Here is a 55,231-nt window from a genome sequence, read left to right on the forward strand (position 1 = left end):
CGGGCTCTTCGATGCCGTGCGCAAGCTCTACGCCGGCACCGACGAGGCCAAGGCCCGCGGCTACACCGCAGGCCGTTTCTCCTTCAACGTGGCCAGTGGACGCTGCCCCACCTGCCAGGGTGAAGGTTTCCTTGCCGTCGAACTGCTGTTCCTGCCCGGCACCTACGGTCCCTGCCCGCAGTGCCACGGTGCGCGGTACAACGACGAGACGCTGGAAGTCACCTACCGCGGCAAGAACATCGCCGACGTGCTGGGCATGCGGGTGGAAACAGCTGCCGAATTCCTGGCGGACGTCCCGGCGGCGGCGCGGAGCCTGCAGACGCTGCTCGACGTCGGCCTGGGGTACCTTCGCCTGGGGCAGCCGGCCACTGAACTCTCCGGCGGCGAGGCCCAGCGCATCAAGCTCGCCACCGAGCTGCAGCGCGCCCGCCGCGGCCACACCCTGTACCTGCTCGACGAGCCCACCACCGGCCTACATCCCCAGGACGTGCGCCTGCTGCTCGCGCAGCTCAACCGGCTGGTGGACGCGGGCAACACCGTGGTGGTGGTGGAACACTCCATGAACGTGGTGGCCGCGGCCGACTGGGTCATCGACATGGGACCCTCCGGCGGCGACGACGGCGGCCGGATCATCTGTGCGGGTACGCCGGCCGAGGTCGCCGCGTGCGACGCCAGCCGCACCGCTCCGTACCTCACTGCGGCGCTCAAGACGCTGGGATAGGGCGCGGGGGCAGGACAAGGCAGGACAAAGGCGCGGGCGTGCCCGGCCACTGAGTCAGGCGGAGGGGACCCGGGTTAGGCTGTGACGTGCTTACCGAACCGCAGGATTTCCCTGCCATCACCCTGTTCCAGAACACCACGCTGACACTGGTGTCTGACGCCGACGCTCCCGCTCTCGCAGCTGCCTACCAGCGGAACCGGAACTATCTGGCGCCGTGGGAACCGCTGCGCCCGGACGCCTTCTTCACCGGGGATGGCCAGCGCTCCATCATCGACGCCAAGCTGGCGCTGTTTCAGGCGGGGAGTGAAGTGCCCTGGGTCCTTGCCGACGGTGAACGGATCATCGGAACCATCACACTGACCGGTATTGTCCGCGGACCGTTCCTCTCCGCGAATCTCGGCTACTGGATCGACGGGGAATACGCTGGACGGGGCCTTGGCACCGCGGCCGTGACCGCCGTCGTCGTAACGGCACGGGAACGTTTGGGCCTGCACCGGATCCAAGCCGCGACCCTGCTGCACAACGCCGCGTCACAGCGGATTCTGGACAAATCCGGGTTCGCGCAGATCGGTCTTGCTCCCCGATATCTGAAAATCGCCGGCCGATGGCAGGACCACCTTCTGTTTCAGCGGATCCTCGAGGCGGCCAAGTGATCCCGGCACTCCGGCCCGCATTGATCACCACGCCCCGCCTGGTGCTGGAACCGCTGGGTGTCCAGCACGCAGCGGAAATGGCTGACGTGCTCGCGGGGACGGCCCTTTACCGGTACATCGGCGGCGCGGCGCCGACAGCGGAGGAACTGGCACGACGGTACGCCGCCCAAACCGTTGGCGGATCACCGGACAGGCGGGAGATCTGGCTGAACTGGATCATCCGGGACAACGGTGCGGCGTGCGGCTTTGTTCAAGCGACGGTGTCGCAGGAAACTGACGGGCCGACGTCGTATGTTGCGTGGGTGGTGGGCGAGCCGTTCCAAGGCAGGGGCACAGCCACGGCGGCAGCCCGGGCGATGCTGGGCTGGCTTCGGATCCACGCCCCCGGACCGGTCGCCGCCTTCATTCATCCCGAAAACCGTGCCTCAGCGGCCGTCGCACGGAAACTTGGGCTGGCAGCAAGCGGGCTGATCGATGAGGACGGCGAGGAACGCTGGGACGACGGCGCAATGCGCACGCATTAATGGAGCCGGCAGAAAAGCGCACCATGTTCAGCAGGTCCAGCACCGTCATCCCAAAAAACACCAGCGACTTTTTTCGTTGCGCCTATTCCGGAATTGCACCTAAACCTGCAAGGGTGCCTGAGGGGGACAACGCACGCACTATGAGGAGCTGAACACATTGCTGTTTCCATTGGCCCGACGGCGGGGTGCTGCCACCGCAGTCACCGCCGCCATCGCACTGACATTTGTTTCAATGACCCCGGCTGCAGCCAAGCCCCCGCACCACGGCGGCAAGGACCAGACAACCTCCGTCACGGTCCTGGGCACTTCGGACCTGCACGGCTACATCGAGAACTGGGATTACTTCAAGGACGGCGAATACGATGACGCCGCCTCCAACGACGTCGGACTGGCCAAGATCTCCACCCTCGTGGACACAGTCCGGGCTGACCGGGGCAGTGCCTCCACACTGCTGATCGACGCCGGTGACACCATCCAGGGCACCTCGCTGACGGATTACTTCGCCAACACGGAACCCATTACCGAAACCGGCGAAATCCACCCCATGGCTGCGGCCATGAACGCGATGGATTATGACGCAGCGGCGCTGGGCAACCACGAATTCAACTATGGACTTGATCTGCTGCGGAAGTTTGAAAGCCAGCTGGATTTCCCGCTGCTTGGCGCAAATGCAGTGGATGCAACGTCCGGGAAGCCGGCATTCACCCCGTACATCATCAAAACGGTGAAGACCAAGGGCAACAAACCCGTGAAGGTCGGCATCTTGGGTCTCACCAACCCCGGGGTGGCCATTTGGGACAAAAATAACGTCGACGGGAAGCTCAAGTTCCCGGGCATCGTGGAGCAGGCACAGAAGTACGTGCCGCAAATGAAGGCACGCGGAGCGGACGTTGTGGTGGTCAGTGCCCACTCCGGAACGTCGGGGACCTCCTCCTACGGGCCCGAGCTGCCGCTGGAGAACGCCTCCACCCAGCTGGCTGAAACAGTGCCCGGCATCGACGCCGTCCTGGTGGGACACGCCCATCAGGAGATTCCGGAACGCTTCGTGACGAACAAGGTCACCGGTGACCAGGTGCTGTTGACCGAGCCGCTGAACTGGGGCATGCGCCTGTCCGTCATGGACTTTGAACTGAAGAAGGTGCGCGGCCAGTGGGACGTGGTATCGGCGTCGGCTTCGCTGCTGAACGCCAACACCGTTGAGGCGGATCCCGAAATCTCCAAGCTGGTGGCCGAACAGCACCAGCGGGTCATTGACTACGTCAATACGCCCATCGGCACCGCCACCGAATCCATGCCTGCGTCGGAGTCACGCTACCGCGACACAGCCGTCATGGATTTTGTGGGTTCGGTTCAGGCCTCTGCCGTGGACCGGGCGCTCGACGGCGGACCCAACGCCGATCTGCCGGTGCTGTCGCTGGTGGCGCCCTTCAGCCGCACCGCGGAAATCCCCGCCGGCCCGGTAACCATCCGCGATCTGGCCGGGCTGTATGTCTTCCCCAACACCCTCTTCGGTGTCGAGATGACGGGTGCGCAGATCAAGGAGTACCTGGAGTATTCGGCGAAGTACTTCGTCCAGACGGCGCCGGGCGCCCCGGTGGATCCGGCCACCCTGACCAACGCAGACGGCACTCCTGACTACAACTACGACATGATGTCCGGCGTTGACTATGACATCGACATCAGCCGCCCGGTGGGAGAGCGCATCGTCAACCTGAGCTTCAACGGTGCTCCGGTGGATCCGGCGCAGCGGTTTGCCGTAGCCACCAACAACTACCGGCAGTCCGGCGGCGGCAACTTCCCGCACATCTCCACGGCGCCCGTCCTGGTGAATCAGCAGACGGAAATCCGCCAGCTGCTCATCGACTACGTGGTGGCTCAGGGCACCGTTGACCCGGCGGACTTCGCCGAGAACAACTGGCGCCTGGTGCGCGGCGGCGTGCCCGTCTTCGACTAACCTGCCGGAAACCTTCTCTCTCAGCCGGCGTCGCTCTGCTCCAACCAGGATTTAAACCGGGAGTACAGTTCAGGGGTGTCCTGCTCCACGGCAGCGGCGGTGGCGCCGGTCAGCCCCGACAGCCGGACACTAAACATGCATTCCCGTTCGCCCGTCGGTGTGATGAGGTACTCCAACTCACCGGCGGGCTCATCAGCAACCCTGTCATCCCACCGGGCGTCAATAGTCAGGACGAGCCGGTACGGGGCGTCGGCCTCCACGACGGATCCGACGATGAGGTTATTGCCGTCGGCGTACAGGGCATAGTCACTGCCCGGCTCCATGGTTCCGCGCAGACTGGAATCCCACATCCAGCTGCGCGGAACATTGGAGGCCGTCAGAGCGCGCCACACGTCCTCGGGCGGGCAGGCCAGGACCGTGGAATAAATGGTTTCTGTGGACGCGGCGGATGGCATGGCGGCAACCTTTCCAAACAGTGAAGGGACCCCCCGAAGTACAGGGGGTCAGAATCGGAGACCGGAGGAAAGGAACGCAGTAACCTGACCGGGTGCGCCGAGACTAAGCCAGGGGGCCGCCCGGCGCCAGCGCAGTATGCAGGATTGTTATGCCGGTGATTGCAGTTTTCCGCTAGTGCAGCAGATAGCCGTCGGTAAAGTTCTCGAGCGGCTCAACAATGGCCCTGTTGCCGGGAGTGGTGCCGACAATCCGGACCCGGGTACCCTTGGGCAGCGCCACTTTTCCTGTTTTTCCTATAGTTATGGCATAAACAATCCGGCCTGCCTCGATTTCGACCCGGCCTTCCATATTAATTCTCCCGTGGTCGAGGCTCGTAAGCGGCTTGGTGACAGTGCCTTGCCTTCCCAGATAGGAAGAGACTTCCGCCGCCCCCAGATACCTTTTACTGATGCGGGCCGAGGCCCAGAGATGTACGACAATGGCAGCAAGCAAACCGACAATGACGCCGGCGACGGCGGACCGTGTTGGCGCGCCAGCCATGAAACCGACGATGCTGAACGGCAGGGTGGTCCACCACCATGAGGGCGGGTAATAGCCGTGGCCCTTTATGATGTTGCTGAGAAGGACCCACATTCCGAGCCCCCACGCCACGGGGAAAATGGCCCAGATCATTGGTTGTCCTCCGGTGTTTGCGAGCTGTGTTCCGGGCGGTGAGGAGAGGCGGGGCCGGTAAATGACGTCAGGAGGGCCGGCGGGGCGGCAATCAGGACTTCGCCGCCGTCGCGGTGAAAGGATGCCACGCCCCAGCCGGGGTTGAACCGGAACAGGGATTCGGAAAATGAGGCCTTGCGCATCCCCGCGAAATCGGAGGTTCGCACCACCAGCGGGTCATTGTCGGCCCGTGTGCCGCCGGACAGAGGCTGCAGGGTCAACCAATCCGGATACGGAGTTGCGAGTGCACGCGCCCACCGCGGCCGGGAGAACGCAGCAGCGGGCGCCAGGACCCGGCATTCACACTGGTTCCTTGCCGCATAACGGCGCCGGGTCCGGCGCTCCCGGCGGATGTGCATCAGTGCCAAGACGAAACAGTACGCACAAAACACCCAGGCTGCGGTTTCATTGCCGCGGACAATCAACACCACACCCGCAGCGGCTGTAAACAGCAGCACAACGGCGGCATCGCGCTGCGTGGACTGTTTCATGCATCGAACCGGACGAATGCCCGCAGCGGCAATCCGCTTCCGGCGTCACCGCCTGCCTGCCGGTAGCCCAGAGATTCGTAGAATGCCTTCTGGCCGGGCTCAGTGTCCGTGAGCAACACCTTTTGCCGCACATGGGCGTACGGTGCCAGGACAAATTCGACCAGGCGCCTGCCCAGTCCGGTTCGCTGGTGCCGGGGATCAACGAGGACGTCCTGCAGGTAACAAATCGAGTGACCGTCTGAAATGATCCGGGCCAGGCCCACCAAGTCATCGCCGTCGCGGGCGGCCGCCAGCAGTGTGGAACCCGCGAGGGCAGCGGCCAGGTTGCCCGGGTCCTTGGTGTAGGCACTCCAGCCCACCGAGTCGTACAGCCGCACGACGTCGTTCAGCGGCAGATCGGGTCCGGCGGCGTATTCGAGTCTGGGCACGGCAACAGCCTATCTGTACACCGGAGCTAAAGGCCATGGAATTCCACCTGTAACCCGCATTGTCTCTCCACTACAGGGTTCGCGACATTTTAGAAAGGGGTCCAATGGATATTTCCTTTCATTTCTCCTAAATAGCCAATCGCTGTGGATGTTGTTTCCGCGCTAATTCAAACGGGCCTTACCTTTATCCCATCACACTTCCACCCGTGAAGTTTTGTTCTAAGGGGATCACTTGATTCGTCGAAACAAGCGCAGGAATGCGCGGAAGGCAGCCGTGCTGGCCGTCAGCAGCGTCCTTTTGCTCTCGCCCTTGGCTGCTGTGGCAGCTCCGCCTTCCCAGCCGGATGCAGGGGACGGCGGGACCTTTGCCGGAGCCCCGGGAGCCAACGGCAGTCCCGGGAAAATCGATGACCGTCCCGATGCCGCCGCAGACGAACGGCGTGCCCTGAATCAGCAGGCAGTGGAAAAGGTGGTCCGCGGCGAAGCTCCGGTCCAGAACCGCGGCGGCTCCAAGGCCGTCCAGGTGGCCCCGGGGCAGTGGGCGGAGTACGGACTGGAAGACAGCGACCAGATCCTGTCCTTCCTGATTGAGTTCGGTGACCAGGTGGACCCGCGGTTCCCGGATTCCGCTCCCGGGCCGCTGCATAACCAGATCCCGCAGCCCAACCGCAGCGCGGACAACTCCACCTATTGGCTCCCGGAGTTCGACCGCGAGCATTACATGGACATGTTCTTCAACCCGCAGGGCGAATCCCTGAAGACCCTGTATGAGGAGATGTCCAGCGGCCGCTACACAGTGGACGGTGACGTCAGCGACTGGGTGACCGTGCCCTACAACACCGCGAGTTACGGCCAGACCGAATCCCAGGCGGACATGACGCGCTTTGTGCAGGATGCCGCTGATGCCTGGTACGACGGGCAGATTGCTGCCGGCAAGAGCGCCGCGGACATCGACGCCTATCTGGCCGGCTTCGACCAGTGGGACCGCTACGACTACAACAAGAACGGCAACTTCGATGAGCCGGACGGCTACATTGACCACTTCCAGGCTATCCACGCCGGCGAGGGTGAAGAAGCCGGGGCGGCGGAATCCACCATATGGTCGCACCGCTGGTCCGTGGGTCAGGCCGGCAGGGGAACTCAAGGTCCCGCTGCCAATCCCTATGGCGGCATCCGGATCGGGGACTCCAAGGTGTGGATCCGCGATTACACCACCGAACCGGAAAACGGCGGCCTGGGTGTTTTCGCCCACGAATACGGCCACGACCTTGGCCTGCCCGATCTATACGACACCGCAGGCGGGGACAACGGAACCGGCTTCTGGACCCTCATGAGCTCCGGCTCCTGGCTCGGACGCGGTGAAGACTCCATTGGTTCCACCCCCAACCACATGGGTGCCTGGGAAAAGCTGCAGATGGGCTGGCTCGACTACGATGTTGCCGCCGCGGGCGAGAAATCCACACACATGCTCGGCCCGTCCTACCACGCCACCAAGAAACAGCAGGCCGTGGTGGTTACCCTCCCGCGGGACGCCAACGGCAACGGACGGTACTACATCGCGGAGAACCGCCAGTACGTCGGGTATGACGCCACCTTGGAGACCGGGCCCTACAACTTCGGCTGGGCACTCAGCTCTCCGGACCGGGTGGAGCACTTCCCGTACCAAAACGGACTCCTGGTGACCTACTGGAACGCCGGGCAGCGCAACAACAACACGAGCCAGCATCCCGGTGCCGGCCTCGTTCTCCCGGTGGACGCACGGCCTCAGGCGCTGAAATTCTCCGACGGCGTTGTGGCCCGCAACCGCATCCAGAGCTTTGATGCAACGTTCGGCAAGGAAGCCACGGATCCGATTCTGCTGCACCGCGAAACGGCGGCCGGGATGAAAACGCTGAACGTACCGTCGCGGCCAGGCGTCGCCGTGTTCAACGACAGCAACCCGAACGCGTACTATGACCCGGCAAATCCGCAGGGCAGCGTTGTGGTGGCCGGAACCGGAACCACCATCAAGGTGGTCCAGAGCAATCCCAAGGGAATGATGACCATAAAGGTCAACTAACTGCCGGCACGCCGAGCCCCGCGGCCCCGTCCGCTGAGCTCGTCTTGCGGCACTAATACAGCAGGGACCGGAGGTTTTCCTCCGGTCCCTGTTGTCTTCGCCCTATCGGGAGCCGGCGCTGTCTTTTTCCTTTTCCACCAGCGGGTCCGGATCAAGGAACGCGACGGTAAGCACTGCAGCCGTCTGCTCGATCTGCCACTGGCGTGCGCCCAGGTCCCGCAGCGCAGAGCTGATCGAATCCAGATTGATCTGTGCCGGAGGACGCCAGGCCACCCGGCGAAGGGTGTCGGGAGTCAGCAGATTCTCGAGGGGCAGGTTCAGCTGTTCGGCTACGGCAGCCAGCCGCGGTTTTGCGGTTTGCAGGCGTGCCGCTGCCTCCGGATCATTCTTGGCCCATACCCGCGGGGGCGGCGGAGCGTGGGTGGGAATGTGCAGCGGCGGCAGGTCGGTGCTGGACCGGCCAGCGGAAATGCAGCGCAGCCAGCGCGGTGCTTCCTTCTGTGCGGCGCGGCCGTGGAAGCCCGGGGTGCCCAGCAGCTGCGGGACGGTGGTGGGCATGGCCCGGGCGGCCGCCACAATAGCGGAGTCCGGGATGAGCCGGCCCGGTGCGGTGTCCCGGTTTTCGGCCAGGTGCTCGCGCTCGGTCCACAGTTCGCGGACAACGGCCAGCTGCCGGCGGTCACGCAACTGGTGCATCCCGCTGGTGCGGCGCCACGGGTCCACCCGCGGGGCCGACGGCGGTGCCGTCCGGATCGCTTCAAACTCCTGCTCCGCGAAGGTAAGTTTCCCGGCGTCGTCGAGTACCTTGATCAGTTCAATGCGAAGCTCGGCGAGGACCTCAACGTCCAGGGCGGCGTAGCGCAGCCACGGCTCGGGCAGCGGGCGGGTGGACCAGTCGGCGGCCGAGTGCTCCTTTGCCAGGGTAAAGCCGAGCAGGTTCTCAATCACCGCGGCCAGGCCGACGCGCGGGAGTCCCGCCAGACGTGCGGCGAGTTCCGTGTCGAAAAGCTTGTCCGGCCACATGCCCAGTTCCGACAGGCAGGGCAGATCCTGGCTGGCTGCGTGCAGAATCCATTCCACGCCCTGCAGAGCGTCGTTGATGATATCCAGGTTGTCGAACGGTTCCGGATCGATCAGCCAGGTGCCGGCGCCTTCACGGCGAATCTGGACCAGGAAAGCGCGCTGGCCGTAGCGGAAGCCGGAAGCGCGTTCAGCGTCGACGGCTGCGGGTCCGGTGCCGGCGGCGAGAGCCTTGGCGGCCCGTTCCAGTCCGCGGGGAGTGTCGATGACCAGGGGCACCCCGTCTCTTGGTGCCTCCAGCAGCGGGAGCTCAACCGGCTCGTCGTTCGGGTCAGCGGAAGGGGTGTGGACGGGGGAGCCGGGTATCTGCGCGGTCATAAGACCTTCAGTCTATCGAGTCCGGCGGTGCCGCAGTGACACACGGGCACCCCCGCCTGGTTCGGGGTGTCCAATTCTGGGCGTCTTGCCCTAGCTTCGGCGCACCCTGGGCAGCGGAGTGACACCCTCGGGCAGGGGAGGTAGCCCGGCAAAGGTGCAGACCATGTCCGACCAGGCTTCCAAATGCTCCTGCACATCGGCGGAATCCGGGGTCCAGGAGGCACGCAGCTCAATATCAATGGCATCGCCCCGGCCGGCGAGTGTTCCGTAGCTTTCCGAGAGGATTCGGGTGGCGGTGCCCCCGGCGTTGGAGTATCCGGCATGGTGTTCCTGCAGGGCTTCCACGAGCCACGTCCAGGCGACTGAACCAACAAGTTCATCGTTGCCCATGTCCGGCTCCAGTTCGGCCCGGATATAGGTAACAATCCGGAACGTTCCGTTCCATACGTCAGACCCCTCGGGGTCATGCAGGAGGATAAAGCGGCCGGTGGCCAGCTCGGTTTGTTCCGGAATGACGATTCCGGACGGGCCGTGGCCGAGGCCCTCAGCACGTGCCAGCGGTCCACTCGCGAGAATCTCCGCACCCAGTGACACCGCAAAAGGCGCCAACCGGGCCGGTGCCGGGATCTCGTTTAGATGCAGCTCAGGGCGGCACCGGGCGCGCCGCAGCGAACCGAGGGCTTTCAGGAAGTCTGGGGGTACTTGTGATAAGTCACCGATTGCACTCACCTTCGCAGGTTACTGGCGCAGACCTCGGGCAAAGGTTCAGGCTCGCCGAAGTGTCCCTTTTGTTATCTGCCCAGCCTAGGCCTCAGCTGCCGGTGGCGGGAGGGCCCGGGGTTGTTTGCCCGGACGTACCGCCGGCTTTTCCGGTCCCGGAGCTGCCGGAACAGCTCCGGGACCACAGCTGCTAGCTCAGCGCAGACTCTCCGGGAGCGTCGGGATCCGCAGCAACCTCGCGGGCAATGGCCTCGGCGAACGCATCAACGTCGGCTTCTGAGGTGTCGAACGTGCACATCCAGCGCACCTCTCCCGTGGCCTGGTCCCAGTCGTAGAACCGGAACGAGGAGCGCAGGCGGTCCGCAACGCCGGCCGGCAGTTTGGCGAAGACAGCGTTGGACTCGGTGGGCTGGGTCAGCTCCACGCCGTCGATCTTCTCCACCGCTGCCCGCAGCCGCTGTGCCATGGCGTTCGCGTGTGAGGCCGAGCGCAGCCAGAGATCGTCCTCATACAGCGTGACGAACTGGGCTGAAATGAAGCGCATCTTGGACGCCAGCTGCATGTTCATCTTGCGCAGGTAATCCAGGCCGGGGGAGGCCTCCGGATTCAGTGAGACGATGCACTCGCCGTACATCATGCCGTTCTTGGTGCCGCCCAGGGACAGAATGTCCACGCCGGCGTCGGTGGTCATGGCACCCATGCCCACGCCCAGCGCTGCGGCGGCATTGCCCAGCCGGGCCCCGTCCATGTGCAGGAGCATGCCGTGCTTATGGCAGTGCTCGGCAATGGCGGTGATTTCCTCCACCGTGTACAAAGTGCCCAACTCGGTGGACTGGGTGATGGACACGGCCAGCGGCTGCGCACGGTGCTCGTCGCCCCAGCCCCAGGCCTCCTGGTCAATCAGTGCGGGCGTGAGCTTGCCGTCCGCGGCGGGGATCTGCAGCAGTTTCATGCCGCCGATCCGTTCCGGCGCACCGTTTTCGTCCACATTGATGTGGGCGGTGGAGGCGCAGATGACGGCGCCCCAGCGCGGCAGCAGCGACTGCAGCGCTGTCACGTTGGCGCCGGTGCCGTTGAACACCGGGAAGGCGCGCATTTTCGAGCCGAAGTGCGCAGTCAGCACCTCGCGCAGCTTGGCCGTGTAGACGTCTTCGCCGTAGGCCACCTGATGGCCCTGGTTGGCTGCGGTCAGCGCGTCCAGGATTTCGGGATGGACTCCGGAATAGTTGTCCGAGGCAAACGCGCGGATGGATATGTCATGCAGGGGGGAAATGTTGGTCACAGTGTCCAGTATCTCTTACGGGTGTTTCGGTTCGAACCGCGGCTCAGGACTGCGGTACCAGGGAGATGCGCTGCCCGTTCAGCTGCGCCGCATCCTGGCTAAAAAGGTCGACGGCGGCCCCGGCCAGGGTCTGCACATCGGTGTAGGTGCTGAAGTCGCGGTCCGGCTGGGCCGCACGCATGGAGTCATCCACGAGGGCCTTGACCACAAAGACGACGGCGGCCGAGTGCTGCGGCTGAGCGTTTTCCTTGGCGCCGGACTGCGCGCGGCGGAAGCCCTGCGCAATTGCCTGCACCCAGGCTTCGGCCGCGGCCTTGGCTGCGGCGTACCCGGCGCCTCCGGCGGTGGGGGAGTCCACGGAGGTGGAGGAAACGATGGCGAGCCGGCCGTCGTCGGACGCTGCCAGCTGGTCGTAGAAGCTGCGGCTGACGTTGCGCAGGGTCTGCAGGATGTTGGTCTGCAGGAAATCCCAGTCGTCTTCCTTCTGCCCGGTGATGCCGCCGCCGCCGCGCCAGCCGCCCACCAGATGGATCAGCCCGTCAATCCCGCCGTACATTTCCTGCAGATCCTGGGAGAGGGCGTCCACGTCGCCGGGACGGGACAGGTCGCAGGTGCGCAGATCGGCGTCGAGCAGGCCAAAGAGGGTGTTTTCGAGCCGGGCGGCGTCGCGGCCCACCGCCACAACCTTGGCACCGGCGGCTTCCAGTGCTTTGCAGACCGCGACGCCGGACGCGGAGGCCGCGCCGGCCACCAAAACGGTACGGCCCCGCACAGACTGGTCAGAGGCGGACGTTCCGGTGGCCGGCGTTGTGCTCATTTAGTTCGAACTCCCTGTGATTCCCGACGTGGATTCGATGACCGGAGCCATCTTCTTGGACAGCGCTTCGTAGAACATGGACAGCGGAAATTCGTCGTCCAGCACCTGGTCGGTGAGCCCGCGCGGCGGCCCGTCCAACGGCAGGGCGTCCGGACCCTTGGCCCAAACGGAGGCCGGGTTCGGCGTCAGCGTGGCGGACACCAGATCGTAGGCGGCAAACCAGTGGGCGGTCTTCGGCCGGTCAATGGAGCGCCAGTACAGGTCCTCGATGTTCGCGCCCAGGCGGACAACGACGTCGGCCACGTCTTCCCAGTCGATGCTCAGCTTGCCGTCGGTCCAGTGCAGGACGTGGTTCTGGTGCATCCAGGCGAACAACAGCTGCCCGCCGAGGCCGTCATAGTTGCGCACCCGGCTGCCTGTAATGGCGAACCGGAAGATCCGGTCAAAGATCACCGCGTACTGCACCAGCGTGGCATGTTTGCGGGCCTCCGGGGAAGCGTCCTCGTCCTTTTCGATCTTCACTGCTTCGCGGAAGGCCGTGAGGTCGCAGCGCAGTTCCTCGAGGGAGTAAAGGAAGTACGGCATGCGCTGTTTGATCATGAACGGGTCAAAGGGGAGGTCCCCGCGCATGTGCGTGCGGTCATGGATCAGGTCCCACATGACAAAGGTGTCCTGTGCCAGTTTCTGGTCATCCAGCAGGGCGGCGGCATCCTCGGGCAGCTGCAGCGAGGTGATCTCAGCGGCAGCGCGCAGGACGCGGCGGAACCGGGCAGCTTCGCGGTCGGCGAAGATGGCGCCCCAGGTGAAGGTGGGCGTTTCGCGGACGGCCACGGTTTCGGGGAAGAGCACTGCCGAGTTGGTGTCGTAGCCCGGGGTGAAGTCCAGGAAGCGGATGGGTACGAAGAGCTTGTTGGAGTACTCGCCGGCTTCGAGTTCGCCGATGAACTCGGGCCAGACAACCTCGATCAGGACCGCTTCCACGTAACGGTTCGTGGAGCCGTTCTGCGTGTACATGGGGAACAGCACCAGGTGCTGCAGGCCGTCCGTCCGGTTCAGCTGCGGGGAGAACGCGAGCAGGGAATCGAGGAAATCCGGTTCGCCCAGGCCGCCGGCGACCCAGCGCTGCAGGTCCTGGACCACCAGGGACAGGTATTCGGCGTCGTGCTCGAAGGCCGGAGCCAGCGCCTCGACGGCGGCAGCAATCACTGAAATGAGTTCTTCGGCAGCGGCACGGTTGTCCGTGTCCACTGATCCGTTTTTGTTCTGCAGCGGCTGCAGGTCCGTGGCGGCCTGTTTGAGTGCCTGCCAGGCCTCGGAGGTCTCCGGGCTGCTGCCGGCGGAAACGGCGGTAAAGCCGGGGTGGGAAAGCGAGGGGAACGCTGAGACAGACATGGCTGCGACCTTCCGGAGGGAGGCCGCCCCGAAGCAGTGGAGCGGCAGAGAAGTAATGCGTCGAGCATACTCACGAAAAACTAACGCTTACGCTGTTTAGCGTGACACATAAGCACTACTTATGCTGAGCCTTGAATCTCAGGTAATGACCGTAACGTGTGCTGCGGGTCACAGGATGCTTAGCCGGTCGAAGACGGCTCCACGTTCACTGTGCCGTCCCGAATGACGACCTGCCGGTCCGGGCACACGCGCTCAGTGAGGACAACCTCCTGGCCCGTCGGGAACCGCACGGTGGTGTCCCCCTCGGTGCAGCCGTATCCGAGGATATGGACACCGCCGTCCGATTCGACGGTGAATTCCTGGTCTCCGGTGGACACCGTGACATCTTCGGCCCCCTCGTTGCTGAAACTGAGGTCACCGTCCGAGGCGCATCCGGTAAGGGCGACGGCTAACGCCATCACCACGAGTGTGCTTCCCCCGAGTTGCTTCACGTATCTCATTGCGTCCCTCGCTGGCTCGAATAACCCGTGTGGCAGCGAGCCTATACCCCGGTTTCGGTTTTGGGGCGGCGAACCGGTGAGCATCTGCGGTCCGCGCTACCCGCCGAGCCTGTGGGCGACCGTCGGAATCAGGATGGGCAGGTTGATGCCCAGATGAAGCAGCATGCACGCCGGCAGGTTGCGGGTCCTGGCGTAAAGAAGATAGATCGCAAGGGTTCCTATGCCCGAGGTCCAGAGCCACTGAGGTCCGAAGAAGACGGTGTGCGGAGCGACGAACAGGGGCACGGTGAGGACGTAGGCGAGCCAGGGGCGGCGCGTCAGCTCACTGAGGCGTTCAATCGGGTAGCCGCGGTACAGAATCTCTTCGCACACTGCCGCCGACACGATCATCCCGGCAACGGCGACGACGGGAAGCGACGTGATGGATGCCGTTCCTGAATCCTCGGCGGGCGGCCAAAAGGTGAGGACGGCCCACTGCCACGCCATGTAGAACCCGAACAGATACAGGGCCCATTCGAGATCTTTGCCCTGCGGACGCCGCAGCCCCAAGGATGCAACGGGGCGCCGTTCGATCAACAGCACGTATCCGAGAAGGAGTGAGACGGCGAGGACGTTCCACACGATCGAGTTGGCAGGACCCTCGAACCCCGGAGTGATACCCAACCCACGGCACACCCGGGGCAGCCACAGGGGCGAATAGGAGAGGGCAAGGCCAATGAAGACGACCAGCCAAGCCAGCCAGGGCCGGTTCGCCGCGGCTGCACTTATCTTCGACGGCCGCAGGTTCGATCTGCCGAACTGATTCATAGAGCGCCCACTCTAGAGTGGGAGATCCATGAAAGCTAGAGTGGCAGAATGCCTCGCCCAGTGGACCGTGACAAATATGATTCGAAGCGTTCAGCCATTGTTCGGGTGGCGGCGGGTCAGTTCGCCGAGCATGGCTACAGAGGTGCAACCACAGCCGCCATTTGTCAGGCGGCCGGGATATCCTCCGGCACGTTCTTCCACTACTTTCCCACCAAGCTCGAACTGCTCGTCGCGGTCCTCGGTTCCGACGTTGATGACCTGGGTGCGGACCTTGAACGGATCGAAGCAGAAGCATCAGGTCTGGCGGCTATCCTGGCCTACGCCGCTGCGCTGGAGGGTGACATCGCCGACTCGTCCTACTCCACCTTCGTGAACGGTCTCCTTGGCGTTGCGGCTGAGCCGTCGGTGGCGGCGATGCTCTCCGCCGAGTCCGAAACCGTGCTGGCCTTCCTTGTCCGGCATGTCGACATCGGGCAGCGCGACACATCCATCCGGCGGGACGTCAGCGCACCCAAGCTGGCGGCCTGGATTGGCTGGTTGATCGACGGAGCGGCCCAAAGCGCCGTCGCCGGTCTGCCGGAACGGCCGATCCCGCTGAGGGAAGCCATTCTGGCACTGACGAATTCAGGCCCTAAAGATTTGAAGCGCTGACTAGTAGCCGCGGCTGTTGGGGGATTCCGTACCAATGACGGTCAGGGAGACCTCGGGGTGGTTCTTTTCCACCCGGCGCAGCGCCCACACATCATTGAAAACAGCCACGTACGCACCGTCGGTCCGCACCAAGACCTCGGCGCCGTGCACGTTGGACAGGATCTCCGCGGCGTCGGCGGTGGTGAGCCTCGCCAGCGAGTAGGAGAGCTGCTCGTAGCGCATGGGCGCGTTGAAGTCCTGCGTCATGCGGTCTTCAACCACCTCGAACTGCATGGGCCCGACGGCGGCCAGCACCGGCGCCTGGTCTCCGCGCCGGTCCGAGCGCAGCACCTGGATGATGCCCTCGTGCTCCAGCTGGTCGATGCCGCGGCGGAACTGCTTGTAGCGGCTGGGATCCTTGGACCGGGCCACGCGGAAGTGCTCGGGGCTGAAGAACGGAATCGGCGGGTACTCCACCGGCTCCTCCACGTACAGGCTGTCACCCACGCGCAGGGCGGAGGCATTGACGAGCCCGACGACGTCGCCCGGGTAGGCCTGGTCGATCACTTCGCGTTCGCGGCCGAACAGGTGCTGGGCGTATTTGGTGGCGAAGGTCTTGCCGGTGTTGGAGTGCGTGACCACCATGCCGCGCTCAAAAATGCCGGAGCAGACGCGGATAAAGGCGACGTGGTCGCGGTGGGCCTTGTTCATGCCGGCCTGGACCTTGAAGACAAAGCCGGAGAACGGTGCCTCGACGGGACGGAGTCCGCCGTCCTTGTCCTCGCGGGCGGAGGCCGACGGCGCCAGATCCACCAGGGCGTCCAGGATCTGCTTTACGCCGAAGTTCAATGCGGCGGAGGAGAACAGGATGGGCGTGGCCTTGGCGTTGAGGAAAGCGTCACGGTCAAATTCGCGGCCGTCAATGACCAGCTCTGCTTCGCCCAGGGAGTCCTCCCACACGTCGCCTTCGCGGGCGAGGGCGTCCTCGGGGCTGAGGTGTTCTTCCTTGGCCAGGGACGCGCCGGAGTTCTGCCGTTCAAAGTGGACGTATTCGTCCTTCTGCAGGTCCCAGACACCGCGGAAGTCGCCGGCAATGCCGACAGCCCAGGTCAGGGGCATGGGGGTGAGTCCGGTGCGTTCGGTGATTTCGTCCATCAGGGCCAGCGGATCCAGGCCCGGGCGGTCCCACTTGTTGATCACGGTGATGATCGGCAGGTTGCGGGCGCGGCAGACCTCGAACAGCTTCATGGTCTGTGTTTCCAGGCCCTTGGCTGCGTCCACCAGCATGACGGCGCAGTCGACGGCGGCCAGCACGCGGTAGGTGTCCTCGGAGAAGTCGGCGTGGCCCGGGGTGTCGAGCAGGTTGATCACGGTGTCCCGGTACGCGAACTGCAGCGCCGTGGAGCTGATGGAAATGCCGCGGTCCTTTTCCATCTGCATCCAGTCGGAAACCGTCTCGCGGCGGTTTTCCTTGCCGTTGGTGGCACCGGCTGTGCCGATCACGCGGGCGTGCAGCGCCAGAGCCTCCGTGAGCGTGGACTTACCGGCGTCGGGGTGCGAGATCACCGCAAAGGTGCGGCGGCGGGAGGACTCGCGGACAATCGCCGCAGTCGCTTTGCCGGCCGGACTGGTGGTGGCGCTGACGGTGGGCTGAACCTGTAAGGACACTCCGCTGCTTTCACGTGTGGTGGGATGCGGCCGCAGGATGAAACGCCCGCGGCGGTGCTGTCATTAATGACAGCCTTTCCATTCTAGCCGTTCGCCTCTGCCCTCCGGACTGTGCAGTACCCATCCCCCCGGTTGCGGCCGGCGCTCGCCTGCCGCGCAGTTCCAGCCGGACCGGATGCGCGAGTGCCCGGATCCGAACAGCATCGGTGAGCACCTGCTCGCCCGACAAGCTTCCGGTGCGGCGGCGCAGGCGCGTCCGCAGGACGCATACCGCTGGATTGGTGCCCGCGTGGGCTGCATCACCTAGGGTGGTGGAAAACACAGCAATTTCCCGACGAAAGGCCTGTTCCCGTGGCTGAAGCATTTATTATTGACGCCGTCCGCACTCCCGTTGGCCGGCGAAACGGAGGACTGAGCAAAGTCCACCCCGCCGACATGGCCGCCCATGTCATCGCCGAAACCGTGCGTCGCACCGGGATCGATTCCGCAGAGTTTGATGAAGTTATCCTCGGCGCCATTGACCAGGTGGGTCCGCAGGCCATGGACATTGCCCGCACCTCCTGGCTGGCCGCCGGATTGTCCGAGCGTGTGCCCGGCACCACGGTGGAGCGCCAGTGCGGCTCCGGGCAGCAGGCGGTGTCCTACGCAGCGCAGGCCGTGATGAGCGGAACCAGTGATTTGGTCCTGGCCGGCGGAGTACAGAGCATGTCCTCCATTCCGATTTCCTTTGCCAACAGCGCGGCCCGGGAACTGGGCTTTCCGGATCCCTTTACCGGGTCCGCCGGCTGGGCTGAGCGGTACGGGGACCAGAAGGTCTCCCAGTTCATCGGCGCCGAAATGATGGTGGACAAGTGGGGCCTGACCCGTTCCGAAATGGAGGACTTCGCCGTCGAATCCCACGTCCGGGCGCTCGCAGCCCAGGCACAGGGCCGCTTTGACCGCGAAATCCTGCCGCTGAACGGAATCACCGCCGACGAGGGTCCCCGGGAACCGAACCGCGCCAAGATCGAGTCACTCGCTCCGCTGTCCGACGGCGGCCGGCTTACCGCCGCCACGTCGTCGCAGATTTCCGACGCCGCCGCCGTCCTGCTGCTGGCCTCCGAAGATGCCGTACGCCGCTACGGGCTCAAGCCGCGCGCCCGCATCCATTCCATTTCCGCCCGCGGTGACGATCCCATCATGATGCTCAGCGCCCCCATCGAAGCCACCCGGCATGCCCTGGGCCGGAGCGGGATGAGCCTGGACGAGATTGACCTGCTGGAAATCAACGAGGCCTTCGCGTCGGTGGTGCTGGCCTGGCAGCGGGAACTCGATGTGGACATGGACAAGGTGAATGTCAACGGCGGCGGCATCTCCCTGGGGCACCCGATCGGTGCCACCGGTGCCCGGATCATGACAACCCTGCTGCATGAACTCGAGCGCACCGGCGGCCGCTACGGCCTCCAGACCATGTGCGAGGGCGGCGGCCAGGCCAACGTCACCATTATCGAACGGCTGGATGAGGGCTTCCGGCTGTAGGACCCTTCCTGCGCGAGAAGTAACGGAAGGGCCGCCGGCTGGCGCCGATGACGGCATCAGTTGACAAGTGACTCGTGTCACTTCCACACTGGTGTTGTCTAATAAGCACCAATTGTTTACCCAGTGGCCGTGCTGTTCCCCGGTACGGCCACTGGGTAAAGCGCCGGAAGGACCGTCATGAATTCCCACCAGCAGGTCAACCAGCTGACCGAACGGGAGGTCCTCGCTGCGGCGGCGGAGCTCGTTGCCGCATTCTCCCGAACGGACACACGGGCGTACTTCGCGGCGTTTTCACCCGAGGCCACGTTCATTTTTCACCCTGAAGCGCAGCGCCTTGAAAGCCGGAGCGAGTATGAGGACCTCTGGAACGGCTGGCTCGCCGACGGCTGGTCCGTGACGGGCTGCGAAAGCACCGACGCACGGGTACAGCTCTGCGGCACGAGCGCCATCTTCAGCCATACGGTGAACACCACCACCCGCGTGGGGGAGATTACGGAAACGCTTCGGGAACGGGAAACCATAGTGTTTACCCGCCAAGGCAGCCGCATCCTGGCCGTTCACGAGCACCTGTCCACGGCGCCTTCCGGTGCAGCGGAATCCTCCGCCGCGTCTGCCGCCGCCTCGTCCTCCACCCCCGAAGCCGGCGTCGTTGCCTCCGGCACGGCAGCCTAAGGCCGGCCCGCCATGTCATCATTTGAGGCCAACGCCGGCCGCCCAGCGAAAACCGCCGCCGGAACAAACCGTCCCTCCGCCTGGTCCCGGCTGTCCCGCCGGCTGGACGAAGATTCCGAGGGCTACGGTCCGATCCGGGGAACCCTGGGCACCGGGCGGATCGGCATGATCTGGCTTGCCGCCAACCTGGTGGTGACCACCCTCTTGACCGGCACCCTGTTTGTTCCCGGCGTCACCTGGCCCACAGCCGTGGGCATGATCGTGCTGGGGACCGTAATCGGTGCCGCTGTTCTGGTGCTGATCGGCAACATGGGTACCCGCACCGGCCTGCCGACCATGTCCCTGTCCAAAGGTGCCTTCGGACTGCGCGGGTCTTTCCTGGCCGTGGCCGCAAACGTCGTGATCCTCATGGGATGGAGCTGGGTACAGGCCATGCTCGCGGGCGTCACGGTCAACTTCCTGGTGGAGCGGTCCACCGGGTTCTCCTCGCCGATCCTGTTCTCCGTCCTGTGCCAGCTGCTGGTCGTGTCCCTGGCCATCTTTGGGCACAAGGGCATTGCCCGGGTGGAGCCGTGGCTGGCACTGGTGATCCTGGCGATCATGGGCTACATCTTCACGGTTTCCTTCACCACCTTCCCGCTGGCAGACTTCGCTGCGATTAAAGCTGATCCCGCAGCCGGCTGGTCGGCGGTCGCGGTGCTCGACGTCGTCATTGCCACCGCAGTCTCCTGGACCGTGCTGTCCGCCGAATTCAACCGGCTGGCCAGGACTCAGGCGGCAGGCGTGGCTGGCTCCGCCGTCGGCTACCTGCTTTCCACCGTCCTGGCAATGGTGCTGGGCGCCACCGCCATTGGCTATGTGGTGCTCGACGGCGGGGAAGCCGTGGGCTTTGAGCCGGCAGTCATTGTGGGAGTCTTCGGTGCCCCGCTCGCCGTCGTCATTTTCCTCTCCGTGATGGCCACCAACACGATGGTCGTCTACGGGATGGTGTCCTCGGTGGTGAACATGGTTCCGTCGCGGAAAATCCGTTTCCTTCCCACGGCGCTCATCCTGGGTGCCGTGTCGATCCTCGGTTCGACCTGGCTGGGTCTGCTGGACAGCTTCACGTCCTTCCTCACGGTCATTGGATCACTGTTCATCCCCGTCTTCGCCGTGATGATTGCCGACTACTACCTGGTGAACAAGTCCTCCTACAGTGCAGACATCCTTCGCGCCCGCGGCGGCCGCTACTGGTTCCGGGGCGGATTCAACGTGCCGGCCCTGGTGACCTGGCTGCTGGGCGCAGCCGTCTCGCTGCTGCTCACCTATGCCGTTGCCAGCCCGGTGGGTGCGACCATTCCAACCTTCCTGTTCAGCTTTGCCCTGTACTGGGGATGGTGTGCCGCAGGGGGCAGACGCGTCTCGGGTTCACCCGTGTCCCTGCACCTGAGCGAGGCTGAGCCCGAGCATGCAGGCAGTTGACCTCAGCCACCCGGTGGTCACCGGCATGCAGGTTTTCCCCGGTGACCCCGGGGTGTTCCTGAGGAACGCCGCCTCAGTGGAGCAGGATGGTTTCCAAGTTGCCGAATTGCACTTGGGAAGCCATACCGGAACACACCTGGATGCACCGCTGCACACGGTTCCGGGAGGGGCCGGGGTGGACCGGCTTCCCCTGGAGACGCTGATGGGACCGGCCCGGATTATTCCGGTGGCGGAACCGGCCGAATACGGGTGCATCCGGTGGCAGGACGTTGCCGGGGGCATGCATGGCCTCGCTCCCGGCACGATCGTCCTTTTCCGCACCGGCTGGTCCTCCTGCTTCAATACGCCCCGCTATCTGCGGCATCCGTTTTTTGAAGCGGAGATTGCCGTCCGACTGCTGGCCGCGGGCGTCCGCACGGTGGGTGTGGATACCCTGAATCCCGATCCCACTCCGGCACCCGGTTCCAGCGGACCGGTGGACCTTCCCTTCCATGACGAGTTCCTGGGAGCGGGCGGGGCCATCATCGAAAACCTGACCAATTTGGATGCCGTGACCTGGACGGACCCCTGGTTTTCGGCGCTTCCGCTGCGGCTGTCAGAGGTGGACGGCTCACCTGTGCGGGCAGCAGCTTTCCAGCTCTGAGAATCGGGGGGGCTGATCCGGACCGGTGCTCCGGGAAACATGCGGCTGTCTCAGACCAGCCCGGCGGACCAGCGCAGCCGCAGGCTCTCCTCCAATTCCTGCTCGGCGATCCGCCGGCCAATCTCGGCCAGCTGATCCTGGAGCAGTGGAATCCAGCGGTTCTCCACGGCACGCTGCCGGGTGCGGGTGGCGAGCAGTTCCCGGGACACCAGGAGCAGAGCCCGTTCGGTGCCCGCCGCAGTGACCGCGGCCTGCAGGGCCTCCCGATGCGCTGCGGCGGCATAGGCCAGAGCTGAACTCCCGCCGGTTGGCGACGGATCGGGGAGCAGGCACTCGGCATCCTGCGGATAGGAAATCCCCATGGCGCCGCCCCACCGAACCGTTACCCGCGCGGGGTTATCCGGTGCTGCCTCCATGATGCGGTCATCACCATCCAAACCCGCAGCACGCTGCAGCCACACGGCCGCCCGGCGGGCCTGCTCCTGCCACGCGAGGCGGGCGGCATCTGCCTCCTCCTGCAGCCCGTCGATCGCGAGCCGGAGAATCCGCTGCTTGCGGTCCAGCAGTTCGGCGCCCCGGGTGGCAGTGGCCAGGCGGCGCTCGACGTCGGCCTTGTCAGCCCGGCTGCCGGTGCTGCGGAACCCGCTCACAGCGAAGCACCGCCTTCGGGGCCGGGCAGATATTTGTCCAGGAACTCGGCGGACAACATGTTCAGCTCCCGCCGGGGCAGCAGCGACAAAGCCTGCCAGGCGCGTGCCATGGTTTCGTCGAAAGTCCGCAGCTCGTCCCTGCCCTGGTTGAGCAGGTCATGCTCCACCACGTTGCGGAACTCAATGTAGGCGTTATCGGTCTCGCTCAGGGCTGCCGTGCCCACCAGTTCGGCCAGCTCCGCGGCGGACCGCGCACGGGCCATCGCCGAGAGAATCTGGGCGGCCACGTCCAGGTGATCCTCCCGGGTGCGGCCTTTCCCCGCGCCGCTGCGCATCAGACGGGACAACGAGGACAGCTCATCCACCGGAGGGTAAATGCCCCGCGCGTCGACGTCCGGATCCAGGACCACCTGGCCCTCGGTGATGTAACCCGTGAGGTCGGGAACGGGATGGGTGATGTCCCCGGCCGGCATGGTCAGCACCGGCACTATGGTCACCGAGCCTTCCCTGCCCTGCACCCGGCCGCAGCGCTCATAGAGCGTCGCCAGATCGCTGTACAGGTAGCCGGGATAGCCGCGCCGGGCCGGAATCTCCCGCCGGGCAGCGGAGACTTCGCGGACTGCTTCGGCATAACTGGTCATGTCCGACATGACCACCAGCACGTCCGAGCCGTGGTCATACGCCAGGGACTCGGCCACGGTCAGGGCAATGCGGGGAGTGAGGATGCGTTCGATCACCGGATCATCGGCGGCGTTCAGGAGCAGCACCAGCTCACCGGCGGCGGAGCGTTCCTCCAGCCGGTCCCGGATAAAGGCAATGTCCGCGTGCGTCATGCCCATGGCTGCAAACACCACCCGGAACGCCCGCCCGGAGGAGGTGGTGGCCTGTGCGGCAATCTGCGTCGCCAGGGTGAGGTGGGGCAGGCCGGGAACCGAGAAGATCGGCAGTTTTTGTCCCCGGACCAGAGTGGTCAGGGCATCGATGGCTGAGATGCCCGTAAGCACCGGATCCTGGGGAGGCTCGCGGTACACGGGGTTCAGCGGCCAGCCGCCCACCGGCATGGGCGTTCCTCCGGTCACCGGGGGGCCGCCGTCGAGCGGTTCACCGCGCCCGTTGCATACCCGGCCAAGCCAGCCGGGGCCTGCGGGAACCGCCAGCGGGCGGCCCGAGAAACGGATCTCAATGCCGCCCAGTGACATGCCCTCGGTGCCCTCGAGCACCTGCAGGGTGGTTTCATCCCCGTCCACCTCAAGCACGAGACCATGCCGGTCCGGCTGGCCGCTGACCGCAACGGTGGCGAACTCGTCCCAGCCCACCCCCTCGGCATCGCCCAGCACCAGCAACGGTCCGCGCAGCTCCCGCACACCGCTGTGCCCCACGCCGGGAATGGCGGAGGCCGGCACCGGGCCGGCGGCATTGGTGTCCGTGGAGCCGGCCGGCACCGGATTTGCCCTGCTGTCATGTGCCGCCATTGATGCCTCCCGAAGATTCCCTGCCGGTTTCTGCACGGTCCGGTTCTGCGCGGTCCTGTCCTGCACGGTCTGGTCCAGCACCGCCCAGTTGCTCCAGCTGGCGCAGAAACTCGCGTCCCTGTGTCCAGACGCCGTCGGCATCGGCGGGTCCGGTTGTCTCGCGCAGCCGCAGCACAGGTGTGAAGTCCACGCGTTCGACGTCGGCCGCCGGGACACCGCGCGCCACCAGTGCCTGGCACGCATCCACCACGTCCAGCACAATCTGCAGCAGTGCCGACCCCTTTTCAGCCGATGAGTAACCGTCATTGGGGCTGAGCGCGTTCTGCAGCAGGACGCCGTCGCGCACCAGCCGCCCGCCCAGCAGCACCATCTGCTCATGCCCGGGCAGGGACGCGGTGCCGATGATCTCGGCCAGGGCGGTGAGCCGGTCCGCTTCGGAGAGCAGCAGAGTGGCCGACGCCCGGCGCTGGGCCCACAGCGGATCTCCGTTCGCTGTGTGCCAGCGGGCCAGAGCCTCGGCATCACGGGCGAAGGAGCCCCGCCAGCTGACGGCCGGATAGTGCCGGGAGTAGGCGAGGTCCCGGTCCAGCACCCACAGGGAACGCACAAAGCGCTGGGTGTCGGTGGTCACCGGTTCGCTCATGTCGCCGCCGGGAGGGGAGACAGCGCCAATGACGGTGACCGACGCCGTCGCGCCGCCGAGCGTGCGCACCCGCGCCGCCCGCTCGTAAAAGGCGGACAGTTCGCTGGCCAGGGAGGCGGGATAGCCTTCCTCGGCCGGGAGGTCGCCGTTGCGGTTGGCGAACTCGCGCAGGGCCTCAGCCCATCGGGAGGTGGAATCGGCAATGACGACGGCGTCGTACCCCATGTCGCGGAAGAACTCGGCCACGGTGACGCCGCTGGCAATGGAAGCCTCCCGGGCCATCATGGGCATGTTGGAGGTATTGGCGATGATCACGGTCCGGTCGATCAGTTTGCCTCCGGTGCGGGGGTCGTCCAGATCGGAGAGGCCGTCCAGCACGTCCGCCATTTCGTTGCCGCGCTCGCCGCAGCCCACATAGACAATGACGTCGGCGTCGGACCACTTGGCGATCTGCTGCAGGGTGAGGGTCTTTCCCGTGCCAAACCCGCCCGGGACGGCCGCTGCCGAGCCACGGGGGAGCGGAAAGAGCAGGTCGAGGACCCGCTGTCCCGTGTGCAGGGGCAACGCCTCGGTCAGGCGCTCGCCGAAAGGCCGGGCAGTATGCACCGGCCACTGCTGCGCCAGCGGCACCTCCACCCCGTCTACGCGTGCCACCGGATCGAGGGGATGGACGGAACCCTCCGCCAGCCACTGGACAACGCCGGCGACGGCGGGGGGCACCATCACGCGGAACTCCACGGTGCCCGCCCCCGGGACTGTGCCGATGATCTGTCCGGGCTGCACGGTGTCTCCAATGTTCACCGAAGGGGTGAACTCCCATTCGGTTTCCAGCACCGTCGGATCTTCCGCCGAAGCCTGCCGGTCCTGGGTCAGCCACAGGGGAGCGGAGGACAGCGGACGCAGCAGCCCGTCAAACACTGTTCCCAGCAGGCCCGGCCCCAGCAGCCCGGAAAGCTGGTGGCCGGACCGTTCCGCCGGGTCGCCGGACTTCAGTCCGCCGGTGTATTCATACGCCTGAAGCGTGGCATTCTCTCCGTTGATCGCCACTACCTGGGCGGAAATCCGCTCCGGACCGATGGCCACAATTTCCAGCATGGACAGTCCCTGCAGGCCCGTGATCTCCACCAGCGGTCCGCTGACCCTGGTGATGGTTCCTGTTTCGAGGCCGGAACTGCTGCCAGCGGTGTTCACTCGGCGTCCCATAACCGGTGCACCTCCCCGGCACGGTTTTCCAGCGCCTGTGCTGCCAGCGCGGGCAGGGAGAAGTCCAGATGTCTGGATCCTGCCGTTGCGGTCACCCCGCCCTTGTAGCTCTCTGTCACTGAAGCCATGGGCCCCAAGATGCTGTCCGCCCGTTCGGTGAGGATTCGCAGCAAACGCGGATACCGGGGATCACTGCGCAGCTCCTGTGCCTGTTGCTGGACTTGTTGGATCAGCTCGGCGCGGAGGGCTTCCTGCTGTGCCAGGACGGTGCGCCGTGCCTGCCGCCGGATGCGTGCGGAACGTCCGGAAGCCTCGGTGCGGGCAGCTTCGCGGCCCTGCTGCTCAGCGGTTTTCCGGATCTCGTCCGCTTCCGCCCGGGCGGTGCTGAGAATCGCGTCGGACTGGGCCCGGGCATCCTCGGCCAACCTGCTGGCCTCTTTGTCTGCTCCGCGCCGCAGGGCATAACGGAGCGGTTCAAGGGATGCTTCGGATCCCGAGGGAAGGCGGCTCATGAGGGCATCACCGCCGTCAGGGGAGAGGCGGGCTCATTAATCTGTTCCGCCAGGATTCGTGCGGCGCCCGGTGTCAGGATCACGGCAGACACGGTGTCCGGTAGGCGGGACCAAGCGGCTTTGACCTCCGCGTCACCCGTGGCCGGATAGAGGACGGCGCCGGCAAGCCGGAAACCCTGGAGCAGCGCCGGCTCCCCAAGGGCAGCCACCGTTCCGGAGTCGTTCATGCCTGCCCGATCAGGATGATCGAGATGATCAGCCCGTAAATGGCGATGCCTTCGGCCAAACCCACCACCACCATCGCCCGGCCAAATATTTCCGGCCGTTCGCTCATAGCGGCCAGGGCCGCTGATCCGGTGTAGGCTACCGCAATGGCCGCACCAATCGAGGAGCCCGCGACGGCGATCGCGGCGCCGATCAAAGCGGCACCGCTGCTGTCGCTTCCCTCAGTGGCCATGGCGACGGCCGTGGATGCAGCGCCGCCGTCGCCCACTCCGGCAGTTGCCGGTGCAGCGTTCAGCGCCGCGGCAAAGAGGGCCAGCGCCCCGGCCATCAGCAGCGCGTTAAGGCCCAGCAGCGCCTTGATGCCGGTGCGTCTGTTGCGGCGCATCAGCGCTAGGGCTCCGACGGCGAGCAGGACAACAAGGATAAGGACCAGCGGAAGGCCGGCAAACCAGGGGCTCATGGGTGACGCCTTTCAGCTGGGGATGCAGATTCGTCGGTGTCGGGATTCCAGGGCCGGAAGCGCCGGCCCTCTTCCTGGAAGACACGGGAAAACAGTTCGTAATACTCGAGCCTCAGGGCCTGGATCCCGGCCACCAGTCCCTCAAGGGCGAAGGTGAGGATGTTGCCGAGAAGGAAAACCAGGACGGCCAAAACCGCCCGCCAATCCGGGGCCCACAAAGCGGTGGTAGCCTGCCACACCACTCCCAGGAGGGCAGCATGGGTGAGCCCGAAGGCCGCCAATCGGGCAAAGGAGACCAAGTTGGAGCCCAGCTGGACCACGCTGTCGACCAGCTCCACGCTTGCCTGCAGCCCGCCCGTCGCGCCACCGCCGGACTCGGTGAACAGTCCAATGAACATGAGCACCAGGGCAATCAGCGCGGCCACCCCGGCGATCACCAGAATCACGGTATTGGACGCGAGCAACCCCCACGCCAGCAGGCCGATGGCGGCGAACAGAAGTGCTCCGGCCAGCCCGGACCGTGCGTACAGGGCGTAGCCCCAACCGCCTTCACGAACGCGGTTGATGGTGCCCAGGGTGTAAGCCCCGGCCAGCAATACCGCACCGAGCACAACGGCGGCAACCAGCAGCGGAATGGGCTCCTCCAGCGGTTCCAGCCACAACACCGGGATAACGCCGGTGGGCCCGAAGAATTCGCCGTAGAGGAAGCCGAAGAACACAGCGGACAGTCCGGCGCCGGTGATGAAGAGCCAGGTCCGGCGGAACCGTTCCAGCCAGGGAACCTTCAGGAACCGGATCAGCAGCCCGGCGATGGCCAGCAGGGCACCCTGTCCGGCGTCCCCGAACATCACTCCGAACATGACCACGTAGGCCACCCCGGCGAGCCGGGCCGGATCAAGATCCGCGTACGGCACAGTGGTGTAGGTGTCCACGAGCAGGCGGGACAGTGCGGGCACCTGGCGGCGGCGCCGCTCGTCGCCGGTCAGCAGTGTAGGCGGCTGCGCACCCTGCGGCCTCCGGATGACGACGGCGGAAGCTCCGTGCGGTTCCAGCGCCGACTGAAGGTCCCGCAGGGCCCGCGACGGCGACCAGCCCACCAGGCCCGCCACGGGACCGTGGACGACGGCGGCTTCCGCTGCCCGGTTGTACTCTTCCGGTCCGGTCCCCGGTTCATACGGCAGATCAAGTTCCACGGCTTTGCTGCGGGCCACCTCGGTCAGCATTTCGTGCCGGGCCTGAAGCGGGGCCACCAGTGCCACCCGCTCCATCCGCACCGGACTCAGGGTTTCACGCCACGGCATCGAGCACCTCGCTGTTTCCGGCGTTCACCGCGGCAGCAGCCAGTGCTGCCCGCACACGCCAGGCATCCACGGCCAGTACAGCCATGGCGCCCAGAACAACGTCAGGACCTGGCAAACCCGCCCGCAACAGATGAAACCCGTCCATCTCCACCCGTGCCGCCAGCAGCGCTTCACCGCGCCAGAGTTCGGTGGGGATCTGCAGTGAGTTCAGCGCCTGCGCCGGTCCGGGGGGAAGGACGGCGCGCAGGGCATCAGGGTTGTCGGCGCCCACCCAGCCGGTTCCAATCAGCGGCCGTAGCAGCGACAGCAGCCGCTCTCCGGGGGAGGACCTGTCAATAGAGACCAGCCGGGCACAGAGCAGGGCAGCTGCTGAAGCAGCCCAGGAACGTGCCGGCGGTGCCTCGTTGGCAAGCCGCCGGAGCCAGACCATGGTGAGGACATCGGACAGTGCAGCGTCCTGCCCGGGATCGCCCCACGGGGAAGAACTCAGCGCGGACCGCAGCTCTTCCACGGTGCCGGCTGTTTGAATCCGGGGCCATGCTGTTGCCAGCCCGCCAAGGTCAAAGGGCTGAAAGTCCTCGCCGGACCTGGAACTGCGACCGGAACCTGCCCCGGTGTCCGGGCTTGACCCGGTACCTGTGCCTGCTCCGGTATCCGTGCTTGAGTTCGGGGTGTCCTGGCGCGTTTGGGCGGTCTGCTCCCGCCGCAGTTTAAGCTCCAGAGACAAAATGTTGTCGGCTTCGAACACGGCAGCGGCAGAACGAACCAGCCGCGCACCTCCGGCCGGGAGCCAGCCGGCAAGGACCCTCAACTGCCACAGGACTGTCCTGCGCGTGGCACGCTGTGCCTGGGCCAATGTCTGAACAAGCTCCAGCTCATCCGCATAGGCTGTTACGGCAAGACGGTCCAGGGCGGCCTGCAGATCCGGCGAGGCGGCGATCCCGCGGCAGGTCCCCGCGCCGACGCGGCGCTGGGCCATGGACCGCGCGCGAACGGAGGCCGCGACCCAATCTGACCTCATGGTGCGGCGTCACTTCCGTGCTTATCGGTGTCCGCGGCATTTGCCTGATCTGCGCCGGAGCCAAGCAGATCGGAAACCAAATCCGCCACAATGGCAGCAGCCAACTGCGGCACGCGGGATTCACCCCGGCGTTTCAGTGCCGCTGCCTCTTCCTTTGCCTGGCCGAGCATCTGCTCATCGGAGGCAACAGCTTCCCGGGAAACGGCTGCCGCGGCGTTGGCGCGGACAGCGCCGCTGTCCATCCGGGCCTGTTCCACCATGGCTGCAGCCTGGGTTCGTGCCTGGGCAACCGTATCTGCTGCCCTCGCGGTCGCCGAGTCCACCAGAATCCTGCCGTCGCGGATGGTTGGGTCCAGCGCCTCAAAGACCGGAACAAGTTCGGCTTCGGGGCCCTGATCATCGCCGGCAGGTACTCCGGAAGGGCCTGCAGGGCCGGGTGCTCCCACAGGCCGGAACCGATCGAGCAAGCTGTTGCGTGCCATTCATGCACCTCCTGGGAAGCAGTAGTGCTGCGTGTTCCTCGAAGCGGACCGGGTCTGTCGGCATAACGGCCGGAAGCGGGGGATTGAGGCGAACTTTTTCGCTAACCCCCGGGGGCGCCGTCGCCGTCTCCGGTTGCCTCAGCTTCGGAAGCCTCGCCGTGCTGGACAATGTCACCGTCCGTAAACAGGATTCCCCGTGCAATTTGCCGCCACAACGGGGTCCGGCGCAGCAGGAACTCGAGCTCCATGCTGAAGTGCTTGAACTCTTCGCCCAGGGAATCGTGCATGATGGCGCGGGACTCGGCATCGGGCTCAACAGCCATGCGCTGGACGTACCAGCCAATGGCTTCAGCCTCCTCGCTCAGGCTGGCGCACATTCGGGCGAAGGTCCTGGTTTCAGCGGGAAGTTCCGATGGCGGCTCGTGGTACTGCTCTGTGCCCATGCTCGTCTCCTGGTCCGGCCGGGATGCGGCCATGGTTCCGGCTCGGTCGCGTTAAGTCCTGTCCTTCGAGGTTACGGTTGGGTCTGCGGGGAAACAATGGTCGGCCCTTCGGCCTCCTTGGATAGCATGCAAAAGGCCCGGATGCAGCGTGCATCCGGGCCTTGGGAAGCGGTATTCGGGTCAGGCGAGCCGCCCGTAAGCGGACGCGAAATGCACCAGGGGATCAGCCTCGTCGTCGGCCGAAGCACGCCGTCCCATCGCCGCCACTTCACCCACCACCAACTGGTGAGTGGCCGCCGTCGTCACCTGCGTGGTGCGGACCTCGAACCAGGCGATGCAGCCTTCCATAACGGCGGCTCCGGTGACGGGCCCGCGGCCGTAGTCAACCTGGCTCAGCAGTCCTTCCAACGGAGATCCGGGACTTGCCAGCCAATTTGCCGTGCCGCGCTGGCGGGCGGAGAGCAGGCTCAGCGCCCAGGTTCCGCTGTCCACCACGGCCTCGGCGATCCGCGACTCTGCATAAAGACTCACCAGCAGCGTTGGCGGGTCGTAGGAAACCGAAAGGAAACCGCTCACTGTCGCGGCGTAGTCCCGGCCCCGCAGCCGGGTGGAAACCACAGCCACGCCGGAGGCAATGTCAGCGCTGAGCAACCGGTAGCTGTCGATCGCCTCGTCGGTAACTTCCGCGGAGGGAATCAGCTCTCCCGGGAAGACACCGTGCTCCACGGTGGAGCTACTTGGCGCCGTCTGCGGAGGCGGACTCCGACGGAACCAGCTTCACGGAGACGGAGTTGATGCAGAAGCGCTGATCGGTGGGCGTGTCAAAGCCTTCACCCTCGAACAGGTGGCCCATGTGGGAGTCACAGTTGGCGCAGCGGACCTCGATCCGGTCCATGCCCATGCTGCGGTCATGAAGGTAGCGGACCTTGCCTTCTGACAGCGGGGCAAAGAAGGACGGCCAGCCGCAGTGCGAATCGAACTTTTCACTTGAGGTAAACAGTTCGCTTCCGCAGGCCCGGCACTGGTAGACGCCGGCAGTCTTGGTGTCCCAGTACTCGCCGGTGTACGGGCGCTCGGTTCCGGCCTTCCGCAGGACCTGGTACTCCTCGGGGGTCAGTTCCTCACGCCACTGGTCATCTGTTTTTTGCACGGGCACGGTTCCGGTAGTCTCTTTCGTCATATCCGGGTCAACGCTTAAGAGCCGCCAATAAATCCCGAGCCCGAGTAGAGGTGCAGCACCGGCACCCCCAAGCGCTCCTGGGCTTCGTTTGCCCAATCGGTCCGGAACGTGTCCTCTACGGCGTGCGGCGTGGTGATCACGACAACCTGCTGTGCATTCGTTGCCTTCGCCGCGGCAACCACTGCCTGAACCGGGTCCTCTCCCGTCACTGAGCCGCCGGCTTCCAGGCCCGACGACGCCAGCAGTGCCAGCGATTCGCTCAGCTGAACTTCGGCAGCCTTTGTCTCCTGGTCCTTCGTGGGTTTTCCACCGGTCAGGTCTCGGAATGCTTCTGCAAACTGAAGCAGGCTCAGGTTGTCCAACACATCAACGAGCAGGTTGCGTCCGGTATCGGCCGGGACCAGCACCTCAAAGCGGGCCGGGTTGTCCTGGATCAGATACCGCAGGTTGGTGATGTCCACTTCATTGAGGGACTCTTCGGTCAGCACCACGATTGTTGCAGTCATGCGGCCAGCTTACGTGATGAAAAATGCCTGGCCGGGGACTCCTGACACTCTGCAGTCATCCGGCGCCGGATCCGGTCTGCAGGAAAGAGCGGTAGTCTTCATCTGCGCTTTCAAGGACCCGCAGGATGTTTTCAGAGGCAAGTTTGTTGAGGTCATCGTTATGCCAGCCGCGGCGTGAAAGTTCAGCGAAGAGGTTCGGATAACCGGCAACCGTGTCCAGCCCTTCCGGCATCACATCCGAGCCGTCGAAGTCCCCGCCAAGACCAACGCCGTCGATGCCGGCGACGGACCGCACATGGTCAACATGGTCTGCGACGGCCCGGACATCCACCGGCGGCATCGGGCCCTCCTTGCCGCCGATCGACCAGGCACTGCGTTCCGCACTCATAAACGACGGCACGAAGGTGACCATGTGAACACCACCGGTCTCTGCCACGCGCCGGATCACGTCGTCGGGAACGTTGCGCGGATGGGGATTGACTGCATAGGCTCCGGCATGGCTGTTGATGACGGGCCTGGTCGAGACGTCCAAGGCATCGTGCATAGTCTTGACGGAGGTGTGGGCCAGATCCACCAGCATGCCGATCCGGTTCATTTCGGCAATCACTTCCCGGCCGAATCCGGTGAGCCCGTTGTTGACCGGGTCGCCGGTGGCAGAATCGGCCCAGCTGCTGCTGGAGGTCCATGTCAGGGTCATGTAGCGGGCACCCAGGCGCGCGTAACTGCGCAGCACGGCGAGTGAACCGTTGATCTGGCCGCCGCCTTCGACCCCTATTAACGAGGCAATGAGGCCGTCCTTCATGCTCCGCCGTACGTCGTCTGCCGTAGACGCGAGACGAAACGTTTCGGGATACCGGGCAGCCATGCGGTGCACAAAGTCGATCTGTTCCAGCGTCGCCTGGACCGAGTCGGCACCTTCGATGGCGCTGTGAACCCACACCGACCAGAACTGTCCCGCAACACCGCCGTTCCGGAGGGCCGGAATATCGGTGTGCAGGCTGAGCTTGTCCTCTTCCATTCCCTCCACGGAGTATCCGCGCGCAGTGCGTGCCGTCCAGGGAAAATCATTGTGCCCGTCAATGACGGGAATGGGTGGCAGGCGGTTGGTGCTCATGGGTGGCTCCCTGCTTGGTGGGACCGGTTTACGGATACTGCGGAGCGTAGTGCCTGTCCTCACCAGTTGCATCCGAGGCCAAGGTGAATATTGGCGGGGCAGGAAAGCAACCGGTCGCGGCCCGATGAGCGCCGGGAGGTTTTCCGGCATTTTGCAGCTGCTTTAGGCAGGACGGTGTGGCGCCAGCGACATTTGGCCGTTCCGCGGCATGGGTGCGCAGCGGCACGGGGAAGCATCGGTAAGAATGGATGTATGCCTATCTCGATCCCCGCCCTTTCGTTCCCGGCTGTCTCCGACGTTCCTGCACCTCCAACCGGAATTTCCGCCCCGTGGATCAAGTGGACGGCATTCGGTGCCGGGGTGGGCGCGGCTGCAACCACGGCACTTTTCGCCGCGACGTCGGGCCTTGGTGTCTATTTCGCCCGGCAGGTGGTCACCCCTCGCCGCACCCGGGACGCCAATCTGGAGATCCTGGCCGTGTTTGATTCGGAGCACGGCAAGCAGATCATTCTGCCGGCCAATGAGGACACCACGGTGGACGGAACCTACAGCCTGTATTTCGACGGCGGTGAGGGCCACGCGCGGATCGGTACCATCCGTTCCTACGTGCCGCGTGAAGGAACCGTCCAGCGCGACGTCGAAGAAATCTACAGCGGAGATCTCGCCAAAGCCGTGCGGGGCTGGTGGAGCGGTGCCATCTATCCCTCGCCCGCCGCCGTCGGCCTGGCCGAGGAGGAAGTCCAGGTTCCCGTGGACGGGGGCATGGCACCGGCCTGGCTGGTCCGGGCTGATCAGGAAGCCGCCACCTGGGCCATCATGGTGCACGGCCGCGGTGCGCAGCGGACCGAATGCCTGCGCGCAGTGCGCACGGCCCGTGCGGCGGGCCTGACGAGCCTGCTCATTTCCTACCGGAACGACGGCGAAGCGCCCTTTGCGTCCGACGGTCGGTACGGCCTGGGCCTGACAGAATGGCACGACGTCGAAGCCGCCATCCGTTACGCCCTGGACCACGGTGCCAAGGATGTTGTTCTGTTCGGGTGGTCGATGGGAGGAGCCATCAGCCTCCAGGCCGCCGACCGTTCCCCGTTGAGCCGGCATATCCGCGCTCTGGTACTGGACGGTCCGGTCATCAACTGGGTTGACGTGCTGGCCCACCATGCCCGTCTCAACCGAATCCCGGCGCAGGCCGGACGGCTGGGCCAGTGGCTGATCTCCAATACGGCAGGCCGGGCGCTGACAGGTCTTGCCGCACCGCTGGACCTCAAGAGCATGGACTGGGTTTCCCGGGCGGACGAGCTCCGGATTCCCACACTGATTCTGCACAGCGAGGACGACGAGTTTGTTCCCTGCGGCCCGTCTGCGGAGCTGGCCGAGAAGAATCCCGGAGTGGTCACGTTTGAGCGCTTTTCCAAGGCCGGCCACACCAAGGAGTACAACGTGGATCCCGAGCGCTGGGAAACCACCGTGTCGGTATGGCTCAACAACATCCTGGGCCGTACCCGGCATCCGGCTGTGCGCCGTGCGGAGGAACGGGGTTAAGGGCCTTACGCCGGCGTAGCCGCTATGGGCGCCGTGAGGGCGGAGGTGAGCCGGATGAGGTCAAAGGGCGAGAGCCCGATCTGCAGTCCACGCCGTCCGCCGGAAACATAAACGGTGTCCAGCAGTTCCACGCGGTTGTCGATTCCCGCTGGCGAGGGTCGTTTCTGCCCCAGCGGCGAAATTCCTCCCACTACGTAGCCGGTGCGCCTCTCCGCCTCGTGCCGGTCAGCCATTACGGCTTTGCGCGCACCCATCAGCGCGGCGAACTTCTTCAGGTCGAGGTTCTGGGCGACCGGAACCATGGCAACGCCCAGCCGGCCGCCCAGATCCACCATCAGCGTTTTGTAGACGGCCTCCGGCGGCAGCTCCAGTTTCTCCGCTGCTTCCAAACCATAGGAGGGGGCTCCGTCGTCATGCTCATAGTGGCGGACCGTGTACGGAACTTTGGCTTCGTCCAGCAGCCGGGTGGCCGGCGTCGCGCCCTTGCCCGGATGATTGCCCGCGTGTTTATCCGGGTGCTTGCCCGAGTGCTTGTCCCGATTGCCTGCCATGTCTCCGGCCTTTCCTGTGCGAACCGCGCTGCTGGCGAGTGGTGCCGGCGGGCCGGCTACCCCTGGTTCAGTTTTTCGTGCTCGGCCAGACGGCGCTTGATACGTCCCAGCATGGCTGACATGCCGCGCATGCGCAGCGGTGTGATGGCGCGAGTGAGGCCAAGACGGTCAGGAACATCCGCCGGGACGGCCAGAATCTGCTGCGCGGGCAGACCGTTCAGGCCCTCATAGAGCACACTGGCGAAGCCGCGGGTGGTGGGAGCCTCCGGCGGTGCCTTGAAGAACAGGGACACCAAATGGTCAGGGGAGTCATCCACGTCAAGGCTGAGAAACACCGGCGACTGGCACTCGACAACCTGTTCCATCAGCTCCGGGCGGTCGGCGATTTCGGCGGGAAGCTCCGGGAGGCTGCGGGAGAATTCCAGCAGCAGCTCCAGCCGCTCGGCTTCCTCAAGGGCCTGGAAGTCGTCAACAATCTCAGCAAGCTGATCCGGGACGGCGGTTTCGGGGGTGACGCTCATGGGGTGTTAATCTCTCTGCGTTCTAAGGGGTGGGATCAGCGGGATGAGGACGGATCAGCGGGGAGCGCTGCCGGGCTCTTCGCCGCGGGCGATGGGGACGCGTACTGCGTTGCCCCACTCGGTCCAGGAACCGTCGTAGTTGCGGACGGAGTCGAATCCAAGCAGGTGCTTCAGCACAAACCACGTGTGGCTGGAACGCTCACCGATGCGGCAGTAGGCCACGACGTCGTCGCCCTCCTTCAGCCCGGCACCTTCCTTGTAAAGCGCCTCCAGTTCTTCGCGCGTGCGGAAGGTTCCGTCTTCGGCGGCAGCCTTGCCCCACGGCACCGACTTGGCGGTGGGGATGTGGCCGCCCTTCATGGCACCCTCATCCATGTAATCGGGCATGTGGGTACGTTCGCCCGTGTATTCGGCGGGGGAGCGCACATCGATCAGCGGCCCTTTGCCCAGGTGGCCGACGACGTCGGGCAGGAAGGCACGGATTTTTGCGTCGTTGCGTTCCACCACCGGGTAATCCGTGGTGTCAACAACCACCTTGTCAGTGGTCATGGGGCGGCCTTCGGCAACCCACTTATCCCGGCCGCCGTCGAGCAGCCGGACATCCTCATGGCCAAAGAGGGTGAAGACCCACAGCGCGTAGGCGGCCCACCAGTTGCTCTTGTCCCCGTAAATCACCACGGTGGAGTCACGGGTGATGCCCTTGCGGGACATCAGCTTCGCGAACGCTTCGCCGTCGACGAAATCACGCGTATCGGCATCGTTGAGGTCGGTGTGCCAGTCGATTTTCCGTGCGCCCGGGATATGGCCCGTTTCATACAGCAGGATGTCCTCGTTGGATTCAAGGACCACCAAGCCGTCGGCGTCCAAGTTCTCGGCCAGCCACTGCGTGGAAACAAGGCGCTCGGGATGGGCATATTCGGAAAACTTGGAAGCGGTGTCAGGGGCAATCGACATGCGCGCGGCCTCTTTCGGATTAAATGATTGCTGCCGGACGCGAAAGCGGCGGCACGGGCTTACCTCTAGCCTAACGATATGGGCGGACGAAAACTTCCTGCAGCTGGACCGGCGTCTTGCCGGCCGCCGAAACAGGGGGTCTGTAACGGCCGAAGACGCCCTGTTGGCGTATCGTTGCAACGGCGGCATTTTGCCGGCGGCGGGCTTGGTACCACTGGCCGCATTACCGTGGGACCCAATATGACGGCTAATAACATCGGATGGACGGAAATTGCGCACAGTGGCACAAGTGGAGCACCTTGCAGAGCGGACTCCCCAGGTCTCGACCGACGAACTTCTGAAGGGTTTTTTCCCCTCGCCCCGGTTCGGTGAAGTTTCCTTCGACAGCTACCGTCCTGACCCCGCGCAGCCGTCACAGGCCAAGGCCGTCAGCGCCATGCGGGACTTCGCCGTCGCCGTCGACGTGCCCGAACCCACCGGCCTGCGCAAGCTCTTCGGTGCAAGAAAGCCTGACTCCAAGGCCGGTTTCTACCTCGACGGCGGTTTCGGTGTCGGCAAAACCCACCTGCTGGCCTCGCTGTGGCACGCCGTTGAGGGGCCAAAAGCTTTTGGAACCTTCGTGGAGTACACGAACCTGGTGGGGGCCCTCTCGTTCCGCAAAACCGTTGAAGCCCTGAGCGCGTACAAGCTCGTCTGCATCGATGAATTCGAACTCGATGATCCGGGGGACACGGTCCTGATGTCCCGCCTGATGCGGGAACTGGCCGACGCCGGCGTCAAGCTTGCCGCTACGTCCAACACCCTGCCCGGTTCTCTCGGTGAGGGGCGTTTCGCGGCGGTCGATTTCCAGCGTGAGATCCAGGTCCTGGCCGACCAGTTCGACGTCGTGCGCATTGACGGCGAAGACTACCGCCACCGCGGACTGCCCCAGTCTCCGGACCCCGTGAGTGAGGCTGACCTTAACGACCGGGTGGCTGAAGAGTTCAGCGGCAAGGTTGTTGCCGACGACGAATTCGCCACCCTCATCAACCACCTCTCCACCGTCCACCCGAGCCGCTACCGTCAGCTCATCGACGGGGTGGACGCTGTTGCCTGGCACAACGTCACCACCATCACCGAGCAGTCCGTGGCCCTGCGTTTTGTGGTGCTGGCTGACCGGCTGTACGACAAGGATGTTCCGATCCTCGCCAGCGGTGTTCCGTTTGATCAGCTCTTCACCGAGGAAATGATGAACGGCGGATATATGAAGAAGTACTTCCGTGCGGTTTCGCGGCTTACGGCGCTGGCGCGCGAAGGGCAGACCGGAGAAGCTGCTTAGCTGCCGGGCTGAAGAATTCCGGCCTGAAGAATGCCGGCCGGCTGGAAGGACACCCGGCCGAAAGGATAACTCCGGCCGCCGGGAGCCCGGAGACGCTCCATAAACGACGAAGGACCTGGTCCCGCCAAAAGAGGCGGAGCCAGGTCCTTTTTGTCGTGCTCTGAAGCTTATACGGCCGGAGGAGTCGGTCCGGGTTCGGTTCCCGTGGCGGGCCCCTGATTGCGGTCGACCTTGTCTACCGCTTCCGAGGCCTTGCTCTGGAAGCCGTCGATCTTGTCCGAGTACTTTCCGCCGGTCTTCTCGTCGACGAATTTCCCCGCGTGACCGATGCCGCCCTTGATCTTGTCGGCGTTTTCACCCACAAGCTCGGTAGCCTTGCCCTTCAGCTCTCCGGCCTTGCCCTTGAGCCCGTCAAATATAGACACGGACCACCTCCTTTCGCAGGGGAAACCATACGTTTCCCGTTCACCGTCAATGATAAGCCCGCTGACTATAAGGACCAAGGAGTGGAGCTTTCTGATTTTTGGATTCTGTTTCATGCACTTGACCGTGGTGGCCGGAGCGGATGAAAGTAGGTGTTTCTGAGGGGAGCTTGATAGGGATCCACATAGGTGGGTGGCACGAACCAGGGGACACCGCGCCGGACCACCACCCGCCATTTCTCCCGGTGGATGAGGTGGTGGTGGAACCCGCACAGCAGGACGCCGTTGTCCGTGCTCGTGGCTCCGCCATGAGAGTGATATTCGATGTGGTGTGCCTCGCACCATGGGGCAGGCGCGGTGCAGCCTGGGAAAGCACATCCGCGGTCTCTGGCAATCAATGCCTTCCGAAGATGCGGCGGAAAGTAGCGGGCCGCGGCACCAACGTCCAGAACGCGGCCCTCACCGCTAAGGACTACGGGGATGATGTCCGCGTCGCAGGCGATGCGGCGTATCTGATGAGCCGGAACAGGTCCGGCGAACGCCAGCATTCCGCTTTCGGGAGTTCTGTCCGGATTTGTCCCCGCGGCCTTGGAGCTTCCCGCCCCGGCGGTCGTCAAGCGGTCGCTTAGCTGGTCGTAGGCAATGACAGCCAAGACCTGCGGTTTGGATCCCCCGCTGGCGGGAAGCCTGCCGGACAACAGAGCCAACCGGCACGAGCTTACAAGTCCGTCCAGGCGCTTCTGCGGGTAGCTGCGGGGATCAGCCGGGACTGCACGTGGCTTGCCCTCCAGATCCATGCAGGAGCCCTCAGCGGCCTTGGCGGCGTCGACTCGCGGATTGGCCTCCGGCGCCAGCGCTGTCATAAGGGTTTCAAATTGGTCCTCTGTGGCAAATATGTCTATTCGGTGCAGCCCGCGGTACCTCCGGCGGATAAACAATCCCTGCAACTCGGCTTTTTGCTGCTCGGACGGCTCTGTTCCGTCGGGATCGAGATGATTGATCCAGGCTTGGGCCACTACGTTGAGAACGTCCTGGTCCTGGCTGGCTGCCACGTCAGTCAATGCTGCCTCCATGGCCGCACGATCCTCACGGGTTCCGCAGCCCTGTACGCGCTTCATAGCCATGCTGATCACTTGTGCAGCTTCGCCTGCCAGCAGGCCCTGCCCAGCCCATTCGGCCACCACCGGTAACTCCGGCTTGAGGGTTTCCCCGGAAATGCTTGTTGAGGAAGTGAGCGAAGAACCCAGGCGAATGCGCCTCCAGGCTTCTCGCCGACTGATCCGAAGGCGGTGACGCAGGTACTCTGCCGTGTTCTTGAATTCCGGCTGGACTTGCCCGGACGGGAGGGTCCATGGATCAGTTGCGACGGACGATATCCGCGCGCGTTCGAGGGCAGCGGCGGCGACGATCTGAAGATGGTCGACAAATCGTGACAGTGACTCAACGTCAGACGCGACGGTGACCAGTTCCGCTGATGACAGGAAGGGAATCCGTTCGTCGAGATCGCGGACAATACGCTGCGCAGCGGGAACCAAACTGCTCAGTGCCGGGATCGGCCGGCTTGCCTGGCCGGCCGAAAAGGAGGGGTGGGTCTCACCTGGGCCTGACCAGGTCTGTGCTTGGTCCTCCGGCGCAGCAGATGCAGCTCCTGTGGTGCGGACTTTCAGATCCTCTTCCATAGACCAAGATTCGCAGTATCAGTCCGCACCATCGAACACATATTCGAGTTTGTGGAAAAGAGGCGGCCACGGAGCGTCGATCGGCATCTGTGGAGGAGGATGGGGCCGTGGAGGGAGGGCGAGGATCGCCAGGGGGAGGGAGCCGAATGAGCAGGACAGGGGGAGTAACCAGGACGGCCGGAAAGCTGCGGTCGCATCCCGAGCCAGGGCCGTCGTCGTGCCGACTGTACAAATCCGCTGCCCATCCCGCCATCAATGCGGGAACCCAGCAGCTTAAATGCAGAAGGAGCAGGCCAATTCAATGGCCTGCTCCTTCAAACGCCGCTCCGTAGAGCAACTGTGCGAGCGGACGACGGGATTCGAACCCGCGACATCCACCTTGGCAAGGTGGTGCTCTAGCCAGCTGAGCTACGTCCGCAAAACAAGACAACCTAAGTTGTCCGTGCGCGATACTGGGATCGAACCAGTGACCTCTTCCGTGTCAGGGAAGCGCGCTACCGCTGCGCCAATCGCGCTTGATGCATCGAATCTCCCAAAGGTGAGTCGATGCAGTCAAGAGAGCGGACGACGGGATTCGAACCCGCGACATCCACCTTGGCAAGGTGGTGCTCTAGCCAGCTGAGCTACGTCCGCAAAAACACAGTTGTGCGCCAAAACGCCAAACTGTAGTGCGCGATACTGGGATCGAACCAGTGACCTCTTCCGTGTCAGGGAAGCGCGCTACCGCTGCGCCAATCGCGCCCAAAGGGCTTGCAAGTCCTCTGTGGAGGTGGGGACGGGATTCGAACCCGCGTATACGGCTTTGCAGGCCGCTGCCTCGCCTCTCGGCCACCCCACCGTGACCGCTGCGTAAGCATAGGCCGACCAGTCAGAATCAACCGGTTTGTACAGGGACTTGCGAGCGGACGACGGGATTCGAACCCGCGACATCCACCTTGGCAAGGTGGTGCTCTAGCCAGCTGAGCTACGTCCGCATGCTGTAAAAGTGGGAGTATTAGACCTCGAATCGCTTTCGCTTTTCGCGGCGAACTCCCGCTTTCCAACGAAGAAAAACTCTATAGGACTATTTGGAGTTCGTCCAATCGGGCCGGTTTTTGCGCCCGCAGCGCCCGGATCCGATTCACGGCGTTATCGCAGGTGGGGGCTATGGGCGGATGGTGCGTGGCCATCGAATGCTCCGGCGGAGACTGGCGTTAGAGGATGAGTACGAGGGGCGGCCTGCCCCAGTACGGCAGTACGACGACGGCGCTTTTCGGGCGTCATCATCGGTACCGGCGGATGTCCGAAGCTACGGAACGCCGGCCCGCAGTGTGCGGGACGAAGATCTCCGCGGGTACGTGACGCAGATCTGTGTGGACTAACGCAGATCTGTGTGGACTAAGGTCGCCTGGGCCAGGGCGGCCGCCGGTGCCCTCGCATTGGGGGATCCCGGGGGAGGGTACACGTTCTTCGCCGGGGGAACGGAGTAACCTTGCCCGCATCAAACGCCGTCGTTGTCTGGCCACCGAGTGCCGGTTTGGCGCCAGCTCCGATCTGGGCTAGCATCTTTAGACGTTGCGGTTGTGAAAACAACACGCGGCTTGGGGGCGATTGGCGCAGTGGTAGCGCGCTTCGTTCACACCGAAGAGGTCACTGGTTCGAACCCAGTATCGCCCACCAAATAACAATGGAGGTCCCCAGGGGCCTCCATTGTTGTATGTGGACGCGTTGTATGCGGACGCTTTATGCCCGGGGGCAGTGGGTCGGACGTCGCTCTGAATCCGGACCCGGAGCGCGGTTCCTGCTCCTGCGGAGGGTCCCGCAAACTCTGTCAGTGCGAGATGGCAAACTGAAGATATGACTGAACCAGCTCTGGCACATTCAACAGAATTCGGGCGGATGTACTCCCGGTCCCTCTCCGAACCGCCTACGGTACCGTCCATCACCACCGTGATCGCGCAGGGTTCCACCTCGCTGGACGGCTGGCACAGCCACATGGCTGCCACCGCGGTAGTCAAGGATCCCAAGCTCCCCGCAAGCCTCGGCAACCCCGGCGCGCTGCGCTCCCTCGTCAAGGAGGCCTCGCGAGCTTCGGAGCGTTACCGGGACCAGGCGGCTGAACGCGGAACGCGCGTGCACTATTACTGTGAGCAGGTTTCCCTGCGCGCCCTGGACCTTCCCCATGAGCTCGAAGCGGCACGCACGGCGCTGCTGGAACACGGCGAGCATCAGTTCGCCGACCGTTTCGATGAGTGGTGGGACCTGTACCAGGTGGAGCCGCTGGCACCGGAAATCACCGTCTGGAATGACGAACTCGGCTACGCGGGCACCCTTGATCTGGTGGCGCGCATCAACGGCCGGCTCTGTCTCATTGACTACAAGACGAAGAACACGGACCGCGACGGGCAGGTCAAGCCGCTGGATGACAAGGTTGTCATGCAGTTGGTGGCCGGCATGAAGGCGAAGGAATCCCTGGTGGACGCGGGCAAGGGCGTCTGGGAGCCGTGGGCCTACGGCGAGGATCCGCTGCTGCTCGGTGTCGCCGTCGGGCAAACTGAAGTGCGGCCCATGCGCGCCAACCCCGCTGTCCTTCCGCAGCACTGGTTCAAGTTCTGTGCGCTGCGCCGGCTTTGGCAAACCTCGTACGACGTCGCGGGCGCGGGCCGCGCGCTCCTGCCGATTGCGCCGCCGCCGGTCGGGGCACACGCGGTCCGGTCTCCCCAAACCTCGTCCACCTAAGCGAGCGGGGCAGGGGTATAGCCAAGGGGTACAGCACCTCAGCAGACACACACCGGGCACCCATTGTGCCTTCGTGCCCCCGCGCCTGATTGCGCGGGGGAGCCGCAACGCGCCCAGCGCAACTAGACTGGTTCCGGGCAACAATCAGTTAGCAGATGCGCAGTAACAGTAAGGAACGAAACCTAGATGGCAATCCTGAACATCCGGATTATCGGCGACCCCGTCCTGAGGACCCGCGCTGAGGAGGTCACGGACTTCGGACCGGAGCTGGCCAAGCTCGTCGCCGACATGGAAGAAACCATGGAGGATGTTGACGGCGCCGGCCTTGCTGCACCCCAGGTGGGTGTCAGCCTCCGGGTGTTCACCTACCGGATTGACGGCCAGTCCGGGCACGTTGTCAATCCCGTCCTGGAGCTGAGCGAAGACCGCCAGGAAGACCAGATGGAGGGCTGCCTCTCCATTCCCGGACTGGGCTATCCCGTTTCGCGCAGCCGCTGGACCCGCGTCACCGGTGTGGACAAGGACGGCAATCCCGTGACGCTCGAAGGAGAGGGCATGCTCGCCCGCGCTTTCCAGCATGAAACCGACCACCTGGACGGCGTGCTCTACATTGACCGGCTCGAAGGCGAAAACCGCAAGAAGGCACTTCGCGCCATCCGCCAGGCAGACTATGACGCCATTGCCGGACGCACGACAGCGGAGCGTGCCCAGACGGTGGGCTCGGCCTTCGGTGCCGGAGCATCCTTCGGTGCAGCCGCTGGCGGTACTTTCGGCGCGGGCAACGGCGGACAGGCCTAGCAGCCCGTGACCATGCGCGTACTTTTTGCCGGAACTCCCGCCGTCGCCGTCCCCTCCCTGAACGCCCTGCTGGAAGCCGGCTTCGACATCGTTGCCGTGCTCACCCGCCCCGACGCACCGTTGGGGCGCAAACGCACCCTCACGCCGTCGCCTGTTGCTGCCCGGGCCGAGGAACTGGGCCTGCCGGTGATCCGGGCGGCCAAGATCGACGACGACGCCGTGGCCGCCATCCGCGCCGCCAATCCGGACGTCGCCGCCATCGTTGCCTACGGCGGACTCATTCCCGAACGGGCACTGACCATCCCCGAACACGGCTGGATCAACCTTCACTTTTCCCTGCTTCCCGCCTGGCGCGGCGCCGCCCCCGTGCAGCACGCCGTCATCAACGGCGACGACGTCACCGGGGCTTCAACGTTCCTGCTGGAAAAGGGGCTGGATACCGGCCCCGTGTACGGGCAGCTAACCGAAACCCTGTCCCCGGAGGACACCAGTGGCGCGCTGCTGGAACGGCTCTCGCACAGTGGCGCCGTGCTGCTCGCACAGACGCTCAGCGCTATCGAAACCGGCGCGGCACACGCCGTACCGCAGTCCGGTGACGTCACGCTCGCACCCAAGCTCACGATCGACGACGCACGGATTGACTGGCAGCAGCCTGCACTGGCGATCCGCCGCCGGATCAACGGCGTCACGCCGGAACCGGGAGCATGGACCACCTGGGACGGAGCGCGATTCAAGATCGGCGCCGCCGTGCTGCGCCCTGACATTACCGATCTGGCCCCCGGCCAGGTCCGCTTCACCGGCGGTGCGCAGGCTGCGGCCGTCGTCGGCACCGGTTCATCCGGGCTGGAACTGGCGCAGGTGCAGCCCGCCGGCAAGAAAATGATGCCGGGGGCCGACTGGGCCCGCGGCCTGGCCAACCGTGAGGACGTGGTCTTCGAATGACCCCCCAAAACAGCACTCCGCAGAACAATACGCCCTCTGCCCGTTCAGCCCAGGGCAACAAGGCACGCAACGAAAAGGGACACGAACGCAGCCGTCCCACCGTGCGCAGCTATACCAAGCAGGCGCCTGGCCAGCGCACGCGTGCCGCGGATCCGGCCCGGCTGGTCGCCTTCGAGGTGCTCCGCGCCGTGTCCGAGGATGACGCCTATGCCAACCTCGTACTGCCCAAGAGCATCCGCAAGCACCACCTGGACAAGCGGGACGCCGGGTTCGCCACTGAACTTGCCTACGGCGCCCTGCGCGGGCAGGGAACCTATGACGCGATCCTGGCCAAGTGCGTGGACCGCCCGCTGGAGCGGCTGGACCCTGCCGTTCTGGACGCCCTGCGGATTGGCGCCCATCAGCTGCTGGCGATGCGCGTTCCGGCGCACGCGGCACTGGACCAGACGGTGGGCCTCGCCCGCGCGGTCATTGGTGCCGGCCCGTCAGCACTCATCAACGCCGTGCTGCGCAAGGTTGCAGCACGCGACCTGGACTCCTGGCTCGAGGAACTGACCCGCGGCGAAACTGACCCGACCAAGCGCGCTGCCATTGAACACAGCCATCCGGAATGGATTGTCCGCGCCCTGCGCCAGTCCCTGGTGGCCCACGGCCGCAGCGTCGAGGAAATCACCGACCTGCTGCAGGCGGACAACGACGCCCCGGTGGTGAACCTCGTGGCTCTGCCCGGCCTGGGCACGTTGGATGAGGCACGCGAGGCCGGAGCCGTGGACGGCGAGCTGGTTGCCGACTCGGCCCTGTACTCGGCCGGCGATGTCGGCCGCCTGGAATCCGTCCGAGCCGGAACCACGCGCGTCCAGGACGCCGGATCCCAGCTCGTGGCACGTGCCCTGGCGGCAGTGGACATTGGCGACCGAACCGCCGACGGCAGCCGCGACGGCGAGCAGTGGCTGGACCTTTGCGCCGGCCCCGGCGGCAAGGCAGCTTTGCTGGCCGCCCTGGCCAACGAGAAGGGTGCCATCCTGCTGGCCAACGAACCGGCAGCCCACCGCGCCAAGCTGGTCCGCCAGGCACTGGAAGCAGTTCCGGGCGAGGTCTGGGACGTACGCACCGGGGACGGACGCAGCATTGCCGAGCAGTATCCGGATACCTTTGACCGCATCCTGGTGGACGCCCCGTGCACCGGGCTGGGTGCCCTGCGCCGCCGGCCGGAATCCCGCTGGCGCCGCAAGCCCACCGACGTGGGGGAGCTTGGCGCGCTGCAGCGCGAACTGCTCACCGCAGCGGTCGATGCCGTCAAGCCCGGCGGGGTGGTGGGCTACGTGACCTGCTCGCCGCACCCGGCCGAGACCACCGCCGTCGTCGCCGATGTGCTGCGCCTGCGCAATGACCTCGAACTGCTCGACGCCGGGGCGGCGCTGGACAGCGCCAGCCTCACCGGAAACCTGGAGGCCGGCCACGAGCTCACCGCGCAGCTGTGGCCGCACATCCACCAGACCGATGCGATGTTCCTGGCCCTGATCCGCCGCAAGGTCTAACCTGACTGTCCCCAGTCTGACCGTTTACTAGGAGAACCATGAGCAAGTGCTGCATCAACCCGAGCATCCTCTCGGCCGACTTCGTCAACCTCCAGGCCGAGCTGGAGCGGATCAGCACCGCCGACGCCGTCCACGTGGACGTCATGGACAACCATTTTGTGCCGAACCTGACCATCGGACTGCCGGTGGTGCAGCGCATTCAGGAAGTCAGCGCGCTGCCCCTGGACGCGCACCTGATGATTTCCGACGCCGACCGCTGGGCTCCGCTGTACGCGGAACTGGGACTGGCATCGGTCACGTTCCATGTGGAAGCTTCCGCTGCGCCGATCAAGCTGGCACGGGACCTTCGTGGCCGCGGCGCAAAGGCAGGAATGGCGCTGCGCCCGGCTACCCCGGTGGAACCGTACCTGGACATGCTCTCCGAGCTGGACATGCTGCTAATCATGACCGTGGAGCCGGGCTTTGGCGGGCAGAAGTTCCTGGACGTTACGCTGCCGAAGATCCGCCGCGCCGCTGAGGCCGTCCGCGGCTCGAACCTGCCGCTGGCCATCCAGGTGGACGGAGGTATTTCCGCTGCCACCATCGAGCGCGCTGCGGAAGCCGGCGCGAACGTGTTTGTGGCGGGCTCAGCGGTTTACGGTGCTGGAGATCCGAACGAGGCCATCAGCAAGCTGCGCCACGCCGCCGAGGCTGCAGCACGCTGACGGTTCGGGACGCGGTCGGCGTCCCACACATAGTGTGACGAATATTACTTGAACCTTCATCTAAAAGTGACGCACAGCTGATTAAGTTGTGTAAGAATGTGTTTAACAATCGTGCTCCGGGGTCGGTGTAATTCCGAACCGGCGGTTATAGTCCGCGACCCGCACTGCAGCTCCCGAACATCGGGAAAAGCGGTGCGGTTGAACTGGTGAAATTCCAGTACCGACAGTTAAAGTCTGGATGGGAGAAGCACGTGCAGTTTGTTGAACCGACGGTTAACGTCCCCTCAAGCGGGGGCCCAGCTGTCGATGCACCGTACTGTCGTACCCCCGGAGCCGCCGCTCACGGATAGGAACGACATGGATTTTTTGCGGTGGCTCTTTGACGCTCAGGTACCGGTGGGATCTTCATCCCTGCTGGTGCGCGAGGTCGTAGGCAATATTTTCGGGCTCCTCAGCGCCCTGGGCGGCATGCGCCGCAAAGTCTGGGCCTGGCCGGTGGGCATCATCGGCAACGCTCTTCTGCTCACCGTCTTCCTCGGCTCGCTGTTCGGCGACGCCGACTCAGCCACCCTCCTTGGCCAGGCGGGACGGCAGATCATGTTTATCGCCGTATCCGTCTACGGCTGGCGCCGCTGGCAGCAGAGTAAGAACGGCGGCGGCACCGCAGTCACGCCCCAATGGGCATCCGGCACCGAACGCCTTGGCCTGGTGGCAGCCCTGCTGATCGGAACCGTTGCCCTGACCCCGGTCTTCGCCCGCCTCGGCTCCTATGAGCCTGTGTGGGCCGATGCCTGGACCTTTGTCGGATCCCTCCTCGCCACGTACGGCATGGCCAAGGGGTGGGTGGAGTTCTGGCTGATCTGGGTGGCCGTGGACATTGTGGGCGTGCCTCTGCTGTTCAGCGCCGGTTACTACGCGACGGCGTTCATGTACGTCTTCTACGGCATCTTTACCCTGATCGGGTTCTTTGTCTGGGCCAAAGCCAAGAAGGATGAAAAGCCCGAGGTGGAGACGGTGATGCCTGACCCCAGGGTGGTGCGGTGACCGGCCTGCACGGCGAAACTGCGGCTGACGGTGGCGCTGCCGAACGCAAGGCTGCCGAACGCAGCGCCGAAGAACGCAACGCCATGGACCTCGCGCTGGACCTCGCTCGAAAGGGCATCCGCGGTGCAAACCCCCTGGTGGGCGCAGTGATCCTCGACCCCGCGGGGGCGGTTCTAAGCAGCGGCTTCCACCGCGGCGCCGGAACCGCCCACGCGGAAGCCGATGCCCTCGCCAATGCCGCCGCCAGCGGAGCAGACGTCACCGGGGCAACCATGGTGGTGACTCTTGAGCCGTGCAACCACACCGGTCGGACCGGGCCCTGTTCCCAGGCAATCATCAATGCCGGCATCTCGCGGGTCATCTATGCCGCTGCCGATTCAACTGCTGACGCAGCCGGGGGAGCTGCCGCGCTGGCTGCCGCAGGAGTGAGCGTTGACGGTGGCCTCATGGCAGCCGAATCAACGGATCTCAATCACCGCTGGATCCGTGCCGCGCAGGAAAAACGGCCCTTCGTGACGGTCAAATCCGCGCAGAGCCTGGACGGCCGAACCGCAGCCGAAGACGGCACCAGCCAGTGGATCACCGGAACTGCGGCCCGCACCGACGGGCATTCCATCCGCACCCGTGCGGACGCCGTCGTCGTCGGAACTGGCACCGTGCTGGTGGACAATCCGCAGCTGACCGCACGGAACGCCGCCGGCGAGGATGCAGTTCAGCAGCCGCTGCGGGTAGCCGCAGGGCACCGGCCAGTGCCGGATGATGCGGCCATCCGCGGAACAGACGGACGGTTCCTCCAGCTGTTTGAGCATGACCCGGCGGAAATCTGCCGGGAACTGTACGCACGGGGGGTCCGCCACCTCATGATCGAAGGCGGCGCCACGGTCGCCGGTGCCTTCCTGCGCGCCGGACTTGCGGACGAACTGGTCGCCTATATCGCGCCGGTTCTGCTGGGCGCCGGCACCCCGGCGTTCGCCAACCTCGGCGTGCATACCCTCTCTGATGCCTCCCGCTGGCGCTGGGACGAGACCGACGGCGGTGCCGCGCGGCTGGTGGGCGCTGACCTGCGGCTGCGGCTTGAGCCCGTGCCGGCCGGCACCCAGCCGGTTGACGTACCCGCCGGCACCCAACAACTGGAAGGATGACTCGTGTTTACCGGAATTGTGGCTGAACAGGGCAGCGTTGTATCCCTGGACCCGAACCTCAAGGATGACTCGGCTGTACTTGTCATCAGTGCCCCGGCCACCGGCGCCGGTCTGGAGCTGGGCGGATCCATCGCAGTGAACGGCGTCTGCCTCACGGCCACGGCCCTGGACGGAGACCGGATTTCGCTGGACGTCATGGGCGAAACCCTGGACCGGACCACCACGGGCAAGCTCCGGCCGGGAACGAGGGTCAACCTGGAACGCTGCGTTCCGGCCGGCGGACGGCTGGACGGCCACGTGGTGCAGGGCCATGTGGACGGCGTCGGTGAACTGCTGGAGCGGGAGAACCTCGGCAATTGGGACCGGCTGCGCTTTGGCGTGCCGGCACAGCTGGCCAGGTACATCGCAGAGAAGGGGTCCATCGCCGTCGACGGCGTTTCACTCACGGTCGCTGCGGTCAGCGGTGCCGAGGAGCCGCAGCAGTGGTTCGAGGTGGGCCTGATTCCGACCACTCTGGAGGCAACCGACCTCGGGACGCTGGAGCCGGGGTCGGCGGTGAATCTGGAAGTTGATGTGCTGGCCAAGTATGCAGAGCGGCTGCTTGCCTTCGCCACCCCGAAGAAACCGGCCCACGCTGCCGAAGGAGAAGAACTATGAGCATCCGAGCCGGGGGCACTAGCGCTGACGTTCCGCACGAGATGATCCTGCTGGACAGTATTGACGCAGCGGTGGAGGCCATCGCCCTGGGACGTCCCGTCGTCGTCGTGGATGATGAGGACCGCGAGAATGAAGGCGACATCATCTTTGCCGCCCAGCATGCCACGCCAGAGCTGATGGGCTGGACGGTCCGTTACACGTCCGGGGTGATCTGCGTGCCGCTGCCCGGATCCTACGCGGACCGGCTGAATCTGCCGCCCATGACCACCGTCAACGAGGACACCAAGGGCACCGCCTACACAGTGTCCTGCGACGCCGCTGTTGGTGTGAGCACAGGTATCAGCGCTGCGGACCGGGCCACTACGTCCCGGGTACTGGCCAATCCGGGCGCGTCTGCCGCTGATCTGCATCGTCCCGGCCACGTTTTCCCGCTTAGGGCGCACGACGACGGCGTCCGCGGGCGCCGCGGACACACCGAGGCAGCTGTGGAGCTGGCGCGGCTGGCCAACTGCACACCCGTTGGTGTGATTGCCGAACTCGTCCACGACGAGGGATCCATGATGCGGTTGCCTGCACTGCGCGCGTTTGCCGATACGCACGATCTGCCGCTGATCTCCATCGACGATTTGGTGGCCTATCTGGAGCGTGCACACTCACCCAACACGGAGGGAAACTGATGAGCGGACCTGTTCCCGGCGTCGTTCCCGGTCCCGAAGTTCATCTGCCGACTCCCTACGGCGATTTCATTGCCCAGGCCTGGACCGATCAGCGCACCGGGGCGGAGCACATGACTGTCTCCTCGCCGGGAACAGGCATCCAGCAGGACGCCGCCGGAGCCGGTTCCAACGGTGGTCCCGCGGCCCCGCTGGTGCGGCTGCATTCGGAGTGCCTCACCGGAGATGTTTTTGGCTCCTACCGCTGTGACTGCGGTGAGCAGCTGGAGCAGGCCCTGGAATTGATCAATCTGCACGGAGGCACCGTGATCTACCTGCGCGGCCACGAGGGGCGGGGGATAGGCCTGGCCAACAAGCTGCGGGCCTATGCCCTGCAGGAAGCCGGCGCTGACACGGTGGATGCAAATGAACAGCTGGGACTTCCCGTGGATGGGCGCGACTATGAGTCCGCCGCGGATATCCTGCACTCGCTGGGACTGAACCGGATCCGGCTGCTGAGCAACAACCCGGCCAAACGCGACCGGCTGCAGCAGTACGGAATCACGGTCGCCGCCATGGTGCCTTCGGAAGTGCCGGTCCGGGCCGAAAATGAGCGCTACCTGCAGACCAAGCGGGACCGGATGGACCACCGGCTGACTCTGCTGCGCACCCAGCCGGTCCAGCAGGGCTAACTGCACCCGACCAAGACAAGACCTGCACCCTCAGAATTCACCACAAGAGCCCACTACCAGGAGAAAACACGATGAGCGGACACGGCGCACCGGACAATGACGTCAGCAGCATCAAGGCCAAGGGCCTGGATATCCGGGTGGCCATCGTGGCCGCCAGCTGGCACACCGAGATTATGGACGGCTTGATCAACGGCGCCCTGCGCGCCGTGGAGGACGCGGGCCTGCTGCCGAAGCTGATTCGGGTTCCGGGAAGCTTTGAACTGCCCGTTGCCGCGGCCCGGCTGGCACCGCACTTTGATGCCGTGGTCGCCCTCGGCGTCGTCATCCGCGGCGGGACACCGCACTTCGACTACGTCTGCTCCGCGGCAACCACCGGCCTGACCGACGTCAGCGTCCGCACCGGCACGCCGATCGGTTTCGGCGTGCTGACCTGCGATACGGAGCAGCAGGGCCTGGACCGGGCAGGTCTTCCCGGCTCCTCCGAAGACAAGGGCTACGAGGCGGTGGCTGCCGCGGTGAATACAGTGGCAGCCTTGCGCGGCGCCGGGGTCTGATGGCTTAAGGGCCGGTGGAGCGCGGGCAGGGGGGGCTGCCCGCTATTCCAGGGATCTCAGGCGGCCTTCGGGCGGAAGATCAGCACCGGGCAATGCGCATGATTGACGACTTGATGCGAGACCGCTCCGAGATGCAGCCCTTCGAATCCGCCGTATCCGCGTGCGCCAACAACAATAAGATCCGCTTCCCTGGCGGCGTTGACTATCGCAGCAGCGGGTGAGTGGTTGTGAACAACGTGGCCCGTGGCGGCTGCGCCCTTGTCTGCTGCGAACTTCAGCGCTTCGGCATTCAGCTTGCCGGCATCTTCCTCGGGAGCAGGCGCAACGGCGATTCCACCCGCCGCAGTCTCCAACACCTCCGGATACCATGCCAACGGCGGCTTGCTCCAAGCCGTAATCAACTGGAGCCGGCCGTTGCGCAGACGGGCCTCGTCAGCGGCCCATTCCAGGGCCAGCCGAGAATCGGGGGATCCGTCAACGCCAACAACAATCGTGAACGAGCTGCTATCGGTCATTTGTCCCACACCTTTCGTCGGCCTTCACTGAGCATCGTAGACCGGCGTCTGCGCGGTGGTCAGGGTCCACGGGGCTTAGGCGGTTGCGGGACCCGATAATCGCGTGCAGTAATGCTGCCTCCCAAGCCCTAAATCTTCGGTGAGGGCTGCGCTGCAGGTCCTGGGGCGGTTACTCTGGCGAGATGCTAAAGGGATTCAAAGACTTCATCATGAAGGGCAATGTCCTGGACCTGGCTGTTGCCGTAATCATCGGCGCAGCGTTTACGACCGTCGTGAACGCCCTGGTCAACTCGGTGCTTATGCCGTTCATCTCCGGGCTCGTCGGTTCGCCGAACTTCGACAGTTTCGCGGCGGTTACCTTCAACGGGAACCAGATTCAGTTCGGGGTCCTGCTGACCGCCGTCGTGAACTTCCTACTCGTCGCGGCGGCCGTCTACTTCGTGATCGTGCTGCCCATGAACAAAATGATCGAACGGCGCAACCGCAGGCTTGGGATCACCCCGGAGGAGACCGCGGATCCGCAGGTGATGCTGCTGACCGAGATCCGGGATGCTCTCACTTCGCAGCCGCCGAACGGGACACCCCACGCCGAGAGCGGGCCGAAACACTAATCGGGGTCCGGCCGGGCCGGGACTGCCGGGTCCTCAGGAGCGAAGCGCTCTTTTTGTGACCGCCGCTGGGTACAGCGCAGCGCTGCAAAGAATGACACAACGAGCGGGAGCACTGGAAGAACGAACCCCTGAGACGCGACCAGGAATCCGTACAGTATCCACAACAGGATTGCCGTGACAATCCATCCCGTCAGTATGCGATGAGTGATCTCAGGGGCTGGCGGCACAAGGCCAGGCGCTTTCCGCTCCTTGGCCTCCCGCCACGACGCTAACCCAAAAGGCGTCAGGATCAGGAGGGACACGACCGCCCCCAGAGCCGAAGATGCCGACTCGGACAGGCCAAGAACCTGCAGAAGGACACGAGCGAGCGGGTCCACCAGCACGAAGGTCAGAACCAGCCACAGGTAGAACCTCCGCTGCCACAGAGGCAACTCTGCCCAGGTTCGGTTTTCGTAGGCGAAGCGTTTCGCAGCGTTATCCACGAATCCCAACGTGCGATCCCCCGGGGTCACTTCTCCGGGAACCGGGGATCCCAGGGCGAGCCGTTGATGTGGCTGCCTCCGTCTACGAAGAGGGTATTGCCGGTGAGGTATCTCGCGTCTTCGCTGGCGAGGAACACTGCCACGCCGCCCAGATCGGATTCTGCGTCTCCCATGCGGCCCATGGGCAGTGCGGCGTCAGTGGCGGCAGCCGCTTCGGGGTGAAGCTCAGCGTATTTCCGATAGGCCGCCGACGCCACGGCGGGGCACATGATGTTCGCAGTGATGCCGTACGGAGCCCATTCCCGAGCGGCTGTGCGGGTGAGGGCACGTAGCGCTTCTTTGCTGGCGTTGTAGGCGGCCGTGCCCATATGGGCGTTGACACCGTTGAGAGAGCTGATGTTGATGATCCGGCCCCACTGCTGCGCTTTCATGACGGGAAAGGCTTTTTTCATGGCCCAGTTCGGTGCGAGCACGTTCATCGTGAAGTTCGCTTCATACTCTTCGTCGGTTTTATCCTCCACCCGGTGGATGCCCCAACTCCGGTACGCGTTGTTGACGAGGATGTCGATGGAGCCGAAGTCATCAACGGCAGTTTGTACTGCAGCGTCCATCTGCGATTTGTCCGTGATGTCGCAGTGAACAAACGCTGCCTGGCCGCCGTCGTTGTTGATGCCGTCGGCCGTGGCCTGCCCTTTGGCGTCGTCGAACTCTGCAATGAGAACCGCTGCGCCGGCCTGTGCGAAGCGGCGGGCGATTCCCTGCCCGAGCCCGTCACCGCCACCGGTCACCAGCGCCACCCGGCCCTTCAACTGATTGTCTGTCATCGTCAATCCTCCGGTTGTTGAACTCGTGTTCAGTTCGTTCGTACGCGTGCGCCACGGCGTCAGTGCATGCTAGCAGGGGAGTTGCCCGCTGCTCCCGCGGGCGGGGAGCCCGGGAAAGGCGTGGCACCGGCTCAGTGCCTGTACGGCAGAAACAGCTATTCCCCGACCGCTAATGCGTCTGCCAACCGCCACCGCTCGTCGCGCGCCTGGCACAGGGACGCCCGCAGCTCCGGAGCGGCGGCAGCATCGACAACGGTCCAGGCCAGGGCCAGAGCCGCATCCATTACGGCCGCGTCGGCGTCCGGTCCGCAGGTTTCATCGGCAAATGCGGCAGTATGCGGCATTCCTTGTGATCCGAGCACTGCGATGACCGGATGGATGGCAGGCATCGCCTGCGACACGTTTCCCATGTCAGTGGAACCGCCTCCGCCGCCGCCCGCGGGCGGACGGATCAGGGTGCGGCCCGTCGCAGTGAGGTTCCGGTTCCACAGCTTAAGAAGGCCTTCATGCTGCCTGAGCGGGAGGTAGCCAGGGGACGGCTGCTCGGTTGACCAGCTGCATCCGGTGGCCAGCGCTGCCCCTTCGCAGGCCAGCAGGACCTTATGTGTAACGTCGTTTTGGATGGCAGCATCCCGGGCACGCACTTCGAGTGTCAGTTCTGCATGTTCTGGAATGACATTGATGGCAGAACCGCCGGCGGTGACGAGGGCATTGATGCGGACGCCGTCAGGCAGCTGCTGGCGCAGCAGTCCAATGGCCACCTGTGCCACGGTTGCCGCATTCAGGGCATTGACCCCGGCTGACGGTGCAACTGCGGCGTGCGAAGCCTTTCCCCGGAACTGTACGTGGAACCGGTCGCAGCCCTGCGATGACGTTCCGCTGCAGTCTATATCCACCCCCGATGTTGGGTGGGCCGATAAAGCGAGGTGGGCATTTGCGAAGGCGCCGGCGTTCAACAGCAGGACCTTGCCGCCGCCGTCTTCCTCCGCAGGAGTGCCCAGCAAAACCACCGTCAGATCCAGCTCCTGCGCTACTGCAGCCAGAGAAAGTGCTGCCCCTGCGGTGGACGCGGCAATGATGTTGTGCCCGCACGCATGGCCGATCCCGGGCAGCGCATCATATTCGGCGCAGATTATGACTCGAAAGGAACCCGATCCGTAAACTGCTTCCACCGCGGTGGGCAAACCGTAACAGCCCACGACGGTGTCAAACCCTGCCTCTTCAAGCACCGCGGAAACCCTTGCGGCCGAGCGGTGTTCCTCGAAAGCAACCTCAGGATCGGCGTGCAGCTGTGCAGACAGGGCCAGTACCGCCGACCGATGCCGGGCTAATCGTTCCTGGACAGCCGCCTTGGCGGTGACGGACGTCGTCGTGCTCATGCTTTGTGCTCCTTCTGGGGTGGTGCGGACGGGGTTGATTCAGCACCGGCGCTTTGCGGTGCGAGGTTTTCGTCAGTGCCGCGGAATTTCAATGCCACCAGTGCCAAGACGAGCGACAGAACTGCGCAGATGCCCCAGACCAGGAGATAGGACGTGTTGCCGGAAGCGGTCGTGGTCTCGCCGTCAATCTGGAGGGTCACCAGGAAAGCGGACATGACCAGCGCAAACACGGCACCGCCCACCGACCCGGCAGCGGTCCGCGATGTGTTGTAGAGGG

General features: G+C 64.8%; 60 protein-coding genes, 7 tRNA genes and 1 riboswitch (2 of these 68 cut by a window edge). Of the genes, 26 read left to right on the plus strand and 41 right to left on the minus strand.

Going from position 1 to position 55,231, the window contains the following annotated elements:
- From uvrA to KG104_RS07550, 4 genes are all read left to right on the plus strand, one after another.
- Positions 1-721 carry the end of an excinuclease ABC subunit UvrA gene (gene uvrA / locus KG104_RS07535; protein WP_372434099.1) on the plus strand. Its footprint begins 1,769 nt before the window's first position, so 721 of the gene's 2,490 nt are visible here — the last part of the coding sequence; the start codon falls outside the window, past its left edge; it ends in the stop codon at positions 719-721.
- 86 nt (positions 722-807) lie between these two features.
- Entirely contained in the window at positions 808-1,374 is a 567-nt protein-coding gene (locus tag KG104_RS07540) for a GNAT family N-acetyltransferase (RefSeq protein WP_372434084.1), read from the plus strand.
- On the plus strand, positions 1,371-1,898 hold the full coding sequence (locus tag KG104_RS07545; protein WP_237688690.1) for a GNAT family N-acetyltransferase: 528 nt from the start codon (positions 1,371-1,373) through the stop codon (positions 1,896-1,898). The genes KG104_RS07540 and KG104_RS07545 overlap by 4 nt, the downstream gene beginning before the upstream one ends.
- Before the next feature lie 232 nt (positions 1,899-2,130).
- Positions 2,131-3,852 (plus strand): bifunctional metallophosphatase/5'-nucleotidase, encoded by a 1,722-nt coding sequence (locus tag KG104_RS07550; RefSeq protein WP_207346619.1) that lies wholly within the window; start codon positions 2,131-2,133, stop codon positions 3,850-3,852.
- Positions 3,853-3,872: 20 nt separating this feature from the next.
- Here KG104_RS07550 and KG104_RS07555 read toward each other — a convergent pair whose 3' ends face one another.
- The 4 genes from KG104_RS07555 to KG104_RS07570 form a co-directional block, all read right to left on the minus strand.
- A complete protein-coding gene (locus tag KG104_RS07555) occupies positions 3,873-4,307 on the minus strand; it encodes an SRPBCC domain-containing protein (protein WP_207346620.1) in 435 nt (144 codons plus the stop codon).
- Positions 4,308-4,479: 172 nt separating this feature from the next.
- Positions 4,480-4,980, minus strand: coding sequence for an NfeD family protein (locus KG104_RS07560; protein WP_207346621.1), 501 nt, complete (start codon positions 4,978-4,980; stop codon positions 4,480-4,482).
- Positions 4,977-5,510, minus strand: coding sequence for a hypothetical protein (locus KG104_RS07565; RefSeq protein WP_207346622.1), 534 nt, complete (start codon positions 5,508-5,510; stop codon positions 4,977-4,979). The genes KG104_RS07560 and KG104_RS07565 overlap by 4 nt, the downstream gene beginning before the upstream one ends.
- Positions 5,507-5,938, minus strand: coding sequence for a GNAT family N-acetyltransferase (locus KG104_RS07570; RefSeq protein WP_237688691.1), 432 nt, complete (start codon positions 5,936-5,938; stop codon positions 5,507-5,509). Before KG104_RS07570 ends, KG104_RS07565 begins: the two co-directional genes overlap by 4 nt.
- Positions 5,939-6,170: 232 nt before the next feature.
- Here KG104_RS07570 and KG104_RS07575 point away from each other — a divergent pair, with 232 nt between their 5' ends.
- Positions 6,171-7,997: an immune inhibitor A domain-containing protein gene (locus tag KG104_RS07575; RefSeq protein WP_237686801.1), complete on the plus strand. Its 1,827-nt coding sequence runs from the start codon at positions 6,171-6,173 to the stop codon at positions 7,995-7,997.
- Between the two features lie 102 nt (positions 7,998-8,099).
- On the opposite strand, the gene KG104_RS07580 is transcribed toward KG104_RS07575, so the two are convergent.
- From KG104_RS07580 to KG104_RS07610, 7 genes are all read right to left on the minus strand, one after another.
- Complete coding sequence (locus KG104_RS07580; protein WP_207346623.1) at positions 8,100-9,395, minus strand: HRDC domain-containing protein; 1,296 nt, start codon at positions 9,393-9,395, stop codon at positions 8,100-8,102.
- Positions 9,396-9,485: 90 nt separating this feature from the next.
- Entirely contained in the window at positions 9,486-10,115 is a 630-nt protein-coding gene (locus KG104_RS07585) for a DUF3000 domain-containing protein (protein WP_104054868.1), read from the minus strand.
- 190 nt (positions 10,116-10,305) lie between these two features.
- Positions 10,306-11,397 (minus strand): threonine aldolase family protein, encoded by a 1,092-nt coding sequence (locus KG104_RS07590; protein ID WP_237688692.1) that lies wholly within the window; start codon positions 11,395-11,397, stop codon positions 10,306-10,308.
- Positions 11,398-11,440: 43 nt separating this feature from the next.
- Positions 11,441-12,214, minus strand: coding sequence for an SDR family NAD(P)-dependent oxidoreductase (locus KG104_RS07595; protein ID WP_207346624.1), 774 nt, complete (start codon positions 12,212-12,214; stop codon positions 11,441-11,443).
- Positions 12,215-13,606 carry a DUF6421 family protein gene (locus KG104_RS07600; RefSeq protein ID WP_104160841.1) on the minus strand — a complete coding sequence of 464 codons (1,392 nt, stop codon included), beginning with the start codon at positions 13,604-13,606 and terminating at the stop codon, positions 12,215-12,217.
- A 179-nt stretch (positions 13,607-13,785) separates the two neighbouring features.
- Positions 13,786-14,064 carry a hypothetical protein gene (locus KG104_RS07605; RefSeq protein ID WP_207346625.1) on the minus strand — a complete coding sequence of 93 codons (279 nt, stop codon included), beginning with the start codon at positions 14,062-14,064 and terminating at the stop codon, positions 13,786-13,788.
- 138 nt (positions 14,065-14,202) lie between these two features.
- Positions 14,203-14,913, minus strand: a complete 711-nt coding sequence (locus tag KG104_RS07610) for a CPBP family intramembrane glutamic endopeptidase (protein ID WP_207346626.1) — start codon at positions 14,911-14,913, stop codon at positions 14,203-14,205.
- Between the two features lie 48 nt (positions 14,914-14,961).
- Between KG104_RS07610 and KG104_RS07615 the strand changes: the two genes are divergently transcribed.
- Positions 14,962-15,564: a TetR/AcrR family transcriptional regulator gene (locus KG104_RS07615; protein WP_207346627.1), complete on the plus strand. Its 603-nt coding sequence runs from the start codon at positions 14,962-14,964 to the stop codon at positions 15,562-15,564.
- On the opposite strand, the gene KG104_RS07620 is transcribed toward KG104_RS07615, so the two are convergent.
- Positions 15,565-17,145 carry a peptide chain release factor 3 gene (locus KG104_RS07620; RefSeq protein ID WP_104054867.1) on the minus strand — a complete coding sequence of 527 codons (1,581 nt, stop codon included), beginning with the start codon at positions 17,143-17,145 and terminating at the stop codon, positions 15,565-15,567.
- A gap of 241 nt (positions 17,146-17,386) precedes the next feature.
- Between KG104_RS07620 and KG104_RS18205 the strand changes: the two genes are divergently transcribed.
- The 5 genes from KG104_RS18205 to KG104_RS07640 all read left to right on the plus strand — a co-directional run bounded on the left by KG104_RS18205 (position 17,387) and on the right by KG104_RS07640 (position 21,505).
- The gene (locus KG104_RS18205; RefSeq protein ID WP_273545211.1) at positions 17,387-17,518 is read left to right on the plus strand and encodes a hypothetical protein; all 132 of its coding nucleotides are present in this window, start codon (positions 17,387-17,389) and stop codon (positions 17,516-17,518) included.
- 44 nt (positions 17,519-17,562) lie between these two features.
- Positions 17,563-18,729 (plus strand): acetyl-CoA C-acetyltransferase, encoded by a 1,167-nt coding sequence (locus KG104_RS07625; protein WP_104054565.1) that lies wholly within the window; start codon positions 17,563-17,565, stop codon positions 18,727-18,729.
- A gap of 177 nt (positions 18,730-18,906) precedes the next feature.
- The gene (locus KG104_RS07630) at positions 18,907-19,401 is read left to right on the plus strand and encodes a nuclear transport factor 2 family protein (RefSeq protein WP_207346628.1); all 495 of its coding nucleotides are present in this window, start codon (positions 18,907-18,909) and stop codon (positions 19,399-19,401) included.
- Positions 19,402-19,413: 12 nt separating this feature from the next.
- The gene (locus KG104_RS07635) at positions 19,414-20,862 is read left to right on the plus strand and encodes a purine-cytosine permease family protein (protein ID WP_207346629.1); all 1,449 of its coding nucleotides are present in this window, start codon (positions 19,414-19,416) and stop codon (positions 20,860-20,862) included.
- Complete coding sequence (locus KG104_RS07640; RefSeq protein ID WP_207346630.1) at positions 20,849-21,505, plus strand: cyclase family protein; 657 nt, start codon at positions 20,849-20,851, stop codon at positions 21,503-21,505. Before KG104_RS07635 ends, KG104_RS07640 begins: the two co-directional genes overlap by 14 nt.
- Positions 21,506-21,555: 50 nt before the next feature.
- Here the strand turns inward: KG104_RS07640 and KG104_RS07645 are convergent, their stop codons facing one another.
- From KG104_RS07645 to KG104_RS07710, 14 genes are all read right to left on the minus strand, one after another.
- Positions 21,556-22,155, minus strand: coding sequence for a V-type ATP synthase subunit D (locus tag KG104_RS07645; protein ID WP_181032260.1), 600 nt, complete (start codon positions 22,153-22,155; stop codon positions 21,556-21,558).
- Positions 22,152-23,627, minus strand: a complete 1,476-nt coding sequence (locus KG104_RS07650; RefSeq protein ID WP_104054560.1) for a V-type ATP synthase subunit B — start codon at positions 23,625-23,627, stop codon at positions 22,152-22,154. Before KG104_RS07650 ends, KG104_RS07645 begins: the two co-directional genes overlap by 4 nt.
- On the minus strand, positions 23,614-25,461 hold the full coding sequence (locus tag KG104_RS07655; protein ID WP_207346631.1) for a V-type ATP synthase subunit A: 1,848 nt from the start codon (positions 25,459-25,461) through the stop codon (positions 23,614-23,616). Before KG104_RS07655 ends, KG104_RS07650 begins: the two co-directional genes overlap by 14 nt.
- The gene (locus tag KG104_RS07660) at positions 25,458-25,985 is read right to left on the minus strand and encodes an ATP synthase F0 subunit B (protein WP_207346632.1); all 528 of its coding nucleotides are present in this window, start codon (positions 25,983-25,985) and stop codon (positions 25,458-25,460) included. The genes KG104_RS07655 and KG104_RS07660 overlap by 4 nt, the downstream gene beginning before the upstream one ends.
- Complete coding sequence (locus KG104_RS07665; RefSeq protein WP_207346633.1) at positions 25,982-26,212, minus strand: hypothetical protein; 231 nt, start codon at positions 26,210-26,212, stop codon at positions 25,982-25,984. The genes KG104_RS07660 and KG104_RS07665 overlap by 4 nt, the downstream gene beginning before the upstream one ends.
- Positions 26,209-26,670, minus strand: coding sequence for an ATP synthase subunit C (locus KG104_RS07670; RefSeq protein ID WP_207346634.1), 462 nt, complete (start codon positions 26,668-26,670; stop codon positions 26,209-26,211). The genes KG104_RS07665 and KG104_RS07670 overlap by 4 nt, the downstream gene beginning before the upstream one ends.
- Positions 26,667-27,971, minus strand: a complete 1,305-nt coding sequence (locus KG104_RS07675) for a V-type ATPase 116kDa subunit family protein (RefSeq protein WP_207346635.1) — start codon at positions 27,969-27,971, stop codon at positions 26,667-26,669. Before KG104_RS07675 ends, KG104_RS07670 begins: the two co-directional genes overlap by 4 nt.
- Positions 27,958-28,992, minus strand: coding sequence for a hypothetical protein (locus KG104_RS07680; RefSeq protein ID WP_207346636.1), 1,035 nt, complete (start codon positions 28,990-28,992; stop codon positions 27,958-27,960). The genes KG104_RS07675 and KG104_RS07680 overlap by 14 nt, the downstream gene beginning before the upstream one ends.
- A complete protein-coding gene (locus tag KG104_RS07685; RefSeq protein ID WP_207346637.1) occupies positions 28,989-29,474 on the minus strand; it encodes a hypothetical protein in 486 nt (161 codons plus the stop codon). The genes KG104_RS07680 and KG104_RS07685 overlap by 4 nt, the downstream gene beginning before the upstream one ends.
- Positions 29,475-29,575: 101 nt before the next feature.
- On the minus strand, positions 29,576-29,917 hold the full coding sequence (locus tag KG104_RS07690; protein ID WP_104054553.1) for a ferritin family protein: 342 nt from the start codon (positions 29,915-29,917) through the stop codon (positions 29,576-29,578).
- Between the two features lie 180 nt (positions 29,918-30,097).
- Positions 30,098-30,643 (minus strand): flavin reductase family protein, encoded by a 546-nt coding sequence (locus KG104_RS07695; RefSeq protein ID WP_207346638.1) that lies wholly within the window; start codon positions 30,641-30,643, stop codon positions 30,098-30,100.
- 7 nt (positions 30,644-30,650) lie between these two features.
- Positions 30,651-31,097, minus strand: coding sequence for a peptide-methionine (R)-S-oxide reductase MsrB (msrB, locus tag KG104_RS07700; protein WP_104103150.1), 447 nt, complete (start codon positions 31,095-31,097; stop codon positions 30,651-30,653).
- 14 nt (positions 31,098-31,111) lie between these two features.
- Complete coding sequence (locus KG104_RS07705; RefSeq protein ID WP_104054550.1) at positions 31,112-31,603, minus strand: hypothetical protein; 492 nt, start codon at positions 31,601-31,603, stop codon at positions 31,112-31,114.
- A gap of 55 nt (positions 31,604-31,658) precedes the next feature.
- Positions 31,659-32,717, minus strand: a complete 1,059-nt coding sequence (locus tag KG104_RS07710) for a dipeptidase (RefSeq protein WP_207346639.1) — start codon at positions 32,715-32,717, stop codon at positions 31,659-31,661.
- A gap of 252 nt (positions 32,718-32,969) precedes the next feature.
- Here KG104_RS07710 and KG104_RS07715 point away from each other — a divergent pair, with 252 nt between their 5' ends.
- On the plus strand, positions 32,970-34,256 hold the full coding sequence (locus KG104_RS07715) for an alpha/beta hydrolase family protein (RefSeq protein WP_104160855.1): 1,287 nt from the start codon (positions 32,970-32,972) through the stop codon (positions 34,254-34,256).
- A gap of 5 nt (positions 34,257-34,261) precedes the next feature.
- Here KG104_RS07715 and ybaK read toward each other — a convergent pair whose 3' ends face one another.
- Genes ybaK through KG104_RS07730 form a run of 3 tightly spaced genes read right to left on the minus strand, consistent with a single transcriptional unit; the run spans position 34,262 to position 36,282 of the window.
- Positions 34,262-34,807, minus strand: coding sequence for a Cys-tRNA(Pro) deacylase (gene ybaK, locus KG104_RS07720; protein WP_104054547.1), 546 nt, complete (start codon positions 34,805-34,807; stop codon positions 34,262-34,264).
- Between the two features lie 56 nt (positions 34,808-34,863).
- On the minus strand, positions 34,864-35,328 hold the full coding sequence (locus KG104_RS07725; protein ID WP_104054546.1) for a SufE family protein: 465 nt from the start codon (positions 35,326-35,328) through the stop codon (positions 34,864-34,866).
- Positions 35,329-35,382: 54 nt separating this feature from the next.
- Positions 35,383-36,282 carry a sulfurtransferase gene (locus KG104_RS07730; protein ID WP_207346640.1) on the minus strand — a complete coding sequence of 300 codons (900 nt, stop codon included), beginning with the start codon at positions 36,280-36,282 and terminating at the stop codon, positions 35,383-35,385.
- Between the two features lie 280 nt (positions 36,283-36,562).
- On the opposite strand from KG104_RS07730, the gene zapE reads away from it, so the two are divergent.
- On the plus strand, positions 36,563-37,600 hold the full coding sequence (gene zapE / locus KG104_RS07735) for a cell division protein ZapE (protein ID WP_207346641.1): 1,038 nt from the start codon (positions 36,563-36,565) through the stop codon (positions 37,598-37,600).
- A 167-nt stretch (positions 37,601-37,767) separates the two neighbouring features.
- On the opposite strand, the gene KG104_RS07740 is transcribed toward zapE, so the two are convergent.
- The 8 genes from KG104_RS07740 to KG104_RS07775 all read right to left on the minus strand — a co-directional run bounded on the left by KG104_RS07740 (position 37,768) and on the right by KG104_RS07775 (position 40,675).
- Complete coding sequence (locus tag KG104_RS07740) at positions 37,768-38,025, minus strand: antitoxin (protein WP_104054543.1); 258 nt, start codon at positions 38,023-38,025, stop codon at positions 37,768-37,770.
- Positions 38,026-38,135: 110 nt separating this feature from the next.
- Positions 38,136-39,701 carry an HNH endonuclease signature motif containing protein gene (locus KG104_RS07745; RefSeq protein ID WP_207346642.1) on the minus strand — a complete coding sequence of 522 codons (1,566 nt, stop codon included), beginning with the start codon at positions 39,699-39,701 and terminating at the stop codon, positions 38,136-38,138.
- A 344-nt stretch (positions 39,702-40,045) separates the two neighbouring features.
- Positions 40,046-40,119 (minus strand) — tRNA-Gly (locus KG104_RS07750).
- A 25-nt stretch (positions 40,120-40,144) separates the two neighbouring features.
- A tRNA-Val gene (locus tag KG104_RS07755) sits at positions 40,145-40,216 on the minus strand.
- Positions 40,217-40,260: 44 nt separating this feature from the next.
- Positions 40,261-40,334, minus strand: a tRNA-Gly gene (locus KG104_RS07760).
- A 36-nt stretch (positions 40,335-40,370) separates the two neighbouring features.
- Positions 40,371-40,442, minus strand: a tRNA-Val gene (locus tag KG104_RS07765).
- A gap of 23 nt (positions 40,443-40,465) precedes the next feature.
- Positions 40,466-40,539: transfer RNA gene (locus KG104_RS07770), tRNA-Cys, on the minus strand.
- A gap of 62 nt (positions 40,540-40,601) precedes the next feature.
- Positions 40,602-40,675: transfer RNA gene (locus KG104_RS07775), tRNA-Gly, on the minus strand.
- A gap of 610 nt (positions 40,676-41,285) precedes the next feature.
- Here KG104_RS07775 and KG104_RS07780 point away from each other — a divergent pair.
- From KG104_RS07780 to ribH, 12 genes are all read left to right on the plus strand, one after another.
- Positions 41,286-41,360, plus strand: a tRNA-Val gene (locus KG104_RS07780).
- Between the two features lie 177 nt (positions 41,361-41,537).
- A complete protein-coding gene (locus tag KG104_RS07785) occupies positions 41,538-42,419 on the plus strand; it encodes a cytochrome (protein WP_104054541.1) in 882 nt (293 codons plus the stop codon).
- A gap of 186 nt (positions 42,420-42,605) precedes the next feature.
- A complete protein-coding gene (gene def / locus KG104_RS07790) occupies positions 42,606-43,217 on the plus strand; it encodes a peptide deformylase (RefSeq protein WP_104160860.1) in 612 nt (203 codons plus the stop codon).
- A gap of 12 nt (positions 43,218-43,229) precedes the next feature.
- Complete coding sequence (gene fmt / locus KG104_RS07795) at positions 43,230-44,159, plus strand: methionyl-tRNA formyltransferase (protein WP_207346643.1); 930 nt, start codon at positions 43,230-43,232, stop codon at positions 44,157-44,159.
- Complete coding sequence (locus KG104_RS07800; protein WP_207346644.1) at positions 44,156-45,697, plus strand: RsmB/NOP family class I SAM-dependent RNA methyltransferase; 1,542 nt, start codon at positions 44,156-44,158, stop codon at positions 45,695-45,697. Before fmt ends, KG104_RS07800 begins: the two co-directional genes overlap by 4 nt.
- Before the next feature lie 38 nt (positions 45,698-45,735).
- On the plus strand, positions 45,736-46,401 hold the full coding sequence (gene rpe, locus KG104_RS07805; protein ID WP_207346645.1) for a ribulose-phosphate 3-epimerase: 666 nt from the start codon (positions 45,736-45,738) through the stop codon (positions 46,399-46,401).
- A 108-nt stretch (positions 46,402-46,509) separates the two neighbouring features.
- A riboswitch (FMN riboswitch) is annotated at positions 46,510-46,655 on the plus strand.
- A gap of 103 nt (positions 46,656-46,758) precedes the next feature.
- Positions 46,759-47,445 carry a nicotinamide riboside transporter PnuC gene (gene pnuC / locus KG104_RS07810; protein ID WP_104054537.1) on the plus strand — a complete coding sequence of 229 codons (687 nt, stop codon included), beginning with the start codon at positions 46,759-46,761 and terminating at the stop codon, positions 47,443-47,445.
- The gene (gene ribD / locus KG104_RS07815) at positions 47,442-48,587 is read left to right on the plus strand and encodes a bifunctional diaminohydroxyphosphoribosylaminopyrimidine deaminase/5-amino-6-(5-phosphoribosylamino)uracil reductase RibD (protein WP_237688693.1); all 1,146 of its coding nucleotides are present in this window, start codon (positions 47,442-47,444) and stop codon (positions 48,585-48,587) included. Before pnuC ends, ribD begins: the two co-directional genes overlap by 4 nt.
- A gap of 3 nt (positions 48,588-48,590) precedes the next feature.
- Complete coding sequence (locus tag KG104_RS07820; protein WP_207346646.1) at positions 48,591-49,244, plus strand: riboflavin synthase; 654 nt, start codon at positions 48,591-48,593, stop codon at positions 49,242-49,244.
- Positions 49,241-49,921, plus strand: a complete 681-nt coding sequence (ribB, locus tag KG104_RS07825; protein WP_207346647.1) for a 3,4-dihydroxy-2-butanone-4-phosphate synthase — start codon at positions 49,241-49,243, stop codon at positions 49,919-49,921. Before KG104_RS07820 ends, ribB begins: the two co-directional genes overlap by 4 nt.
- Entirely contained in the window at positions 49,921-50,589 is a 669-nt protein-coding gene (gene ribA / locus KG104_RS07830) for a GTP cyclohydrolase II (protein WP_104054534.1), read from the plus strand. The genes ribB and ribA overlap by 1 nt, the downstream gene beginning before the upstream one ends.
- 71 nt (positions 50,590-50,660) lie before the next feature.
- Entirely contained in the window at positions 50,661-51,143 is a 483-nt protein-coding gene (gene ribH / locus KG104_RS07835; RefSeq protein WP_104054533.1) for a 6,7-dimethyl-8-ribityllumazine synthase, read from the plus strand.
- Positions 51,144-51,199: 56 nt separating this feature from the next.
- Here the strand turns inward: ribH and KG104_RS07840 are convergent, their stop codons facing one another.
- Positions 51,200-51,658 (minus strand): universal stress protein, encoded by a 459-nt coding sequence (locus KG104_RS07840; protein ID WP_207346648.1) that lies wholly within the window; start codon positions 51,656-51,658, stop codon positions 51,200-51,202.
- A gap of 182 nt (positions 51,659-51,840) precedes the next feature.
- Between KG104_RS07840 and mscL the strand changes: the two genes are divergently transcribed.
- On the plus strand, positions 51,841-52,269 hold the full coding sequence (gene mscL / locus KG104_RS07845; protein ID WP_104054531.1) for a large conductance mechanosensitive channel protein MscL: 429 nt from the start codon (positions 51,841-51,843) through the stop codon (positions 52,267-52,269).
- A gap of 508 nt (positions 52,270-52,777) precedes the next feature.
- Here the strand turns inward: mscL and KG104_RS07850 are convergent.
- The 3 genes from KG104_RS07850 to KG104_RS07860 all read right to left on the minus strand — a co-directional run.
- Positions 52,778-53,575: an SDR family NAD(P)-dependent oxidoreductase gene (locus tag KG104_RS07850; protein ID WP_207346649.1), complete on the minus strand. Its 798-nt coding sequence runs from the start codon at positions 53,573-53,575 to the stop codon at positions 52,778-52,780.
- Positions 53,576-53,730: 155 nt separating this feature from the next.
- Positions 53,731-54,954, minus strand: coding sequence for a M20 family metallopeptidase (locus KG104_RS07855; protein WP_207346650.1), 1,224 nt, complete (start codon positions 54,952-54,954; stop codon positions 53,731-53,733).
- Positions 54,951-55,231, minus strand: partial view of an MFS transporter gene (locus KG104_RS07860; RefSeq protein ID WP_207346651.1) — the 3' end only. 1,207 nt of this gene lie beyond the right edge of the window; only the last 281 of its 1,488 coding nucleotides appear in the window; its start codon lies beyond the right edge, outside the window; its stop codon occupies positions 54,951-54,953. Before KG104_RS07860 ends, KG104_RS07855 begins: the two co-directional genes overlap by 4 nt.

It is taken from the genome of Arthrobacter sunyaminii (genome assembly GCF_018866305.1).
Classification (GTDB): domain Bacteria; phylum Actinomycetota; class Actinomycetes; order Actinomycetales; family Micrococcaceae; genus Arthrobacter_B; species Arthrobacter_B sunyaminii.

Bases quoted from the DNA above. Each gene is read 5' to 3' on its own strand.
- KG104_RS07550 (WP_207346619.1), top strand. From the start codon at position 2,131: ATGACCCCGGCTGCAGCCAAGCCCCCGCACCACGGCGGCAAGGACCAG.
- KG104_RS07555 (WP_207346620.1), bottom strand. From the start codon at position 4,307: ATGCCATCCGCCGCGTCCACAGAAACCATTTATTCCACGGTCCTGGCC.
- KG104_RS07560 (WP_207346621.1), bottom strand. From the start codon at position 4,980: ATGATCTGGGCCATTTTCCCCGTGGCGTGGGGGCTCGGAATGTGGGTC.
- KG104_RS07565 (WP_207346622.1), bottom strand. From the start codon at position 5,510: ATGAAACAGTCCACGCAGCGCGATGCCGCCGTTGTGCTGCTGTTTACA.
- KG104_RS07580 (WP_207346623.1), bottom strand. From the start codon at position 9,395: ATGACCGCGCAGATACCCGGCTCCCCCGTCCACACCCCTTCCGCTGAC.
- KG104_RS07595 (WP_207346624.1), bottom strand. From the start codon at position 12,214: ATGAGCACAACGCCGGCCACCGGAACGTCCGCCTCTGACCAGTCTGTG.
- KG104_RS07600 (WP_104160841.1), bottom strand. From the start codon at position 13,606: ATGTCTGTCTCAGCGTTCCCCTCGCTTTCCCACCCCGGCTTTACCGCC.
- KG104_RS07605 (WP_207346625.1), bottom strand. From the start codon at position 14,064: ATGGCGTTAGCCGTCGCCCTTACCGGATGCGCCTCGGACGGTGACCTC.
- KG104_RS07610 (WP_207346626.1), bottom strand. From the start codon at position 14,913: ATGAATCAGTTCGGCAGATCGAACCTGCGGCCGTCGAAGATAAGTGCA.
- KG104_RS07615 (WP_207346627.1), top strand. From the start codon at position 14,962: ATGCCTCGCCCAGTGGACCGTGACAAATATGATTCGAAGCGTTCAGCC.
- KG104_RS18205 (WP_273545211.1), top strand. From the start codon at position 17,387: ATGCGCGAGTGCCCGGATCCGAACAGCATCGGTGAGCACCTGCTCGCC.
- KG104_RS07630 (WP_207346628.1), top strand. From the start codon at position 18,907: ATGAATTCCCACCAGCAGGTCAACCAGCTGACCGAACGGGAGGTCCTC.
- KG104_RS07635 (WP_207346629.1), top strand. From the start codon at position 19,414: ATGTCATCATTTGAGGCCAACGCCGGCCGCCCAGCGAAAACCGCCGCC.
- KG104_RS07640 (WP_207346630.1), top strand. From the start codon at position 20,849: ATGCAGGCAGTTGACCTCAGCCACCCGGTGGTCACCGGCATGCAGGTT.
- KG104_RS07650 (WP_104054560.1), bottom strand. From the start codon at position 23,627: ATGGCGGCACATGACAGCAGGGCAAATCCGGTGCCGGCCGGCTCCACG.
- KG104_RS07660 (WP_207346632.1), bottom strand. From the start codon at position 25,985: ATGAGCCGCCTTCCCTCGGGATCCGAAGCATCCCTTGAACCGCTCCGT.
- KG104_RS07665 (WP_207346633.1), bottom strand. From the start codon at position 26,212: ATGAACGACTCCGGAACGGTGGCTGCCCTTGGGGAGCCGGCGCTGCTC.
- KG104_RS07670 (WP_207346634.1), bottom strand. From the start codon at position 26,670: ATGAGCCCCTGGTTTGCCGGCCTTCCGCTGGTCCTTATCCTTGTTGTC.
- KG104_RS07675 (WP_207346635.1), bottom strand. From the start codon at position 27,971: ATGCCGTGGCGTGAAACCCTGAGTCCGGTGCGGATGGAGCGGGTGGCA.
- KG104_RS07680 (WP_207346636.1), bottom strand. From the start codon at position 28,992: ATGAGGTCAGATTGGGTCGCGGCCTCCGTTCGCGCGCGGTCCATGGCC.
- KG104_RS07685 (WP_207346637.1), bottom strand. From the start codon at position 29,474: ATGGCACGCAACAGCTTGCTCGATCGGTTCCGGCCTGTGGGAGCACCC.
- KG104_RS07690 (WP_104054553.1), bottom strand. From the start codon at position 29,917: ATGGGCACAGAGCAGTACCACGAGCCGCCATCGGAACTTCCCGCTGAA.
- msrB (WP_104103150.1), bottom strand. From the start codon at position 31,097: ATGACGAAAGAGACTACCGGAACCGTGCCCGTGCAAAAAACAGATGAC.
- KG104_RS07705 (WP_104054550.1), bottom strand. From the start codon at position 31,603: ATGACTGCAACAATCGTGGTGCTGACCGAAGAGTCCCTCAATGAAGTG.
- KG104_RS07710 (WP_207346639.1), bottom strand. From the start codon at position 32,717: ATGAGCACCAACCGCCTGCCACCCATTCCCGTCATTGACGGGCACAAT.
- KG104_RS07715 (WP_104160855.1), top strand. From the start codon at position 32,970: ATGCCTATCTCGATCCCCGCCCTTTCGTTCCCGGCTGTCTCCGACGTT.
- ybaK (WP_104054547.1), bottom strand. From the start codon at position 34,807: ATGGCAGGCAATCGGGACAAGCACTCGGGCAAGCACCCGGATAAACAC.
- KG104_RS07725 (WP_104054546.1), bottom strand. From the start codon at position 35,328: ATGAGCGTCACCCCCGAAACCGCCGTCCCGGATCAGCTTGCTGAGATT.
- KG104_RS07730 (WP_207346640.1), bottom strand. From the start codon at position 36,282: ATGTCGATTGCCCCTGACACCGCTTCCAAGTTTTCCGAATATGCCCAT.
- KG104_RS07745 (WP_207346642.1), bottom strand. From the start codon at position 39,701: ATGGAAGAGGATCTGAAAGTCCGCACCACAGGAGCTGCATCTGCTGCG.
- KG104_RS07785 (WP_104054541.1), top strand. From the start codon at position 41,538: ATGACTGAACCAGCTCTGGCACATTCAACAGAATTCGGGCGGATGTAC.
- def (WP_104160860.1), top strand. From the start codon at position 42,606: ATGGCAATCCTGAACATCCGGATTATCGGCGACCCCGTCCTGAGGACC.
- fmt (WP_207346643.1), top strand. From the start codon at position 43,230: ATGCGCGTACTTTTTGCCGGAACTCCCGCCGTCGCCGTCCCCTCCCTG.
- KG104_RS07800 (WP_207346644.1), top strand. From the start codon at position 44,156: ATGACCCCCCAAAACAGCACTCCGCAGAACAATACGCCCTCTGCCCGT.
- rpe (WP_207346645.1), top strand. From the start codon at position 45,736: ATGAGCAAGTGCTGCATCAACCCGAGCATCCTCTCGGCCGACTTCGTC.
- pnuC (WP_104054537.1), top strand. From the start codon at position 46,759: ATGGATTTTTTGCGGTGGCTCTTTGACGCTCAGGTACCGGTGGGATCT.
- ribB (WP_207346647.1), top strand. From the start codon at position 49,241: ATGAGCATCCGAGCCGGGGGCACTAGCGCTGACGTTCCGCACGAGATG.
- ribA (WP_104054534.1), top strand. From the start codon at position 49,921: ATGAGCGGACCTGTTCCCGGCGTCGTTCCCGGTCCCGAAGTTCATCTG.
- ribH (WP_104054533.1), top strand. From the start codon at position 50,661: ATGAGCGGACACGGCGCACCGGACAATGACGTCAGCAGCATCAAGGCC.
- KG104_RS07840 (WP_207346648.1), bottom strand. From the start codon at position 51,658: ATGACCGATAGCAGCTCGTTCACGATTGTTGTTGGCGTTGACGGATCC.
- mscL (WP_104054531.1), top strand. From the start codon at position 51,841: ATGCTAAAGGGATTCAAAGACTTCATCATGAAGGGCAATGTCCTGGAC.
- KG104_RS07850 (WP_207346649.1), bottom strand. From the start codon at position 53,575: ATGACAGACAATCAGTTGAAGGGCCGGGTGGCGCTGGTGACCGGTGGC.
- KG104_RS07855 (WP_207346650.1), bottom strand. From the start codon at position 54,954: ATGAGCACGACGACGTCCGTCACCGCCAAGGCGGCTGTCCAGGAACGA.